The sequence below is a fragment of the Spirosoma harenae genome (assembly GCF_054776975.1).
The window spans coordinates 57672-115342 of the sequence record NZ_BAAHBD010000002.1; the positions used below are offsets into that span (position 1 = coordinate 57672).

Below are 57671 nucleotides of genomic sequence, written 5' to 3' on the forward strand. Positions count from 1 at the left end.
AATGGGCCGGTGTAATTTTGGGATTTAGGAGGAGCAGAAATCATTGTTTGAACTAGGATTGATCAGATTGATGGCCGAATCTGATTTGGTTACAATCCCAAATATGCAAAACATAATCTGCTTAATCCATCAATCCGACGAATCGTGGGCTAGAAATTATCCGTCAGGCCAAAAATGGGCTTATTGGTTTTCCACTTACCGCGTGTGAAATCCGGAATGTCGATGGCTTTGCTACCCTTGGCGATACTTTCTTCCGATAATGGACTGATCGCACTCCAGGCGGCTGCATCATACACATCAATGGGCGGTGGCGTTTTCGTTTTGATCGACTCCATAAACGCCCGAAGTACGAAGAAATCAATACCGCCGTGTCCGGCGTTTTCGGCTGTTTGGGCGTGGCGTTTCCAAAGTGGATGATCGTATTTGTCCTGATAGGCCGCAAACGGTTCCCAGGTATGTGGTTTGGGGCTGGTTCCTTCCAGATAGATCATATCGTTATCATCCATCCAGATTCCTTGTGTACCCTGCGCCCGAAACCCGAGTGAGTAGGGGCGAGGTGAGTTTGTGTCGTGAATGATCATAATGTTCTCGCCATTCGCACACTCGATCATAGTAGTGACTACATCGCCCAATTTAAAATTAACCTTCGCGTTCGGGTGATTTGCTCCACCTTTATCAACAACATATTTATGCAATCCCCGGCTTTTGGTCGCCATTGAAGTCAGACGGACAAACTGATTTCCCCGGTTGATATTGAGCCAGTGTGCAACAGGCCCTAGCCCGTGGGTTGGGTATAAATCACCGTTCCGATCAACGGAATGTTGAGTGCGCCAATGGGCTGCAGAATAGCCTTTCGCCCCAAATTCAGCGCCTACGCCCCCAATGGATTTACCATCGTTAAATTTGATATTTCGCAGATCGTGTTGGTAGCCGCAATGGGCATATAACATTTCGCCAAATAACCCCTGTCGGATCATGTGCAAAATCGCCAGCACATCCCGTCGGTAGCAGACGTTTTCCAGAATCATGCAGGGAGAACCTGTTTTTTCAAAGGCTTCGATCAGATCCCAGGATTCTTTCAATGTTACTGTGGCAGATACCTCGACTCCCGCGTATTTCCCCGCTTTCATCGTAGCAACCGCCATTGGAACGTGCCATTCCCAGGGGGTAGAAATTACAACGCCATCAATATCATCCCGTTTGAGCATGTCCTCAAACGCTTTATCCCCTTTGCCGTAAGCAACTGGCGCTTTCCGACCTGCCTTGGTAATCATGGCATTGGTCCGGGCAATGGACTCGGAGTCAGGATCGCAAATGGCGGTTATGTCAACATCATCCCGAAAAAGTGCCTGCGCTACGTGACTTCTCCCCCGTGATCCAACGCCAATAAATGCTAATCTAACTTTAGGATCAGCTGGTTTAGCCCCCGTTAAAATCGTTGGAAAAATAGAGGTTGCCGCGCCAGTAAGAGCAGCCGTACGGATAAACTCACGTCGGGTAGTTGTCTGCATGATCGAGTAGTAGTTGATCCGTCAAATAAAAGCGTTTCCCTGTAAATCTACTTAATCAGAAATTCCACCAAACTGTTCGAGGGTAGGATGCATTTAACACAACAGGTTCGCCAATTTGCGGTGTTGTTACATCAAAACCACCTCTCTCCGCTTGCTTCATTAGCCGTTTTATGGGCTCGTTCCAGGGATGCATCGCAAGTGAAAATTTTGCCCAGTGAACAGGCAGCAGAGTTCGGGCCCGTAAATCCTGAGCAGCTGTAATCACCTCTTCGGGAAACATGTGAATGTTGGGCCAGTCGCGGCCATATTGACCACATTCCAGAATCGCTAAGTCGAATGGACCGTATTTATCGCCAATGGTTTGGAAATGTTTGCCGTAGCCCGAATCGCCCCCCAGGAATAAGTTGTAGCCGTGTAATTTTAGGACGAAAGCCGTCCAGAGCGTTCGTCCGCGTGCGAAACTTCGTCCTGAAAAATGGCGAGCAGGAGCCGCTGTAAGGTCAATGTCAGGGGCTACGGATTGATGCTCCCACCAATCAAATTCAACAATTTGCTCTGGTTTAGCTCCCCAGCGTTCCAGGTGCGCACCTACGCCAAGTCCAGTATATATTTTCTTGACTTTGGGGATGAGTTTACTGACTGTTGGGTAATCCAGGTGGTCGTAATGATCGTGGGAAATTATCAGATAATCGATGTCCGGCATTTCGTCTACGCCATACGTATTAGTGCCTGCATATGCCGAACCGAAAAACGACACGGGCGATGCATGACCACTGAATACGGGATCGATTAGTATTGTAACGCCCTGAGATTTAATTAAATATGATGAATGCCCAAACCATACGATCGTCGGCTTTTCGTCTGAAAGAGCTTTTAAGTCTGTTTTAATGGAAGGTAATGGTCGAGGGGGGACATTGTCTTTTGGTTTATTCAGATTGTCCCAAATTGTGGCGTAGTAGGAAGCTCCTTCGCGCAGAACCGCAGTAGGTTCCAGATTCTGAAAAGCTCCGTCCTTATAGTTAGGCGATTGCTTGATTCGTTCGAGTCGGGCTTCGGCGGGATCTTTGCCGAAAGGACTTTGCTGCATAAAAATTAAGGTACCGGCCAGTAACACAAGAATAATAATAACTATCGCTAACATGATGGTTCGAAATCGTTTCATGGGGGCACAACGGGGCTGGTTGGGAGCGAGTTCCAGTTTGGTCGGGCGAAGTTACGAATGGGAACAATACCGGATAAGCGGATGTTATACTGCTGAACCGACTCAAAAGGGCGTTCTGGCTACACGCTCTGCTTTCGGTCTGTGTTGTACACAAACTTTGTAACGACAGGCTGATCGATCTTTTCGATTCACTTTTTTTATGAAGACTTCCAGTATGGATGTTCCCCAAACGAACATTCCCAGGGCGAATAGTCCACGGGTTGCTGTCTTTCGGAAGGAACATTTTAACGCGGCACACCGTCTGAACAATCCGAATTGGTCAGATGAAAAAAACGCACGGGTTTATGGAAAATGCAATAACCCACATTTTCATGGTCATAATTATGATCTGATTGTGCAGGTGACGGGGCCAATTGACCCTGAAACGGGTTATGTCATTGACATGAAGTATCTGGGCGACCTGATGAAGGAGCATGTCATTGATCGTTTCGACCATAAAAACTTGAATCTGGATACCGACGAATTTGCTGATTTGAATCCGTCGGCCGAAAACATTGCCATCGTCATTCACGACATTTTACGAACCCATCTAAGTGAAGACTTAGAGCTCAAAATCAGATTGTATGAAACTGAACGGAACTTCGTCGAATACCCAGCCTAACGGCCGACCTTTGGATGGTTTTCACCAAAATGGACATGGTTCGAACGGGCACCAGCACGACGAATTAGTGGATGAAATTGGAGATGCTCACGGAGCTGCGTCAATCGACACGCCTATGCGCCCGGATGCGTTCGCACTTGATGATGACTTTAAGATTGATCTTATCGAAGACCATTTCCGGGAAATCATGAACATTCTGGGGCTGGATCTGACCGACGATAGTTTGAAAGGATCTCCCCGGCGTGTCGCTAAAATGTACGTAAAGGAAATATTTAGTGGATTAAATCCCGCCAACAAACCGGCGCCAACGTTATTCGATAATAAGTTTCGGTACAACGAAATGCTGGTCGAGAAAGATATTACCGTTCAGACTTATTGCGAGCATCATTTTGTGCCGATTATCGGCAAAGCACACGTTGCCTATATTTCCAGTGGGAAAGTGATTGGCCTGTCGAAACTGAACCGAATTGTGGAATATTTCAGTAAGCGCCCTCAAGTGCAGGAACGTCTGACGGTTCAGATTGCCGATGAACTGAAGCGTGTTTTGGAAACTGACGATGTAGCCGTAATTATTGATGCCAAACACTTGTGCGTGTCGACACGTGGTGTTCGTGATGTGAATAGCTCCACCATCACCTCATCATACAGCGGAAAATTTGACGATGAAGCCACCCGGCAGGAACTGCTGCACTATGTATCTCAGCCGAGTGTAATGATATAAGTAGATTATTTTTTTGTCATGCCGACGCAGGCAGCATCTTAAATTATCCTAAACAGCAAGTACGGGAACCTTAAGATGCTGCCTGCGTCAGTGTGACAAAAATGACTAGAATAGCCTAAACCATCGGTCCAACGCGTTCGAGCAGGGCTTTTGATTTACGGATACCGTCGTATTCTTCCAGGGTATTACCTTCATATTCAATACCGACGATGCCTTTGAAACGGCTGTCTTTCACAATTTTCATGATGCGGTTGTAGTCCGTTTCAACACAATTTCCGTTTGCGTCGAAATTGTAGAATTTTGCCGAAACGCCTTTCGCAAACGGCATCATTTCCTTGGTTCCCTTATAGCGATCGTATTCTTCGATGCAGGAGAAATCCTTACCAGGGCTGTGCTTCATGCAGAAATTGCCGAAGTCGGGAAGGGTGCCGACGTTTTTCATATTGACCTGGTTCATTACATTGGAAATCCATTCGCCACTAGATGAGTAACCACCGTGATTCTCGACGATCACATTGATATTCATGGTTTTAGCGAACTCGCCTAGCTTCCCTAAGCTCTCGATAGCCGCCTTGGAAACTTCTTCCGCTGTACCTTGTCCGGCAGCATTTACCCGAATCGTTTTGCAGCCTAAATATTTAGCGCATTCGACCCATTTGTGGTGATTTTCAATGGCTTTCGCTCGTTCAGCAGCATCGGTTGCGCCCAGATTTCCCTCGCCATCGATCATGATCAAATGGTTGGTAATACCATTGTCTTTGCAACGAGTGAGCAAATCATTGAGGTAAGTCTTATCCTGCGCTTTGTCTTTGAAAAATTGGTTTACGTATTCGACTATGCTGATATCGAACTCTTTACGAGCGATTCCTGGAAAATCGAGATTCGTGATTTTTTTGCTGAACAAAGCTTTATGCAATGACCATTCTGCCAGTGAAATGTTGAACCACAATTTTTGAGGAGCTGCTTCCGTAAAAACGGTTGGCATAAGAGTCAGGCCAGCGAGTGAGCCAGCTGCTTGTTTCAGAAACGAACGACGGTTAGTTGTCATACACAACAGAGTTAGTAAATAGGTTGGTTGGGCGGGAATAAACCGCTTTCTGCGGGTGAAAAGCAGGCTGCCCGATTGAAATACTTATCTTGAATTGGACAGTTAATAGCGACTTAAGGTTTAGTGGACACGTATATTACTTAACAGTAATCACGGCAACTGTCAGTCGACTAACACATACTGGTCTTCCCTGTTCGTCGGCGATTCGAATATCCCATACGTGTGTCGTACGTCCCGTGTGAATCGGCGTGCAGCGTCCATACACCCAACCTTCGCGTACGGATCGAAGGTGATTAGCGTTGATTTCCAGACCAACAGCATGCTGTTTGGTTGGATCATCCAGAAGCATATAGGAGGCTACGCTACCCAGCGTTTCGGCTAGTACGACCGAAGCCCCTCCGTGTAAAATTCCAAATGGTTGATGCGTTCGTTTGTCGACAGGCATTCGGGCAATCAAATAGCCTTCGCCTGCTTCCATAAATTCAATGCCTAAGAGTTTTGCGATAGAGTCATTATGGATAAAGTCAAGCGCATTCAGGTCAAATCCAGCTTTCATTTTTTGTTTTATTTCGTGTTATAGTTTTTATATTCCTGGTTTCTGTCATGAAGTTGATAATGAGTCGCGAAACTTGGAACATTAGGTCTGAAACAAGGTTATAACCTGTTTTTTTCGTAATTTTGCGGCTCAAATTCGAAAAAAATTGCCGATTGGCAAGGAAGCAGCTTGGCACAAAAAACAATATATCTAATTCGTCACGGCGAAACGGATTTTAACCGACGGGGAGTAGTTCAGGGAAGTGGAGTCGATGCAGACCTCAACGAGATGGGACGAGCACAGGCAATGGCATTTTTTCTGGCCTATCAGCACGTCCCCTTCGACAAAATTTATATTTCAGGGTTAAAGCGGACCTATCAAACAGCGGAACCCTTTATCGATCTTGGTATTTCGTATGAAAAACTTACCGGCCTTAATGAGATTAGCTGGGGAGTGATGGAAGGGAAAGTGCCAGGAAATTTAGATAATGAATATTACCGGAATTTGATTGAAGCCTGGGAGTCTGGCAATACAGCAATGACGACAGACGGTGGAGAAAGTCCCGAACAGGTCGTTGATCGGCAGAAAATAGCCATAGATACTATCCTCTCCCATCCCGATGAGACAACGATCTTGGTTGCCATGCATGGGCGGGCTATTCGTATTTTGCTAAGTTGGCTCACAAATCAACCGCTTTCAAAGATGGATCAGTTTGAGCATAGCAACCTTTGTCTTTACAAATTACAGTATGATTATGAGTCGGCTCAATTTACGATTGAGTTATCAAACGACACGGCTCATTTGCTTTCGCTGGCTATCATGCCCTAATCTTTTTGGGGCTACCAATTAACAGCCGTCATCAGCCGATAATCCATCTATACACCCACTGATAATTGCTGACTGTACATTGGTATACGAAAACATGTATATTCGTTTTATGGGCTGGTTGTTTTGCCCGATAAGATGAACATGCCGAAGCAGAAAATATATTGGTTTTGTCAGCTTTTTGGCTGGTCGCTCCTGATCGCAGCGGAGTACACAGCGTATGTGCTGGAAGACGGCTTCGATCCGGACATGCTCTACTTAGCCATCGCCAATATTTTTCTGGGGGTTACGCTGACGCATTTATACCGACTCATGATTCGGCGCTGGAACTGGGTTCGGCTTCCTTTTTTTCAACTGGCTCCCCGCGTACTGATGTCGGTATTTGTTCTGGCATTGATTATGACAATGGTGAATTTGCCGATAGATCAACTCATTGTTCCGCAACACCTGGCCAACGAACCTACTGTTTTTATAGGTTATCTTATGAATTGGGGGAAAACCATGCTGACCTGGGTACTGACCTACACAGCGTATCATTATGTAGAACAGAACCGTAATGATGAAATTGAGAAGCTATTGCTCAAGACCAGCGTTCGGGAAACGGAAGCCAAAGTACTGCGCTCACAATTGAATCCGCACTTCGTCTTTAATGCCTTGAATAGCATCCGGGCATTGGTCTATGAAAACCCGACTAAAGCGCAGCAAGGTATCACGCAACTTTCTAATCTTCTGCGGAATTCCCTATTGGCCGATCGGCGAAAGACCGTTGAATTGCGCGAGGAAATCAAAACAGTTGAGGATTATTTATCCCTCGAAAAAGTCCGCTACGAAGATCGACTGACATCTGATATTGATCTCGATAACCGAACGCTTTACTGGCAGGTACCGCCTATGATGCTACAAACGCTGGTCGAAAATGCCATCAAACATGGCGTTTCAACGGCCGTTGGTGGAGGTTTTGTTGAAGTTCGTTCGAGTATCGTTGCAGATAAACTCCACATCATTATTCGAAATACAGGTGTTTTGGGTGATAAAAAAGCATCCGGTGGTTTTGGATTGGCCAATACGGCCCAACGACTGGAGTTGCTGTATGGCCCTGATGCCCAATTTCAAATTTTTCAGGAAGACCCAGGTAATCGCGTCGCAGGTTTGCGTAACGATGGACCAATAGTTTGTGCTGAAATCACGATTCCTGCCCAGTCGGAGGGCATGTTCCGACGCGAAAAACAGCCGTTAGGCGTAAAAAGTGAATCCTGAAAAGTTGGCAATCTGGTTCGCAGATTTATAGATAACTCATTAGGTTTCATTTTGTGCCCTGACTCCTTTATCGTATGAAAACCCTTATTATTGACGACGAACGCTTAGCCCGCAACGAACTTCGCCGGCTTCTCGAAAACTTTCCGAAAATTCAGATTATTGGTGAAGCCGCCAGCGCTGACGAAGCCTTGCCGATGATCGAAGAACTGGAACCTGAACTCCTTTTTCTGGATATTCAGATGCCCGGTAAGAATGGATTTGAGCTACTGCAATCCATCGAAGGTAAAACTCCCGAAGTTATTTTCACGACGGCTTTCGACGAATACGCGATCAAAGCGTTTGAATTCAATGCGCTCGATTATTTATTGAAACCCGTCGAATTATCCCGACTGTCAGAAGCCATTCACCGGGTTGAAGAGGAGCAGCACGTTCCCGAAAATTCAGGTATTTCGCCCAATGGATCTTCGAAAGTGCTGGGTGAAAACGATCAGGTTTTCGTAAAAGATGGTGAGAAATGCTGGTTCGTGAAACTGGGTAAAGTGCGACTATTCGAATCAATGGGCAACTACGTTCGTCTCTATTTCGACGATCAGAAACCGCTGGTACTCAAATCCCTAAATGCGCTGGAAGACCGGCTGAATCCGGCAACGTTTTTCCGGGCTAACCGAAAACATATCATCAATCTCCAATGGATCGAGAAAATCGAACCCTGGTTCAGTGGTGGATTGCTGGTGACTTTGCGAGGAGGAGATAAAATCGAAATTAGCCGTCGACAAGCAATTCGGTTTAAAGATTTATTAAGTTTGTAGTGTGGGGTAATTGGATGTGAATGGAGGATCATCTGGCTATAATCAAGCAAATTACTTCCGTCGTCCAATTACCTTATTGCTGCTTCATGAAGTTACTTTTTTCAACGTTTCTTTTCGGACTATTTGGTATTCTTTCCGCGTGCCATTCCACACATTCCGATCCGCCATCCTTAGCTCGTCAGCAGTATACGCTGGGGGGAGCTAAATCCTGCGATACCACGACCAACAGCGGTGTTGACGTTTCTGTATCCTACGTTTTATTGAAAGATGATACGGAAGTTGCCCGGAAAATCAACGATAGTCTTCGGATTTTGGCGGTGAACACTGTTGTTGGATGGCTCGATAGTGCAACAGTCGCTAAAAATCCGGACGCCCGTCAGAATTTAGCCAAAGCGGCTAATCTTTTTGCGATGGACTATGAAGCAATGCGGAAGGATATTGGCAATTTAGGCGGATGTTGGGAACTCGAAACAACGGCCGATACGGTCCATGTTAGCCCTAAAGCGTTGACTGTTAAAGTAGAAACGTATGCGTATACAGGTGGAGCACACCCCAATTCTAATCTTGCCTTTTATACGTTCGACCGGGAAACAGGCCGAATTCTAACCCTGAATGATATGGTCGCCGATACAACGGCGTTGCTTGGCGTTCTGGAAACGGCATTCCGACAACAGCAAAATTTGCTGCCAAAGGCTAATCTTGAAGAACAAGGCTACTTTCTGCGCGACGGTCATTTTTTCCTCCCTGCCAACGTTGGGACAGGACGGAATGGAATGATTTTTTATTACAACTCCTACGAAATTGCAGCCTATGCAGTTGGTCCAATTCAGGTAACGGTACCGTACGAAAAGCTAAACGGTATTCTCCGCGACGATTGGTTTTAGCCACTGGTCTGTTTCTGCGCAAATATTTCTTTATGTTTGCCCTGTTTGGCGAGTGATCCCTAACCTGACGGATCCTCGTTTCCATTCCCTATGCGATCAAAATGGATTGTTCCGGTAGCTGTCAGTAGCTTCCTGTTGCTCTTATTATTCTGCTTCAAAGTCATTCGTTTTCAGGCGTTGTACTACACATACAACGATATGTACATTTTCTTACAGGCGTCTTATAGCTGGATGGATGGACGGCCGCTACTCTACGAAAATATCTGGGGCTACGACGACCGAATCCATAATAATTATATCATGTTGCTTTTGGGGCCGCTTATTTATGTAGGTGGTGCCTATGGAGCTTTCATCGTTCAAATAAGTTTATTATTACTGAGCTACGGTTTTTTGCTCCGGCACTTGAGCCGGCAGATGGTATCCTGGATGGTGTGGGTATTATTAGCCGTCTTGTTAATGGGGCCAGTCTGGTTTTGGCTGATGGATCACCCGAACATCGGATGGCATCCTGAATTGATGTATTTCCCGCTTTCGTTATTGCTTCTTGTTGCGTTGCGTCGATACCATACCGGCTGGTTTTTAGTAACGGCTTCGTTAATTGTATTGGTTAAGGAAGACGGTGCATTGCTGGTAGGGGTTATTCATCTGGCATTTCTATGTATTCAGTACCTGGTTGCCAATCCGAAGCGATCTATTCTAGGTATTCTGACTAAGGCCAATTTTTGGATTGCTGCGGGTAGCTGGGCCGCTGTATTTATCGCCGGTATGGCATTTTTGTCGTTTAAAAACCATGCCGTAGAGCCTGAACCCCGATTGCAACAGGCACTTCATGCCATCGGCAAGGGGCTGCATTCACGGGAGTTTATCCGGATAAATTTACTCCTATTGATAAAAACAGCACTCCTCTTATTACCATCCATTGGCTTATTGTTATATGGATTATACAGGGTGAACTGGCGACACGCTGGCAGTGTATTTCTCATTTATGGTGTTGCTCAACTGGCGTTATTATTATCAAACTGGGTGCAGGGAGCAACCTACTACGGTGTCAATGCGCTTTTTGATCTGGTATCGTTGACATGGCCTCCGCGATTTATACTGATGTATGCCTTCTCGGTCGTTTATGTACTTCTGATCTGGCTTTCGTTTAAAATCAGCGAAGCACAAGTCGAACGTCGACAGTTAGTCGTGATCGGGTTATTCTTAGTATTGATCCAATTGCCCATTGTTCAATATGCCCGGCCTGATTTTCGACTTTACTCAATTGTGCGCGGCCTTGTTCGGCACCAATACGACCCAGATAAAGAACCATTATTGCCCGCAGCCGATGTGGCTGTTGTTGAAACATTAGCGAAAACGATTCCAGCGCATTCTAACGTATTTGTGTTCGATTACCTGATTCCGTTTTTTCACAAACATTATAATATTTGGCCAACCGAAAATCAATGGGAAGATGCTGATTTAGCTATAATTCCTAACAACGATTTTGCGAAACTTGGCGAACGTTTGCCCCGCGTGATGAAACAACCTTACCGGCCTATTCGGTTATCGACCTATACGATTTTTACGACACCGGCTTATGAACCTTACGTAAAGGCAGCAGTAGCCGCTAAACCTGAATCAAAATGACACTGGATCAATTTACCGGCTCATTAACTCAGCCACAACCGCCAACCGGGCTGAATCCAATTCTTGAAGGGCTCTGGTATGATGCCAAAGGCGATTGGGAAAAGGCACATAATATTGCACAGAGTCGAGAAGGAACATCAACTTATGATCGACTACATGCTTATTTGCACCGTAAAGAAGGCGATCGTTTTAATGCTAATTATTGGTACAGACGTGCAGGCGTTTCGTTTTTTGATGGTTCGCTGGATGATGAATGGAACGTGCTTGTAAAGCAATACTTGTAAGAACTGGACGAAAAAAGAAACGACCTAATACTCTTCCAGTTTGATTATTTAATTCCGGTGTCTGTGTCCTCACAGACACTTTCCCGGATGTTGGATGTTGCTGACGCATAGGTGTCTGTGTCTTCACAGACACAGGAGATTTATCTAAAATGAGCTAGTGAGCTTAAGCTAGTCAGGTATATACGGTCCACCTGTTTCTCCCCAGCCCCATGTTGGCATTGGCGCATCTAAGGGTTCATTTACGGATTCTTCTTTTGAATTAATCATGGCTAGTCGCGAGCCCCATTCTAAATAACCGACTACCGCTGAGCGAAATTCTGGATCATCGGGCAGTCCGATTGAATCGGCGGTATCCAGAATTAGGTCAATCCATCGCTTGCGTTGCGCATTCGTTAGGTTTTTACCTAAATGTTTATGGATCATTTCATAATGGCTGCCTTCCTCGCGACTATAGGTAGTCGGACCTCGAAATACTTCGGCAATAAAATGCGCAACATGTCGGGAATGATCCGGTGACATTCCCCGAAACACAGGCTCCAGAATCGAATCCTGATGGACACGTTTGTAGAATAAATCAGTCCAGGCTTCAAACTTTTCCATGCCTCCTGCCCACTCATACAGGGTAGGAATTGTCTTTTGGGTGTGCGTTTCCATAATTCGATAAAGCGGTTATATCCTGTTGAAAGATAATAAAAAAGGCCACACTCCGTAAAGTGTGACCCCGTCTGTCGATGAATCAGTAATATTTTTATTGCGTAATTTCTTCTTCGGTAAGCACTTCGCTGACATCGGTTAGTGGCAGCCCGAATGCCTCGGCAACGCCTTTGTAAACTACTTTACCTTCCACTACATTCAGACCTAGTTTAAGGTCTGCATTGTCGCGACAGGCTTGCTGCCAGCCTTTATTAGCCAATTGAAGCGCATACGGCAGTGTTGCATTAGTCAAAGCAACGGTACTTGTGTAGGGGACAGCCCCAGGCATGTTTGCTACACAATAGTGGACTACGCCATCAATGATATAAGTTGGATTCTCATGCGTAGTAGGATGGCAAGTTTCAATGCATCCTCCCTGATCAACAGCTACGTCGACCAGCACCGTACCAGGACGCATCAGTTGAAGCATTTCGCGAGTGATAAGGTGAGGAGCTTTTGCACCTGGAATCAGAACCGCACCAACGATCAGATCACATACTTTAATCATCTCCCGAATGTTGTATTCGTTCGACATCATCGTCTGAACATTGGGAGGCATAATATCTGACAGATAACGTAGTCGTGGCAGGCTGACATCCATAATGGTCACATGAGCACCAAGACCCGCTGCCATTTTAGCGGCCTGCGTTCCAACGATACCACCACCTAAAATCAATACATTAGCTGGTTTTACACCCGGTACACCACCTAGGAGAATACCCCGACCTTTCATTGGTTTTTCGAGGTATTTCGCCCCTTCCTGAATCGCCATCCGACCCGCTACTTCCGACATCGGTACCAGTAAAGGCAGGCTACGGTCGGGCCGCTCAACGGTTTCGTAAGCTAAACAGATTGCCCCTTTAGCCAACATGGCCTGGGTCAATTCTTCCGACGAAGCGAAGTGGAAATAGGTGAACAGTAACTGGTTTTCCTTGATCAGATCGTATTCCGAGGAAATCGGCTCTTTAACCTTCATGATCATCTCAGCAATGCCATAAACGTCACCGATCGTGGGAAGCATGATCGCTCCGGCCGCAATGTATTCTTCGTCTTCAAAACCGCTGCCTTCACCTGCATTTACCTGTACGTAAACAACATGGCCGTGTTTTTTCAATTCAGTTACACCGGCAGGGGTTAAAGCAACCCGGTTCTCATTGTTCTTGATTTCCTTCGGAACACCAATGACCATCGTGTTAATAGCAAGTTTACTGTTACAACATTAACAACACAAAGGTAAAAGTCCCTGTAGGAGTTTTCTAGCTGTTTTTATTTTTTTGGGAAAATTGTCATATAATTATCATTTTAGTAGGAAATAGTTCTATAAACATGACAATTGAGTAAGTTGTCCCGTAAAAATTCCGCTTATGGATAGTATCGACGCAACGGATCGAAAAATTCTGGATTTATTACAAAAAGATGCTCATCTAACAATTCATGACATTGGTCGGCAGATTAATCTGTCGAAAACACCAGTACATGAACGGATCAAACGGCTCGAGCGGGAAGGCGTTATTGAGCGATATGTGACGCTGGTAGACAAGAAAAAGCTAGGGCACCTTTTTATGGTTTATTGCCAGGTGACACTCGACCGACAAACCCGCGATTCATTCACCGCTTTTGAAGTTGATGTTCGTAAACTCCCGGAAGTATTGGAGTGCAATCGTGTGTCGGGTACGTTCGATTATCTGCTGAAAATCGTCAGTCGGGACATGGATACTTACAACCATTTCTATCAGGAAAAACTATCTGTTATTCCAGGAACGCTCCATATCAGCAGCTTTTTTGTTATGTCCGAAATAAAAAATTCGACCGTAATACCAGTTTGATTGCTTGATCTTCAAACACTTTTTTGTCATTCTGACTGCAAGGAAGAATTTTAAACTATTCTTATTTGAGTGTTAGGAAAGCTTGAGATTCTTCCTTGCAATCGGAATGACAAAAAACGCCGTAATGTCGATTTTACGGAATTCGGAAGGAATTGAGCAAAATTGGTGTTGAAGTCTTGTACCAGAATACAATCGCTATGGAAGTCGAAATTTGGAGTGATGTCATGTGCCCGTTCTGCTACATTGGCAAGCGGAAATTTGAAGAAGGATTAGCGCAGTTTGCGCATAAAAACGACGTAAAAGTTACCTGGAAAAGTTTTCAGCTCAATCCGGCGATGAAAACGGAACCCGGAAAAAATATTAATCAATACCTGGCCGAGGTGAAAGGATGGAGTCTGGATCAGGCGCAACAAATGAACGATCGGGTAACGGCTATGGCCCGCGAAGTTGGTCTGGATTATCATTTCGATCAGGCCGTTGTTGCGAATTCTTGGGATGCGCACCGATTCGTTCAATTAGCTAAAAGCCATGGCTTAGGCGATGCCGCCGAAGAACGCCTGTTTCGCGCCTATTTCACCGAAGGAAAAAATACAGCAGACCATACAACTTTAGTTGAGTTAGGAACCGACATTGGTCTGGAAGCTTCCGAAGTGAAACAGGTGCTGGCATCGGATGCATATACAACGGAAGTAAGACAGGATCTCTATGAGGCTCAGCAACTGGGTATCCGTGGTGTTCCTTTTTTTGTACTTAACCGGCGTTACGCAGTCTCGGGAGCGCAACCTTCCGAAACATTTCAAGGCGCTCTTGAAACGGCCTGGGCAGAATGGAATCAACAACATAGCTCAATTGCCCAACTTGCCAATGACGAGGCAACCTGTACTCCCGAAGAAGGGTGTGTACTGCCGGAAAGTAAATGAGCTATAGGGTGAAGAACGAGTTCTGGTTTGTGGCCGGAACTCGTTTTTGTTTATAAAAGTAATGGCAGAGTAAACCACTCTGGATTAAAACAGAGAGTTTGGGCCAATCAAGTCTAGTGTATGCCAGAAGAATCTTATCAAAAAGGCGATCAACACAATCAGAGGTTCAACGCTGAGCGCATCAACTCCTTTACCGACCCCGTAGCGGTAATCAATTATGCCCAGAATCCTCCAAGGTTATTACCCGGATTTGCTGACCTGCAACGGATGACAAGATTATTATTAGCCGAACGTGCTCCAGATAATGCCCGTATACTCGTCGTGGGAGCGGGTGGCGGATTGGAACTAAAAGTTTTTGCAGAAGCAAATCCAGACTGGCAATTCGATGGAGTTGATCCATCGGAGGAGATGCTGGATTTGGCCAGAGCTACACTAGGTCCCCTCATCGAGCAGGTACAACTCCATCAGGGCTATATTGAAACCGCACCAGAGGGGCCTTTTGATGCCGCAAGTTGCTTGCTGACACTGCACTTTCTCAGTCGGGAAGAACGCCGTCAAACCCTGCTTGACGTTCATCGTCGTTTAAAGCCAGGCGCTCCCTTTGTTATGGCGCATCTAAGCTTTCCCCAAAGCGAACCCGACCGAACCCTTTGGTTATCCCGTTATGTCAGCTTTGCGACGAGTAGCGGTATCGACTCAAAGGCCGCACAGAAAGCAAGCGATGCCATACGTGAACGCTTGCCACTATTTTCTCCAGAGGAAGATGAAGTTATCTTATACGAGACGGGATTTTCGTCGGTCAGCTTATTCTATACGGGTTTCTGTTTCCGGGGTTGGGTAGCATATCGATGATACTTCCCCTCATTTCAACAGGATTGGAAAATAGCCGATATCTTTATCAGTAGGAACCGTCAACTTTGCGGTTTACCAATCAGGCTCAATTATCTCTTTTTTATGCGCATAAATATCCATTCGTTAGTCTGTTTAGGGCTGATGGGAAGTGCTTTTGCGGCTCAGGCCCAAACCTGGGAACCCGTGACGACCCAAAATAGCTGCTCTGCTCGTCACGAAAATGCGGCTACTCTCATTAGCGATAGCCTATATGCTGTTGGTGGCCGTGGAATGAAACCCCTGGAGGCCCTCAATCTGAAAACGCTGGTTTGGAAAACGTTGCCCACACCACCGCTCGAAATGAATCATTTCCAGGCGATTACCTACCATGGCGAACTGTATGTAATGGGCGCTTTTCAGGGAAAATACCCGCATGAAACGCCCATTCCGAACATTTATATTTATAATCCGAAACAAGCTGCCTGGCGGATGGGCCCAGAAATTCCGAAAGATCGGTTACGAGGTTCGGCTGGCGTGGTCGTGTATAATGACAAGATTTATATGGCCTGTGGCATCATCGACGGCCATTACGATGGGCATGTTGCCTGGCTCGACGAATACGATCCAAAAACCAATAGCTGGAAAAAATTACCGGATGCCCCACGTACCCGCGATCATATCAGTGCGGCTATTGTCGGCGATAAACTCTATCTAGCCGGTGGCCGTAACTCGACAGCTCGGATCAATAAAGTGCTGGAAACAACCATTGCCGAAGTTGATGTTTATGATTTTAAAACAGGTAGTTGGGCAACGCTGCCTGCTACTTCGAATATACCAACCCAACGAGCGGGTGCCACTGCTGTAACACAGGGCGGCAAAGTCTGGATTATTGGGGGCGAAACCGTGCAGTTGTTAGCGCATAACGAAGCCGAAGCCTTAGATCCTAAAACCAATAAATGGACAACCGGATCGAAGATGAAGCAAGGTCGGCACGGTACGCAGGCGGTGGTATATCAGGGAAAAATCTACATTGTAGCTGGCTCGGCAAATCATGGTGGTGGTCCAGAACTGAATACGGTCGAAGTAATGAAATAGAAAGCTTTACACCTGAAATCTGCATGAAAAAATTCATACATACGCTCGTCTTACTATTAGCAATAACTCCTGTTTTACTGGCTCAGAAAAAGGGTTCTCAGGAAGAATGGGTGAAGATTTTCAATGGAAAAGATCTGACTGGCTGGGATATTAAGATTGCCGGACTGCCACTGAATGATAATTACAAAAATACGTTCCGTGTTGAGAATGGAATCTTCCGGATCGCCTACGATCAGTATAAAAACTTCGATGGAAAATACGGCCATATTTATTATAAAAAGCCTTATTCTTATTATCGGGTGCGATTTGCCTACCGGTTTTTAGGAAATCAAACGCCCGGTGGCGATTCCTGGAATGTACGGAATAGCGGGATTATGCTTCATTCGCAGTCGGCGGCAAGTGTGTCGATGGGACAAACTTTTCCGGTTTCGCTGGAGATGCAATTACTGGGTGGGTTGGGTAAAGGCGAACGCCATACGGGTAATTTATGCACCCCCGGCACGCAGGTTTATATGCAAGGAAAACTCCGCCCCGAACATTGTACTGATTCCGACTCAAAAACCTACGATGGCGACCGCTGGGTAAAGGCCGAAGCCATTGTGTTAGGTGATTCAATTGTGCATCAGATCATTGAAGGCGATACAGTCTTAACCTATGAACGACCTGAAGTAGGAGGAGGATTTGTCAGTAAAGACCATGACTGGAATACGGCTCATTTTAGCGAGGAGGCTGGTAAATACTGGATGGGGCGGGCAAATACACCGCTTAAAGAAGGTTACATTGCTCTACAGGCCGAAAGCCACGCGATTGATTTTCGCGATATAGAAGTTCTTGACTTAAAAGGCTGTACCGATCCGAAAGCCTTGAATTACAAGTCGTACTATGTCAAATCAGACAATACGCAGTGTCGGTATAAAAAGTAAGAAACTAATGAAGCGAGTAGCGGCTATTGATATGACGCGGGGTCTGGTCATGGTGATCATGGCTTTGGATCACGTTCGGGATTTACTTCATATTTCCGCCCTGACACAAAATCCGACCGACTTAACGACCACAACGCCCGGTATTTTCATGACTCGATGGATCACGCATTTGTGTGCACCCACGTTTGTCTTTCTATCGGGGACGTCAGCTTATTTGTCGCTTCGTAGACGTAATACGGCCGAAAGTCGACGGTTTTTAAGGAAGCGTGGTTTGGTGCTGATCCTGCTCGAATTAACCATAATCAACTTTGCTTTCTGGTTCGATATTCACTTTCAATCCTTGATGCTACAAGTGATTTATGCGATTGGCGGTGGGTTAATTCTACTATCACTTCTGGCAAAATTACCGGTGCGGTGGGTAGGTATTATCGGCTTCGTCATTGTATTTGGACATAATCTGTTGCAGGCAGTACCTACGTTTGTGAATCCTGCCGCGCGGCTGGCGTGGGCGTTGTTTTTTCGAACGGATTTCTTCCCGATTAGCCCCCGATTTTCCTTATTAGTAGCGTATCCGATAATTCCCTGGCTGGGGCTTATGTTGGTTGGTTTTGCCTTTGGGCAGTTGATGGAACGACCGATTGCCTGGCGAAAATCGATGACGTTGCGGATTGGATTAGGGGCAATAATCTTGTTTATACTGCTTCGTTTCCTCAATTTCTATGGTGATCCGGCTCCCTGGTCACCGCAAAAAGATGGCCTATTTACCTTCTTTTCGTTCATGAACGTCACCAAATATCCACCATCGCTTCTGTATGATTTGGTAACCATTGGTATTACAATCACATTTCTCGCAATCGTAGATGGAAGTAATACTGCATTCACTCGCTGGATGTCAGTGTATGGGAAGGTGCCCATGTTCTATTATATTCTACATTGGTATCTTGTCCATCTTTCCATGATAGGAATGTCGTTATTGCAGGGCTACTCGCTGTCCGATTTGCCTTCGGGGCCAATGAACTTTGGTCGACCAGAAGGAGCGGGAATTTCGCTTTGGGGCATTTACGGCGTTTGGCTAGGTTTAGTACTACTCTTATATCCACTTTGTCAATGGTATGGCCGCTATAAAGCCGATCATCCTGAAAATACGCTGTTGCGGTACATCTGAGCCTATTTCTTTTGTGTAGTTGAGAGTATTTTCGAGTTGAATTCGCTTTTTCACCCTAATTTATCACCTACAAAATCGCTTCGATCATGTCAGATCGGTTTGCAAATCGGGTAGCCATTGTTACGGGTGGTGCCGACGGAATTGGGAAAGGCATCGCTAAACGACTGGCTTCAGAAGGAGCCAGAGTCGTTTTATTCGATATCAATCATGTATCGCTCGAGCGAACAATCGCTGAATTCACGAAGCAACGATACGCTGTAACAGGCCATATTGTCGATGTATCGCAGGAGAGCTTGGTCGAAAAAGCAGTTCAGGCTACCGAAGAAGCATTCGGCCGGCTCGATATTATGGTCAATTCGGCGGGGATTGTTGGGCCAACAAGCACTAAAATCACTGATTATTCAGCCGCCGATTACGACCGCGTATACCACACCAATCTGCGGGGCGCTTTTTTGATGACGAAATTTGCGCTGAAAGCCATGGAAAAAGCGAATTATGGGCGTATTCTTCATCTGGCGTCTATCGCTGGAAAAGAAGGAAATCCCTTTATGACAGGCTATTCCTCCATGAAAGCGGGTGTTATTGGTCTGGTAAAAGGCATTGGAAAAGAATACGCTGAAACCGGAATTACCGTCAATGGTATTGCCCCGGCGGTGATCAAGACGGCGTTAAATAATGACACCGACCCGGAACAACTGGCCTACATGGCGGCTAAAATTCCTATGAAACGATTGGGTACAGTCGATGAAGTGGCTGCGTTAGCCGCCTGGATCGTGTCGGAAGAAGCTAGTTTTACTACAGGATTTATTTATGATTTATCGGGCGGTCGGGCTACGTACTAGTCTGAGAACCCCAGCCTGCCGATGGAGTAATACAGGTCTACTCATAGAGCTAATTAGGGCACTCGCGCTCCCGAAACCGGCATTCCGCCGGTTTCTTTTTTATAGGCTGTTAAGAATAAGTAGCTTTGTTTATAAACCACTGATAACTATGTCTTATCGTATGACGGCTGCGCAAAAATGGCAACTTGCCCTGAGCGTATTCGTTATTTACTGGCCTATTCGATTATACGTCAACGGAGCGACCTTTGACTGGTTGTTCATGGCGCACAACATTCCATTCTGGGTCTTTGAAATTCTGCTGATTATCCTGTTTTTATTTGCCTGGATAACCGTCATGGAATGGTTGCAACAGCGGTTTGTCAATTGGTTTGGCGAAGGGTTTTTTATTGAGTTTCGAATTCCTGCTCAAGTTGCTACCTTGCTCATCGCCAGTTCATTAGCTGTTGTATTTAATATAGGTTTTTCAATGTTATGGCGGGGGTTAGACGATGTTCTTGAGAAACAGTTTGGCTTTTATCGGGAACAGGAAACGCGTCAGCCGCGTCCGCAGATGCCAAAGCGGTCACCCGAAGAACGCCAACGAGCCCGCGATCAACGACGACGGGTTAACAATGGCCTTACGGTAATGGCTATGCTTGCCACCTTTTACCTGGCCGCCAACCGACGAGCAAATCGAAGACTGGAAGATGTACAGGTGCGGGCTGAACGATTGGAAAAAGAAAACGTACAGGCTCAGTTTGCCGCTCTGAAGAGTCAGGTTAATCCTCACTTTTTGTTCAATAGCCTGAGTATTCTGTCGTCGCTGGTACATGCCGATGCGGATCTGTCCGAGAAATTCATCGACCAGTTATCGCGTGCGTACCGGTACATTCTGGAGCAGAAAGACAACGAAAAGGTATTACTGAAAACCGAACTGGAGTTTATTCAGGCATATCGGTTCCTACTGAATATTCGATTTGAGAACAAATTCGACGTTCTGATTGAAGTACCCGAATCGGCGCAGGGACGGTATACGATTGCCCCCCTTACCTTGCAATTGCTAGTCGAAAATGCGGTGAAACACAACCGGATGTCGGCTAAAGAGCCATTGCGGGTGCATATCCAGATAGACGAGGATTGCCTGGTTGTACGGAACAACCTGCAAACGCGCCCGAAGTCTGAAAATTCGACGGGTGTTGGGTTAGAAAATATCATTACCCGATATGCACTCCTTACCGAACAACCGGTTTGGGTAGGAGAGAGCGATGGTGATTTTGTCGTAAAAATTCCATTATTGCTTAATGAGCGAATTAGTGAAGCCGTGAATGACCGAGCTGGCGCATCAGCGAATAAGTCGTAGAGCGCTCATCTTCTTAATGCACAATCACTAATTTCCTCATTCACTCATTGACAAATGAATGTAGTAATTATTGAAGACGAAAGCCTGACAGCCAAACGGCTCGAAAGCCTACTCCACAAGTACGATCCAGCGATTACTGTGCTGGCTCGAATTCCATCCGTAGCAGAAGCTGTAGAATGGTTCGGCGAGTCGCACCCGCCCGTCGAATTGGTATTCATGGACATTCACCTCGAAGATGATCTGGGTTTCCGCATTTTCGAGCAAACGTCACTGACCGTTCCCGTTATTTTCACAACGGCTTACGATGAATACATGATTCAGGCGTTTAAGGTCAATAGCATTGATTACCTGCTCAAACCGATCAACTACGATGAATTGGTTGCTGCCATTGAAAAGTTCAAAGCGCTCAAGAAACAATTCGGCCAAACGAGTTCGATTCCTGACATTGAAGCGTTACTGAGTTTGATTGGTAAAGCGCAGCAAACCGACTATAAAGATCGGTTTATGATTACGGTCGGTACTAAAATTAGGAGCATCGAAACGTCTGATATTGCCTATTTCTTTCTGGAGGAAAAAGTCGTTTTTCTGGTAACAAAAGACGGCCTGACGTTGCCCGTCGACTACAGCTTAGACAAATTGACTCAGCTACTCAACCCGCGTCAATTTTTCCGAATCAGCCGTCAGTTTCTGGTTTCATTACACGCAATTCAGACTATTCATACATTCTCCGCCGGGAAACTTAAACTCGATTTACTTCCCAAAACCAAACAGGAAGTTTTCGTTAGTGGCGACCGAATGACTGAGTTTAAAGAGTGGTTAGGAAAGTAACTGGTTGTTGATTTTCTTGTCGGAAAGATCGTTTTTTGTAGGCCAATTTTGCAAAATTGTTCATGAACGAACAGGATAAGCAACGACCTACTAAACAGCATAGTATAGGCCGGCTGCTTCTACGAATCCTACTACTTAGTTGCATAATAGTAGTCACTGATCTCAGTGCAGAAGCCCAACCGTTTCTTTGTCGGCAGTTTTCGGCCAATGATGGTCTTCCATCTTCGTATTGTTTTACTCCGTTTCAGGATCGGGATGGTTATTTATGGGTAGGTACCTATGGGGGAGTAGGACGGTTTGACGGGACCTCTTTCAAAAACTTCACGGTAAATAATGGACTGATTAACAATCAGGCGCTTACCTTTTGTCAGGATAAAGATGGAAATGTCTGGATAGGTACATTCAACGGGATCAGTATCTGGGAACAGGGGCATTTTAAAAACATAACTACCGTCGATAATAAGCCTATCGAGCGCGTTTTTCAGATTATTCAAACTCGAGATGGACGAATCTGGGCGGCCTGCGAACAGGGATTAGTCGTGTTTGAGAATGCTCAGGCTAAACCCAAACGTTTTCAACTCGATACACAGAATCAGTCCGTTACGCATCTGTGGGGTATTTGTGAACTTCCGTCAGGACAGTTGCTGGTTAGCAATACCTACCACCTTTTTCTATTCGATAAAAACCGATTTGCTGAAGTAACGTATACCAATGGTACGCCCGTTGAAGCGCGTAGTATTAGCTCGGTTAATAATCGGATTTTGATTGGTACGTACGAACAGGGCGTAGTGGAGTACTCATCCGGTAAAGTTCAGCCCGTCTATACGTCGATACTGCCTGACAAACTGCGCGTTTTCGGCATACTCGCCGACAATCGACAACGAGTATGGCTGGCTACCAATCAGGGAGCTATTTGTATTGACAATAACAAAGCCACAATCCTGAATACAAAAAACTGCCTACCCAGCGATAAGTGTTTGGGAATTTGCAAAGATTCTGAAGGCTCGATCTGGTTGACATCGCCCGAAGGAATCATCCAATGCAAAGAGCGCTACATCGATGTATTTACCAAAGCGAATGGGCTATTGAACGACGAAATTTATTCGCTGGGTCAGGATCGGGCTGGTGTCATTTATTTTGGTGGTAGCAATGGCCCTCTTTCAGCGTATAAGCAAGGTAAATTCTTTCAGCCTTTTCCCGCATTCACCGTAACCAATGAGAGTGGACTGCCCGTTCATTTTACCCGGTTTGACCAGTTCGGTAATTTGTGGCTTTCCTGTGACGTGAGAGGTTTGTTTAAGACAAATTCGGGTCGATTAGAACGAGTACTGACGGATCGGAAGTCTCTTACATCATTTCTTGAAGATCGCCAGCATAATCGTATTTGGACGGCAACGCAAGGATTCGTGTTTCGGTATGAAAAAGGTCAATGGACAACTTTTCCAGCACCATCTTCGATGGGAGTTGATGACATTTTGGCACTCTACCGGGATGGACAGGAGCGCATCTGGATCGGTACGTACGGGCTGCGACTTTTCGACGGAAAAACCTGGATCGACATTTCTAAAAAAACGAATACTGAAAAGGTATTTATTCAATCGATCAAAACGGATAAAGAAGGGAATATTTGGGTCGGAACCATTGGCAAGGGCATTCGTAAAATTTGCCTAAACAACCAGGGGAACATTGCTTCAGTCGAAACCATTACGATCCGGCAGGGACTTCAGAACGACAGTGTTCTGGACATTGAATTTGACGATCAGGGGCAACTTTGGGTAGGTTCGTTCGGCGGTATTTTACGACTGGACCTGAACCGACCGAAAGTGAAAGGTCAATACATGTCCCGGGTTTTCAATGGAAACAGTGGGATATTGGATAATACCTGGCAGCAGGTTTCTTTCTTAAAAGATCAGGCCGGGGATATATGGGCGGGCACTTCGAAAGGGGCTATGCGGTTCAACATTCGAAAGATTCCGACCAACTCGATTAAGCCACCCGTTCATATCGTTTCGGCGCAGTTGCTGCAAAATGCTAACGAGCCGTCTGATAGCAGCCGCTACATCGACGATAACGCTGAACTGCCCTACAATCACAATACGCTCAATTTCCTGTTTACAGGCATTAGTTTAAGCGATCCGGTGGGTATTCGCTATACGTATAAGCTGGATGGAATTCCTGAGGCCACCTGGTCAGCCTTATCCAATCAACGTACCGTGAATTTTAGTAATTTACCGCCAAACACCTATACATTACGCGTAAAAGCCGTGAATGCTGATGGCATAGAAAGTGATCGGGAATCCGCATTTACGTTTACGATAAACCCACCTTTCTGGCAAACCTGGTGGTTTCGGACGATCCTTGCGTTCCTAATTGCCGGATCTATCGTCACCATAATTCAGTTCAGAATCCGGTTCTTAAATCAACAGCACAAAGCGGCACTACAGATCAGTGAATGGAAATTGAAAGCGCTTCAAAGTCAGATGAATCCGCATTTTCTGTTCAATTCGCTTAACTCCATTCAAAATTACATTATCACCAATCAGCCTATTGAAGGTGTCAAATACCTGTCGAAATTTTCCCGATTGATTCGCAAGATTCTGGATAATTCCAATTACCAGCAAATGAAACTGGAGCGAATTATGGAAACGTTGCAGATGTACGTCGAGCTGGAAGCGATGCGGTTTAATCATGAATTCAGTTACGAATTTATCATTGACGACGATGAGGTTCTGCACGACGCCCAGCTACCCCCTATGTTATTTCAGCCCTTTATCGAAAACGCGATCTGGCACGGGCTAATGCCCAAAAAAGGGGAGAAAAAGCTATTGATTCAGGTAAAAAAGCAAGATGAAAACCTACTTTGTATAATCGACGACAATGGTGTAGGTCGGCAAAATAGTCAGAAAAAAGAGGGCCACACCTCACGGGGAGAATCCATTACCAAACATACGTTTGATGCTTTCAACCAGCAAACAGGCAAAGAAGCAACCTTGACTATCGTTGACAAAAATGAACCTGAAACGGGTACTCGTGTCGAAATCAGAGTGCCGCTGTAAGCAGCCAGGTAAGTACTTCGATCTTTAAACCGTACCTTTGCCGGATGGAGCAGCCCGAAAAATCCGAAAAACCACGTCGGCAGCGCGGTCAGCGTGTCGATACGACTATTACTGTATCAGAATCGGCCGAATTAATGGCCTTTTTGATGGCCAAGTTGCCGCATAAGAATCGAAATAATATCAAGGCATTACTCCGTAACAAGCAGATTCTGGTTGATGGCCGAGTTTATACGCAATTCAATCATCCAGTACAACCGGGGCAGATCGTTACCGTGGCGGCTAACCGTGTACCTGAAACGGCGCAATACCGGGGCCTGACCATTCTCTATGAAGATCCGAGCATTATTGTCATTAATAAGCAGGCCGGGTTGCTCTCGATGGCTACAAACAAAGAGCAAAACCGCACGGCGTATGGAATTCTCAGTAGTTACGTCAAAAAGGTAAATCCAGGTAATAAAATCTTCATCATCCACCGACTCGACCGCGAAACGTCGGGCGTAATGATGTTCGCCAAAAGTGAGAAAGTCCAGCAACTGATGCAGGAATCCTGGAATGCTACCACCAAGCAACGAACATATATGGCTCTCGTAGAAGGCGTTCCTAATCCTCCTTCGGGTACTATTTCATCGTATCTCCGGGAGAGCAAAGCGTTGATCGTGTATTCAAGTCAAAATCCTGAAAACGGACAGTTCTCTATCACTAATTACAGGGTTGTAAAAGCGGCTAATGGTTATGCGTTGATAGCTCTGGAACTGGAAACTGGACGTAAAAACCAGATACGAGTACACATGCAGGATATTGGCCACCCGATTGTGGGTGACTCTAAATACGGGGCAGAAACCGACCCTATCGGGCGGTTAGGTTTGCATGCCGAAGTACTGGCGTTCGAGCACCCCATTACAGGCGAATCGATGCGTTTCGAAGCTCCTGTTCCCAAGAGTTTTCTGAGTGTGTTAAAAATCAGTCAATAGTCATGGGTCGTCGCTGACGTTCATTGGTTATCGACTACTTATTTCACGAATCGATATTTGAGCAGCACCCAAAGGGCCTCGATACCATCGAACCACGAAATCTTTTTGCCTTCAGCAATCGAACGTGGGTAATAACTAATGGGTAATTCTTTAATTTTTATTCCTCGCTTGGCAACTTTGGCCGTCACTTCTGGGCAGAATTCAAATCGAGTGCAATCGAGCGGAATAGAACGCAGGAAATTCGTTTCAAAAACTTTGTAGCAGGTTGGCTCGTCGGTTAGTCGTTGGCCATAAAGAATATTAGCCAGCAGTGTAACAATCTGACCGCCAATATAAAAGCTCATATAGGAGTGGCGGTTTTCTGGTTTCAGAAACCGGGAACCATATACGACTTTTTCTTTCCCCTCAACAATTGGTTTGACCAATTCCAGATAATCCTGGGGCTCATATTCCAGATCGGCATCCTGTACAATGGCGATGTCGCCTGTCATGTGCTGAATAGCGGTACGGATTGCCGCTCCTTTGCCCTGATTCTGCTCATGGAAAATAACCTTAACATTCGGCAGGGAGCGGTAGGTATCAAGTCGGGCGCGGGTTCCATCCGTTGACCCGTCATCGACAATAATAATTTCTTTCGTTAGAGGAACTGCCTGAACTTTTGCGAGTAATGAATCAATATTATTAATCTCGTTGTAAGCAGGAATCAAAACGGATAGCAGCATAAACGCAAAGATAAGCGAAAAGGGCTCAACAACGACAGGTTACTTCCGAACCCAATAGGTCAGTGGAAATTCGGGGCTTTTGATCTGGACAAAATCCTTCTTTAAACCAGCCCGTAATTGACGGATTGCGTAGGCATTAGCTGGTTTGTTGAGCGCGGTACTATCGTCGATCAGACTGGAGCGATTGCCAAAAATAACTAGTTTCAGACTGGTATCGGCCAAGGCTTTTCCATAGGTATCGGGATGCGATTCGATGTAGTGAGTTGTCTGCATCTCCGTAAAAATGAAAGGCACATTGGGCTCCCGATCCGACAGGTAGTACAGGCTCATTGCGTTATCAAAGATGAGTGCATGACCATGACCTGCCTGTTTCCGAATAAACTCTCCGGCCTGCTCTTCGCCCTGATAATCAGCAATTGTTATAAATCGCTTGAGGGCATTCGGGCGGTAGAGTAAAAGACTCACCAGCAGAAGAATACCAACGGTTCCGGTCCCAATCAGCCAAAGTCGATAGGGAATATTGCGATGCCGGGCTTCATAATGAGTTAACCATTGATCGGCTATAAAACCCAGGTGTAGTGAAAAGAAAACTGCAGCCTGAAAAAAGTAATGACTGGCCTGCGTCTTGAGCATCGGAACGCAGGCAAAAAAGGCCAATGACAAAGCCAGCCACAGAGCGGGTGTTTTCTGATAAATCGTTCGATAAGGACGTTGCAGAACCAGAATAGCCGAAGCAAGTAATAACAGTAGGAGCCAGCCCAGTTTGATCAGGAACTTGCTCAGAAACAGAGTATGAGCGGGATAACCACCAAATGGATAAATATACGTCCATTCGAGATGAGCCTCCAGTCGATTGGTTGCATAAAAATAAAGCATGGATAGCAGGAGGGGGACCGCAAATCCTACCAATACGAGCATTCCCCTAATTACCATTGGCCAAAATGTGATCCGTCCGGTTAGGCATAACAACAGAATAAATGCCCCAAAACCAACAACATAAAAGGCCGCTACGCTCTTGAAACACATGGCAATCCCCAACAAAATTCCGGCACTCAGCCAACGCCAGTTCTGTTTGCCATTATTGCCAACCGCTAGGGTAAAAGCATTCAAACCGAACAAGGCCACCCAGCTTTCGGGCTCCAGGAAATTCATTTCCATGAAAAAGCAACAGATAGCCGTTAAAACTGTGGTCAACAGGGCCGCCCGTTCACCAAACAGTCGAGCAGCTCGCCAGGCAGAGGCTAATACACCCGCTGCCAGTAGGGTAATCAGTAGCGAAACGGAGGTATGATTATAGCCGCCCAGCAGATTCAGCAGGACATTTGTAGAGGAATAAAGCAGGTAAGATTTTGAGGGAATGAAGTCGTATAGCACATATCCTTCATTGAGCGATCGCGCAATAATTAAATATTCATACGCATCGTAGCCATATCCCGAATTGTAAGCAAATAGAAAAAATACAGGGCAAAAGAAGATCAGAAAGAATAGAAACCGCATCATAAAACTCAGGTACTACCTTAAATAAGGTACCATTTTATAAGCAAAGGTACTGGTTTACGGCCAAGCCATCACGTTTGGAATCCCCTTTTTGTCGACCGTTGACTCATTTCTATATAGAAAGAATAGAGGTTAATGATGAGCAATTTTCAATAATTAGCATTCTTGGAATCGTGCAATACGGCGCAGACAAGTCAATTTTGCCGCGGTGCAAGTATTTTATATAGAAGTAAGTCGCTGATTTCGTAAACGTTTTTGATAAATCGGAGTTCTTATCACCGAATAACCTCTCCATTCTTCATCTATCTATTTTTTGCTTTCGACACCCAAAAACGGGCATTCCGCCAAATTGATTTTTTGGTCCCGTAAGGTTGCCGCACTTTTGATGTATCAATTTAGACTCTCATGAAAACGCTGATATTTTCTTTACTCATCGTTAGTGCAACTACTTCATTTGCTCAGGTTGTTCCGTCGACACCGAGTAGTACAACGACTAGTTCACCTGCTAACACAGAACCGGGCACTGTGACCACTCCTGTTGCCCCACCCGACCCGTTTGGGAAAACGCCAACCTCAACGACTCCCGATAATTTCACAGCTCCTGCCGGATCGACTCCATCAACCATCAATGCGCCTGAAAGTATACCGGCTCAAACTGCAACGACACCATCGGAAGCAGATCCGATCGCTCGGGGAAACGGTAAGATTACAGGTACGTTGATGGATTCGACGACGAATAAACCTGTGGAATTTGCAACAGTTGCCCTGCTCAATACCGCTACAAACAAACCAATTGACGGAACAACAGCCGATGCGAAAGGTCAGTTTACGTTAGGGAAAGTGGCACCTGGTAAATACCGGCTCCTGTTTACATTCATCGGTTATAAAGACAAACGAAGTGCTTTGCTGACCGTCAACAAGGGTAGCACCATTACGTTGGGTACGATTCAATTGTCGCCCGATGTGCGGACGCTGAGCGAGGTAAATGTTGTCGGTCAGGCTGCCATGGTGGAAGAAAAAGTTGACCGACTAGTTTATAATGCAGATAAAGATCTTTCGGCCAAAGGTGGTGATGCCACTGACATTATGCGGAAAGTGCCTATGCTGTCGGTTGACCTCGACGGTAACGTAAGTTTACGGGGAAGCAGCAACGTTACGGTATTGATCAATAACAAACCGAGTACGATCGTTGCCAGCAGCGTAGCCGACGCCTTGAAGCAGATTCCGGCTGACATGATTAAAACGGTTGAAGTAATTACCTCGCCTTCAGCGAAATATGATGCAGAAGGTTCTGCTGGGATTATCAACATCGTAACCAAGAAAACGACGCTTCAGGGAATGACGCTCGACGTAAACGGTGGTGTGGGTAACCGGGGTAGCATGCTTGGCTTACACGGTAACTACCGTACGGGTAAAATGGGCTTTTCACTGGGCGGTTTTGGTCGCGCTGAATACAACATCAAAGGTGCATTCATGAATGATCAGACTACCCGCACCTACGATCCGACAACCAATACATTTTCGGCTCCTACCCGCACTCTGCAAAGTGCCAATACGCTGAACCAACGCCTGAACGGGAACTATCAATTAGGCTGGGATTACGATATTGATAAAAATACGTCGCTGACCGCCAGCATTCGTTACGGTGCTCGGAATGGTACTACGAAACAGAATAATCTGCTGACGCAAACGACATCGCCAACTAGCTATTTCCCGATCATTAATAATCGGAACGTAAAAACGACCGATCTGTCGGGAACGGTTGATGCGAACGTAACCTATACGAAAACCATCAAACCGCAGCAGGAATTTAGCGTACTGGCTTTGTATAGCCGCAACAACCGTACGAACGATTTCGTCGCTGATATTCTGGGGGGAACTGACTTCCAGACGATCACGAGTCGGCAGAAAAACGACAACACCAGCTATAACCAGGAATCGACTATCCAAGTTGACTATCAGACACCCGTCAAGAAAAATCAACTCTTGGAGTTCGGTGGTAAAGGCATTTTCCGCCAGGCCAATAGCGATTATCAATATTATTTTGCCACCGGTGATAATGGGGCGTACCAACTCGACAACACTCGTCCAGCCAACGCCCTGTTCTACAATCAGGATATTGCAGCGACTTACTTGTCGTATACACTTTCGACGAAGAGTAAATACACGATTAAAGCGGGTGCTCGATACGAATACACATTCATCAATGCCCGATTTAATAATGAAACGTCGAGTCCGTCAGGAACCATCCCAAACTATGGAAACTTGGTACCAAGCGTCAACATTTCGAAAAGTCTGAAAGGTGGCCGGATAGTTAAATTGGCCTATAACCGTCGGATTCAACGACCTGGTATTCAATTCCTGAATCCAAATGAAAACTCGTCGAACCCAACGAATATTTCGGTTGGTAACCCGTATCTGTCGCCTGAATTGACGGATAATGTGGAGTTAAGCACGAGTGGTAACATCAAGGGCCTGTATCTAAATACGTCCCTGTTTGCTCGCCAGACCAACAATGAAATCACAGGCGTTCGGGATGTACAGACGCGATCGATTGGTGATCCAACTAACCCGATCATCCAGAACATAATCCGTACTAGCTACCAAAACGTTGGCCGTCAGAACGCTATCGGGATGAATATATTTGGGAATGGCACGTTGTTCAAAAAATTGCAACTGGGTGGTGGTCTCGATATTTATCATGTCAGTCTGACGAATAATAATGCAAACATCGTTTACTCCGCTTCTAATTCGGGTTGGGTAGTCGGTGGTCGGATTATGAGCAGCCTGATGCTTGGCAATGGCTGGGGCTTCCAGCTCTTTGGCGGAGGACGCGGCAAGCAAATACAGTTGCAGGGTTATCAGAGCAGCATGTACTTCTACAGCTTAGGGATGCGGAAAGAATTCAATAACAAGAAAGGAAGCCTGGGTCTAGCGGCTGAAAACATATTCAACCATCCGTTTGTCCAGAAGTCAGAATCGAATTCGCCTATTCTTACTCAGTATTCGCAGAACAGTATGTATAACGCGGGGGTACGTCTGACGTTCAGCTACAAGCTTGGAAAAATGAGTTTCGATCAACCACAGAAACGTCGTAAATCAGTGAACAACGACGACCTGAAAGGCGACGGGGGGGGAGATGACAACAATAACGATCAACAGCAGTCACAAGGCCAAGGCCAGGGTGGAAACCGTGGTAATGGTGGCGGAACGCGAGGAGCTGGTGGTGGTCGCCCACGGAACTAATCCTAATCTGACCGTAAGCAGTCTACCCATAAAAGTCAATTACACTTCATCAGCGTTTACTTAGATTAGGTTGGTAATGAATTCCTCCTGCGCTGCGGGAGGAATTTCTTTTTCTATACAATTCAATCAACTGTTTGCAACGGTGATAACCAGCTTTACGTATTGATAGACAGCTAGTCAGCTGTTTATAGTATCGTAATAGTACTATTTCTGTCTTTTTTAGAACATCCTCAACTTTGTTCGAATTGCTCGATTTTTTTCTTCAAAAATGCTCTTTATAGTAAACTCTATTGACTAATTTTTGATTACGTATAGCGTGGCAGTTATCGATATGCTAGTTTGATGAAGCAAATATTACAAGCTTTTTTTACTGTTCATGTATTGCTGGTTGGATGGCTTTCTCAAGCGATGGCTCAGGAGAAAGCGTATATTATCAGTGGGCAGGTAACTGATGCGACTACCGGTACGGGTATTCCGTTTGCCAGTATCGCCTTGAAAGGGAAAACATCTGGTACCACAACAGATGTCGATGGTCGTTATACGCTTCGCCTGACCGAATTGTCGGATTCATTGCTGGTACTAAGCTTGGGTTATCGTACGCAGGCCTATTTCATTCAGCTACTGCCGACTCAAAAAATCGATGCTCAGCTAGTAGCCGCTGCTACGAAACTGGCAGAAGTGCATGTGTATGCGAAAGGGGGCGATCCTGCCTATCGGGTTATCCGGGAAGTCGTTCGTCGACGCGATCAATTCAATCCTGCTCAACTGTCAGCTTATCAGTATGATAGCTATACGAAGATTGAAGCTTACATCAATAACTTCGATAAGAAGCGGAAAAACAATAAAAAGCCCGGCCCCGTCGGACGATTGCTAAGTAAGCTACCCGCTATTACTGACGAAAATGGAAATGCGGCTGTCCCCGTATTTATTTCTGAAACCTTCTCGAATTTCTTTGCCCGAACCAATCCCGAAAAAGTAAAAGAACACGTACTGAAATCACGTGTTACAGGCGTTGGCGTGTCTGATGGCGGATTGATTTCGCAACTGACTGGCGCGTCGTTTCAACAGTATAATTTTTACCGAAATTCACTTTTTATTTTCCGAAAAGACATTCCATCGCCAGTCGGAAGTCAGTGGGAAACGGTGTACACATTTCGCTTGCGGGATACCGTTTCGCTAAACAATTCAACTGCCTTTGTCATTGATTTTGAGCCTAAACGAGCTACGGATCTGGCGTTTGCGGGAACGGTCTGGATCGATACGCTGCAAATGGTTTTGGCACAGCTCGATGTACGTGTCGATAAGCGGGCCAATATCAATTTTGTGGACGAACTGCACATTGAGCAGTTTTGGGACACTATGCCATCGGGATTACGTTTTCCAACACAGACACAGGTTACGATCGATACCGATGAACCTGCCCCTCGTGCGCCTGGTGCATTGATTCGTTTTTTCACAACAGCTCAAAACGTCGTTGAGAACAATCCAAAAGATGTTACCTTCTACGATCCTTCCATTGAGTTAGCAGACGATTATAAGGAATCTGATGTTGCTTTCTGGCAACAGGTTCGGCCGAGTTCACTCTCTCCAAATGAGTTGCGCGCCATTCAGGTTGTGGATTCGGTTCGGAATGTGCCTTTTATGAAAGTGGCGGGCGAAATCATCAAACTGGGCGTAATCGGTTATAAGCCGCTTGGAAAGTCGAATATTGAATTAGGCCCTATTTTGTATTCGTATGCCAGTAATAGCATCGAAGGAAGCCGGTTCCGGCTTGGTTTACGAACAACGACTGGATTTAGCCGGAAATGGTTCCTGAGTGGGTATATGGCCTATGGAACCCTGGATCAGCAGTTGAAGTATAGCGCTAATATCGAGTACATTATAAATCGAAAGCCCTGGACCGTTATTGGCGGTAGACGGACGTATGATTTAGAACGGGTAGGCGTATCGGCCGACAATATTGGCAACAATTCGCTCTTTGCAGCCTACTCCCGATTCGGGTCAATTCGCAGACCTTATTTTCAGGAAGAAAACCTCGTTTATTTCCGGCGCGAAATGGGACGGGGTTTTACGCAGACGCTGGCTTTACGAAATCGGAGTTTCGAGCCGCTGTTTCCGTTCGCTTTTCAACCCCAGGTTCGCGATGAGGACCAGACAATCCGAAGTGTTTATCAAACCACGGAGCTGATTTCAGAGACCCGATTTGCGCCCGACGAAGTTATTCTTCAAAACGACAATGTTCGGGTTAGTACGGGGGCTGTTCGAAAGCCAATTTTTACGTTACGCTATACGCTGGGTCTTCGGAATGTATTTGATGGCGATTTTACCTACCATCGGGTTGCGTTAACGATGCGACATTCCTTCCGGATGGGCGTACTCGGTCGGACGTATTATTCACTTGGTGCCGGAATTATCCCATCTACCGTACCATATCCACTGCTGAACATGCCGCTAGGTAACGAGTCATCGTTCTATGTTGGAAACGCCTATAACCTGATGAACTATTTCGAGTTTGTGACCGATCGTTGGGCGACAGCGCAGTTTGAACATAATTTTAATGGATTGCTATTCAATCGATTGCCCTTGTTACGCAGGCTAAAATGGCGGGAGCTGGTAACGGCCAAAGTGCTGGTAGGTAGTGTTACCAATGCGAATCTGGCGATGATTCCGGCAACCAACGCGTCTGGCCAAACGGTAGAAGGATTCAGCTCGCTCAATGGAACACCCTACATTGAAGTGGGGTACGGCATCGATAATATCTTTAAAGTTTTACGCGTAGATGCTATCCATCGACTCACGTACCGCGACAATATTGGGCGTACAGGCATTCCTGTAACGCCCTTCGCCATCAAATTCTCCGGCTGGTTGTCGTTGTAAGTTGGATTCCTAAAACAGGAAACTAACTTAGGCTGACGCCTTCTGCAGCACTTCTTCCACCGTCAGCGATTCTAGCGAAGGAGCTACCAGATCCGCCAGTGTGAGAATTCCGGGTAATCCGATCCCTACAACGAAAATACCACCGCGTTTACCGGCTTCCACGCCCGCCACGGCATCTTCAAAGACCACGCATTCGGCAGGACTGACGCCTAGTTCGTCGGCTCCTTTGGTGAACACTTCCGGGTCGGGTTTGCCTTTGCTAATTTTGGTACCGTCGATGATCGCGTCGAAAGCTTCGGTCATGCCGATACGTTCTAGAATTAGCGGGGCATTTTTGCTGACGGAGCCCAATGCTGTTAACAATCCGGCTTTGCGCACCTGCGAGAAGAAATTGGCGACACCAGGCAAAATATCCTCAGGAGTCATTCGGCTGACCAGATCCAGATACCATCCGTTTTTCTGTGTAGCCAGTTCAACCTTTTTTTCGTCTGACAAAACTAGCCCGCCGTGTTCCAGAATAATATCCAGCGATTCGGTACGACTAACTCCTTTAAGCCGTTCGTTAAATTCCTCTGAAATATCAAAGCCGAGTTCGTTGGCTAGCCGTTTCCAGGCCTGATAATGGTAGATAGCCGTATCGACAATAACGCCGTCGAGGTCGAATAGAAACGCTTTTATGGAACTCATTAGCCCTATAGTGATTGAATAAGGCGCAAAGGTAGGCAGTTTTATACGCTCGTCGGTATAGTATCGATCCGATAGAGCCGTAAAAAATAGATGCCTACAATCAAAAGCCACACAAGCCATAGCGTACTGCCCAGGAAGCCAGCCATTTCCCAAACTGGGAAACTGGGAATTACGGTTGCCAGTAAGTCGCCCTGTGCCAGCAGGTAAATGGCTGACGATCCATAGCCGAACCAACTAACCCAACTCGGTAAAAGACCTAATTGGATGAATGCACGTGCTATTAAAATCGTCCAGACAATCGTCAGTAACTGGCCCAAATGTTCGCCTAATAAAACACCGCCATATTGATGAATGGTCTGAAAAACAACCACATTGGCAGCCCGAATAGATGGATCGGTAGAGGTCACATAATTCGTAGCCAGAACGGGTACAACGAACGTCCAGCGCAGCAGTCCGACAATCTGTACAATTCCCGATATAACGCCGAGAACCGTTGCCCAACGCACATAATAGAGGCTATTTTCGAATTTCTGACCGATAAGTATATACGCTAGAAGTAACGGAAAACCTGTGAGTGCAAATGCTAACCAGATAAAAATAAGAGTAGAGCCCCCAGCGTGAAACTGCGTTAAAATCTGACCAGGATCCTGCCGAAGAACAATCGGATAATTGAACAGGACGGTTAGCAATGTGTATGGAATAAGCACCAGTATAGCGCCCAGAATAAACAAACTGCCAATCAGGCGGTTCGATGGAATGGAAGAGGAAATCATGACTGTTTGTGATAAGATAGAGTGGGATTTACCAGGAGAAAGCATAGCCTATTCCGGGTGTTGGATTAACTTTCAGGCTTTCACCCGGAGCTGTTAATACAGCCACGCCAATGCGTAGATTCAGCCCTTTCCAGACCATCCAGCGGTAACCAACTTCGCCCATTGCTCCATTCTTATCTTCATAGTCGCGGTTGAGGCCCCGTACGTATGAGATAGATGTATAAAACGAAGAAGGATTGGGCTTGTGACCGACCGGCAGAAACCAATAGGTTAGCCCTGCCCGAAGAAAAGATGTATTGACTCCTGCACTGAAAGCAGTTGGATAATAGCCCGCGTGAATGGAAACGTGATTCTGGCGGTATTCCAGGCCAATAGATGGGTTTCGGAAGCCGTTGATACTAAGCTCGTGGCGGGGAAATGGCTGGGCAAATACATGGCTTGCCCCTAGCAGAAGACTCATTAAAAGTAACCGTTGCATATCGTCTTTTTTGTTGTGATTGACGATGCAAAGGTGGCCGACCGTTCAGCCAATTTACTGGACATTTGTCCAAATCGTAAAGGGTTGCTTTATAGAGGGTTAAATTTTTATGGCAAAAGAATAAGGGCGTTGTTAAGAGTGCCCTTATTCTTTTGTGCCCATGAATTCCAGTCCATCTGGTTTGCCAGCGTTATGCATAATGATCAGTACCCAACGTTTTTGGGTTCCTTCCAGTGAGCGCAATTCCTCGAATGCATAGTGCCCAATCACTTGATTATCCAGACTTAGTTCATAGCTTGTCGAACTGGTTTTCGTCGCTGTAATGCCAGTTAGCGAATAAGACCCTACGCCAAACCGATCGTAAGTAAATCGGTAGGTAGCACCACCCGTTGCCTGAATGTTCAGTCGTTGGGTGGTGGGCATCGAACAACGAATCGGATCGATTTGCAACCGAAATTGTCCCGGTAACGTACCGTCATCCACAGATGAAACGGGATCTATCTGACAACCAGACAGGATCAGAATTGCTGAAAAAAGCAGGAGAATTGATTTCATACAATAAGCTGTTTTTTTCAGTGGATTCCGAACGAAGTCAAAGCGTTGGAATATAGTGCGTTTTAGTTCTGTAGCTCTAGCACTAGTGCGGTTTTAGCGGGTAGCTTGAGCATTTTTATATCCGCAATCGTCGCATCCGTCATGACATCTCGTGCTGATGTAACCCCTTTCATTCGCTCGGCAAACCGGGCTGTGTCGAGTGAAATTTCTTTATCGGTTGTGTTCGTTGCTACCATTACAGTTTTAGTACCATCGTACCGAAAATAAACATACGTACCATCCTGCGGCAGAAACTGCATGAGTTTTCCGCTATGTAGCACCGAATTATTACGTCGATAGGTTGCTAGTTTTCGGACGTATTGAAAAGCGTCGTTTTCGCGCGGATTTCGACCGGCCGCTTCAAATTTATTCTCTTTGTCGCCGGGGAAACCACCAGGGAAATCGCGTCGCACTTCGGCGTCGGACGGATCTTTGAAGTTTTTCATTAGAATTTCCGTACCGTAATACATCGACGGAATGCCCCGCGTCGTCAGTAGCCAGGTCAGGCCGATTTTATACTTGTCGAAATCGTCACCAATGACGGATAGGTATCGGTCTGTATCGTGGTTATCGAGAAACGTAACCAGTTTGTCGGGATCAACATAAACGGCATCCTGCGCCAGTGCCTGATAGAATCGATTGACGCCATCATCCCAACTAAACTTCTGTTTCAGCGCATCCAGCATCGACGCATACAGCACAAAATCAAGTCCGCCTGGTTGATTGGATTTGAATGGGAAATCAATTTTGTTCCGCGTGTAATATGCCTGATCGACTACGTTGTTTACCCATGATTCGCCGAAGATGTGGATTTTCGGGTATTCGATCATAAGCGCCTGATTACAGCGGTTCATAAATGGCTGATCGTTATACATATACGTGTCCACGCGGCAGGCATCTACGCCAAAATTTTCTACGCTCCAGATGGCATGCTGAATCAGAAAATTCGCTACAAATGGGTTGCTCTGGTTCAGGTCGGGCAGGAAGGGGACAAACCAACCATCGAGCGTTACTTTACGGTCGCTTGTAGCACCGTGTGGGTCGGTAATGGGCTGGTACTTATAGGATGTATTGGTGTAGGTTGGCCACTGGTGCAGCCAGTCTTTGCTGGGCATATCTTTGATAAACCAGTGATTGATGCCGCAATGATTATACACCGCATCCTGAACAACTTTCAGACCCATACCATGCGCTTTTTTTACAAATGCCTTATACGCTTCGTTGCCGCCCAGTCGCTTATCGACTGCATAATGATCGGTAAACCCATAGCCGTGGTACGCCGAACGCATAGCACCGCCTTCATTCGTAAGAGGCTGATTGTTTTCCAAAACGGGCGTAAACCAGATAGCTGTTACACCCAAATCTTTCAGATAATCAAGACGTTGGGCAGCTCCGGCTAAATCACCGCCGTGTCGATAAAATGGGTTTGATCGGTCGGCATTGGGATCGGCCATGTCGGCGAATTTGTCATTACTTTCATCGCCATTGGCAAACCGGTCAGGCATGGCCAGATATATAAAATCAGCCGAGGTAACGCCCTGCCCTTTTGGTGTTTTGTCGCGAGCTTTGAGAGCAAATGGTTGCGTTAACGTTTGATTTCCGCGTTTTCCAATAATGTTAACCGTACCCGGTTTGGCGGTTGCCGCAATCGTCAGATCCAGAAATACATAATTCGAATTTTCGACCGCGTGGGTCTTTACTAATTTAACGCCCGGATAATTGATGGTGTAGGTTAACGTTCCGGCATTTGGGCCGTAGACGAGTAATTGTACAGCTGGGTTTTTCATGCCTACCCACCAGTTTGTTGGATTGATTCGCTGGATGACAGCTTGTTGCCCATAAGCAAATCGGACAGCGGTGCAGAGAACCAATAAATAGGTATACATCAATCGTTTCATGGAGATCATAGGTTAATCATAAAATAGTCCAACAAGAACGTAAAAATAGCCCAATATTCTAGGGGGTAAATTTTTCGATTCTTATCAGCATTCGATGAAAACTGTATTGTCTGCCTAAGCGATTACGTACCCATACACTTCATTTTATGGCTTGGGAAATAAAGGTGTATTGAGCGGAGAGTCGGTGATTTGAACTACGTTTGGTCCCGACAGGGTGTACAGCATCAAGCGATGCGATAAAGGATTCGTAGGAATGGTTAGCTTCAGGTTAGCGCCCTTTCCTACCTCTTTGATAGCCACTGGATTTCTCTGCTGATCCAGTTGAACGAGTTTCCATTCAAAGCGTAGATTCGATGACGTAGAATCCACCAGACTCCATTTCCCCTTTTTCTTAATGATAGCGTGATACATAAGTTCTTTATAAGGCACCGTTGCCAGAGCGGGTTTTAAAACCTTGACGACAGGTTGAGAATCAGTGAGTGGTATTCTTTTCTGAATATGCCAGAGTTGCAACAGCGAAAATTTGTTTCGCCCCCAGTGATCCTTAAGTCCGTTGAACGTTACGCCTTCTATCGTTTGCTCATCCTGCCAGTTCGGAAAGAATACACTGGTTTTTTTGTTCACTACTTTGGCATAGTCGGCCACCTTAATCGAGCTGAAAAAATAAGGCACCGATAAGTCGTTTATCCGGCTAAGCGCTAACATCTTACTAGACCCTTCGAGCACTACTCCATACGAATCAATTTGGGGAATAATCCGGGAAATCGTGGTAACCGTTTCAGGCAGCGTTTCCGATGCATTTACGTCAATAGTGATTGCCCGATCAGGATCTATTTGTTTGATTTCCAGAACTAATTTTTTGAGCCACCGTAAGTACGCATCCTGCTGATAAAGTAATTCGGGCTTGACATAATAGCGGTTCAGATTCTGAAAAACGGCATTTCCTACATGCCAGGATAGAATAGCCTTTTCATCTTTTAGTTCACGAACACGCTTCAAAATCTGGCTGCTCAGTTCGTCCAGTTGGTCCTGACCCGTCCGGAAATTTAAATAGTCTGGAATCCAGTATCCGTACTGAATGTTCATATTGGCGGATCGAGCGGCATTCAGAATATTATAATCGTAAACAGAAGGTCCGTATCGCCGTATCGTATTCACCTTCCACCATTTCATTTCGTTGATGTCGGCTAGTAGTTCTTTTTTTGAAAAGCTAGTTAGGTTTTTGTTCCAGTCCTGGCCTTTTGTATACGTTACGCCAAAGGAATTTGAAAGCGGTATTCGTTTCAATAATGAATCAGTAGAGATATTCTGCTGATTCAGCGTCTGAAGTTTAGGAACTGCTGAGGTTTTTGACTCACCCTGTTTTTGTCGCAAATCCGACTGATTTACTGCAACTATACTTTGAAGTTCAGGGTATTTAACTCGATAGGGCTTTAAAGAGGTTTCATCTACCGGTGCGTTCGTTTTGATGAGCATAACTGGCAGACCAGACCTGAAAATCGGATGCTGATGGTAAGGCTGGTAGGACTTCGCAAAAGAAGAATCCGTCTTGATATCCGTCAGACCGATCCAATCTACGTAGTCTTTTCCGGGAAAATACGAACTCAAAGCAGTTGAGCTGCCGGGACTCCAAACCCAGATCGCGTTGTTGGCTCCGTGGTTACTGAAATAGGTATAAACATATTTCCAGGCAGATTTAAACTCACGCTGTATACTATCCTTCGCGGCTGAAGAAGTCCCTGAACCAGGCGCAAAGCAAACGTAAATCGGGCGTTCCAAGGCTTTGATTTGCGCGGAAAAATTATCTAAATATTGATCGTATTCTCCTTTATAGATGCGCTGAAAAATAGGTAAGTCATTATTCTGATGAGCTTGTCCAGGATCCCAGGTTATGATTGGAAAGGCCCCGGTTTGATAAATTGAATCAGCCAATGTAGTTGATACTATACTTTCTGGGGCATCACCGAGGGGCAAAGGAGTTATATGTAGAGGGGACTGATTGCTCAAAGGAGCCATAGCTGAGAGTCGTTCAGGGAAAATAGAACCCAGCGTAAGATGACTCCTCTTCATGGATGTACGTGAAAGATTTCCTTCACCACCCACTTTCGTATAAGCAACATAAAAAATCCAGCAAGCCAGCAGAAAGGTTATCGGCAAAGCGATATTCCGCACATTGGTATAAATCCGGCGTCGTACCAGCCAGAAGTTAATTTTAAACGCTTTGACGCCATGCATGAAACGACTTAGCCACGGAAGCTGATCAACTACCCGTTCGAACTGCATCTGTCGACTAGCCAGAACGGTAAAGCTCAGGATCAGTGAGTTAACAACGGCAAAACCAGCCATAGCCAGGTTATACGGATTCCAATCCTTGGATAAGCCGTACACGCCTGCCGCTATCGAAAGGCCAATCACAATAAGATTAGGGATATTTAGGGCCCAGTTATCGGCTTCCTGATTGTCTTTGGGCGTAGGAATGTAGGGAACATTTTTTCGGATAATCGTATAAACAAAACCGGTTATGAATACCCACCAGGTTCCGATCGTGAGAAGTCCGCCGACCACATGAAATCCCCGTTCTTTGTCTTCCATCACCCACTCCTGGGCGTAATGTCGGATCAGGACAACAGCTGAAACAAAAGGTAAGGCAATCAAGCCAAAATCCACCACATCGATTTCTATAGGACTGACGCCAAAAAATACCGCGATGATGGGAATAATAAAGTTGATCAGGAAAATAAATCCGGACATGTAATGCAACGGAATTACACCGTAATGTAATTTTTGTTGCCAGGTGAATTGACGAAAAAGCCTGGGATAGGTGCTGACAAGTAATTCAAAAACCCCACGCGACCATTTCAATTGCTGCTTATAATAGGCTGATAATGTTGAGGGTACCAATCCACGAGCTAAAACAGACGGAACATACAGCGATTTCCAGCCTTTGGCATGTAGCTGCATGGAGGTGTGCATGTCTTCGGCCAATCCAGCCGCATGGCCGCCAATTGATTCAAGAGCCGTACGTCGAAACGTGCAATTTGCCCCGATGGCTAATACCGTTCCGTACGCGTTCATGGTCATCATCATCGGTCCATAAAACTGATACGTCTGTTGAGCAGCGCCTTTGGCAATCAGGCTTTCGTCGTGGTTTTTATAGGCCTGAACGATCTGGACATACCCAATTTTGGGGTCGTCAAAATGCGCGACAATCGGATCTAAAAAATTGGGAAAGGGGACATGATCCGGGTCCAGAACAACACATAATTCACCGGATGATTTGCTCAGTGCATTATTGATGTTTCCGGCTTTCGCATTCCGTTTATCCGTTCTAGTAACATGATGAACACCCAACTGACGGCACATATCCCGCAGGTAAGGATCATCGGCTTCATCGCAGAGGTAGGTTTCATGAGGATAAGTTATGGCCTGGATTGCCGTTAACGTTTCCTCAATCATGCTATAAGGCTCTCCGGCGCAGAAAGTAGTGAAAATATCAACCGTATAAACCTTCGAAATGGGTGGTGTTTTCGGGACGGTTATACAGAAATAGTGAATCCACTCATGAAGAATTGTCAGGCAGTTATAGGCAAAGGTCAATAGAAGAAGTGCGTACAAATACTTATTGCCCCGGACTGCTACCGACACAACCTGGTCCATAAAAAAAATCATGGCTACCAGACCCAAAATAATCATTAGCCGAAAGGTAAATCGTTCCTTTCGAGAAGGGGCTTTTGCGGATAAAGTTAGTTTCATTTGTCGCTCACCACATAAAATGGCGTATTACAAGTCGCAAAATTTCCCTGATTGTCATAAATGGTAGCTGATATTCGATAGGGTCCTTCCAATGCTGGAGAAATAAAGGTTGCTTTTAATTTATTCTGGTTTTTAAAAACATGCTTGAGCGGTATATTTTTTCGGTCGATATTTATATTGTTTTCTTTATACCAATCTTCCCGAACAATCTGCCAATCCACTATTTTGACGGAATCAGAAAGCGTTTCCATAAATACTTCGGCCGTTGAGGATTCACCCGGACTTAATAAGATATTATCACGCGCACCTTTCGAGTCGACCAGCATATAGTTTACTGCAGGCATTTTGTAAGTGTCTTTTTTGCCAGCCCATATATAATTCATTGTGTTCAAAATCTCCGACCGCGCCCCTTTTTCATCAAAAATACTAAACCAGGTTGGTGTAGTTTCTTGCTTATGCCCCCAGAAAAATATAAAGGCACCTAGAAATCTAGGATCATTTACGGGTACAAATTGTTTATAACGATTCAGGAGCAATTGTGCCTTTTTGGTACTTGTGTTTTCTATAAATACTCCCCAGGCTGTCTGTTCTGAGTTTGGCCAGGGACCATCAATGCCCCATTCAGTTAATAAATAAGGGCCATTCCAGAACCATGAAAAATTTTCTAGGTCACTTTTTAAGTCATTTATCCGATTAAAAATGTTAAAAGAAATAATATCAACATTGCAACGTAAGGATAACGTTATGAGATAATCTTTGTCGAAATTTAAAATTGTAGTTGTTACAGGGTGATCCGGATCGTCGTGATGGATCATGTCAACTATGTCATTAAATGAACTGTAAAAATTGTTGTACGATAATTTATAAGGAAACGATAGTTCATTGCCAACGCACCACATGAGGAGTGCCGGATGGTTTTTAAATTTATTTACAATTTTTTTACACAATTTATATTGAATTGACGCTTTCGTGGGATCATTATAATAAGACATGTAATCATCATTATTTGGAATTGGGAGGCCAACAATAACCGCTATGTTATTCGCCCAAGCACTATCTAAAATACTAGATAGATTTAATGTGTCCCATATTCGTATTGTATTTCCTCCTAGCTTATTCAATTCACTAAAATGCGAATAACCAGCCGCCCCTTTAATCGTGAAAGGTTTGCCATTTCGGTACAAGCGGTATTTGCCATTCTCTTTACTAATTGCCACTTTTTTTAGTGGGGAATTAGTAGTCTCATGTCGACAGGATAAAAGCCCAATAGTTAAACTAAAGCCTATTAATATAAATGAATACAGACTGCGCATTTTTATAAAGCCGAAGAAAAATATAGAGGTTATTTCAACTATATGTTGATGATTTTTACTTGCACTTTCGCTACTTTATTCAAGGAGGTTAGACACGTCTCGTCGATAATCTCATGATTTTCATCATGATTTTTGGACTACTTACTAGCGGATCAATGGCTGTTTAATGAAAAATTAACGATAAGTTGAGTGTGTTATATGTTACTTTATTTTTAATAATTAAAATATATTGGCAAATATATCGCCATTTTGGTGATAATTTTATCCTAGTTATAACTAAATGAGATGAAAAAAAAATATATTTTCTACTTATCTGGGGTCGTCATCGCATTTTTGCTGATCAATAATATACACTTACTAAAAAAGAGAGACAAATTGGCTGCCTTGTTGCCAAATCAACTAGTTGAAGAGTTTATCATTGGTTTAGTCGACCGTACGCATCAAGTACAGCAAATTGATCCAACGTCCTTTGTTCATACACGGATACTGTTAGGACAGTCACTTAACAAACCACAACTTGAGCAGCTGTTTTCAGAAGCGCCTACAGATGGAATTTGTATGATTACTGTAGAATGTTCGTCAGCCTTTCAAGGATCATCTGATCAGGGTGATTTGACTAAATCATGTGATAAAGATATTCGGGAGCTTTGTGCTTTTTTAGCTGGAATAGATAAAACGATTTACCTTCGCTTTAATCCGGATATGGAGGTGCCAGTTAATCTCTATGCCTGGCAATATAAATCGCCTATTGCGTATATTGATACCTTTCGGCATTTCTCAATTCTTTGTAAATCTTTAGCAAAAAATATTCGTATTGTATGGGGTACATCGGGTTATCCAGGTGTCGAAGAATATTGGCCAGGACCAGACGTTGTTGACCTTCTAAATATTACCCTGGATAGTAAATCTGAATTATTGACGACAGCTTATCCCAAAGAGCCATCCATTGCTGTTGCGATTAAACGCAAAATACAGCGAATGCGATTTATGGATAAGCCTATTCTTATTTTGGGAACAGAGAAGTTGAAACAAAATCAGTCAATTACCAGTCAATACGAGGCCGCTGTAAATCAAATAAAATCAGAAGAATCTATAATTTATAAGACAGTTAGTGATACAAATTCTCTCAAAGATCCGATGGGTAGATTATCAGAAAAAGTAAAAGTGGGCGTATATGACCCTAAGCTAGTTCTGGCAAACTTAAATCAAGTTAGTATTGAACACATCTTTGTCGATTTAGGAAATATACAGAGCGGTGCTTTTCAAAAAGACTTTAAGGATATTATCGCGCGCAAGAACGATGTGATCGTTACAATTGAACCATGGCGAGATAAAAAAAACCGACCTGATTCCAGTGTGTTGGCAAACACGATTAATGGTGTATATGATGAAGAATTTAGGCAAGTTTACCAAACTATTTCTAACTCGGGTCAGACTGTTTATTTACGGTTTGCTCATGAAATGGAAATTCCCATTAAACGCTACCCTTGGCAAAGTAAAGACCCAACGCTATATATTAAAGCCTTTCGCTATTTTATGACCTTTAATGCTAATAAAGCTGACAATATTAAACGAGTTTGGGGGCCAGCGGGCGATCGCGGTTCTATGGAATGGTGGCCTGGTTCTGATGTTGTTGATTATATAAGTATGGCCATCTATGGCTTACCTGATAAGAATATAACAGACCCGACCAAACAGGAATCATTTAAGACAATTTATCAGCGTAAATATTACCGGATGCGATTTGCACATAAACCTATTTTTATTACAGAATTTGGCGTAAAAGGCCCAAAAGAATTTCAGCAGGAATGGCTTAAGGAAGCGGCCAAAGTTATTAACGATCATCCTGAAATAACAGGTGTTTGTTATTTCAATTTGGCTGATAATCCGGAGGTATGGGGTAACATCCCAGCGCCTAACTGGGGGGTAAGTAAAACTACTTTTAATAGCTTTATAAGATCAGTAAGGCAGTAAGTGATTCTCAGCAATCAACTGGAAAATAACTACGGAACGACTGGAAAATTCCTTTTGATTGTGTTACTGTGTCTTCGTTAAAATGACCATTTAAACTGTTTGAAAGACAGTATTCTGCACCAATTCGTGCGACAAAACCTATTTATCGCACTATTCCAAACTGAAAAGGGGCTAGTTTTGTGGCAGTAATCCTGATTTGTTACACAACCTGATTTTTTGCCACTATGTATACTGCATCTGCTGCTCCAGTGATGGACAAACTGATTATTTACCAGATTTTCACCCGACTGTTTGGCAATCAGAATATCACCAATCGCTGGAATGGAAGTCGTGATGAAAATGGGGTCGGTAAGTTCAATGACATCAATGATGCGGCTTTACAATCGATCCGTCAGTTTGGGGCTACACACGTCTGGTTTACCGGAATTCTGGAACACGCTATGCAGACTGATTACTCCGAATATGGCATTCGCCCAGATGATCCGAATGTAGTCAAAGGGCGCGCTGGTTCTCCATATGCAGTCAAAGATTATTATGATGTCGATCCCGATCTTGCGGTGAGTGTGCCAGATCGAATGGCTGAGTTTGAGGCATTGGTGCAACGTACACATGCGTATGGTTTGAAGGTAATTATTGACTTTGTTCCGAACCATGTAGCCCGGCAATATCAGTCGGATGTAAAGCCAGCGGGTGTGGTTGATCTGGGGCAGAACGACGATACAACGGTCAATTTTTCGACGACCAATAATTTTTATTATTTACCCGGCCAGCAATTTGTCTCGCCAGATAGTAGTCACAACCCTCAGAATAAAATTCAGGAATTTCCGGCTAAGGTGACAGGAAGCGGCTCAATTACGGCGACCCCTGATGTAAATGACTGGTATGAAACCGTAAAACTCAATTATGGCTTTAACGTTTTCGATGGTTCCCTGCACGTTGATCCAATGCCGTCGACCTGGCATCAGATGCTTGATATTTTGCTGTTCTGGGCTGAGAAGGGCGTTGATGGTTTTCGGTGTGATATGGCCCATTTGGTGCCCGTTGAATTCTGGCATTGGGCGATTAATCAGGTAAAACGACGATTTCCTCACCTGATTTTCATTGCTGAAATTTATGATCCGGGTCTATACCGATCGTTCATTTTTGTAGGTGGCTTCGATTACCTCTACGACAAAGTTGGTCTTTACGATGCCGTTCGTCGACTGATGGAAGGGCATGGTTCCTGTTACGATCTTACCCGTGTATGGCAGCAGGAATCCGGCGATTTTGCCCAGCATATGCTTCGCTTTCTGGAAACGCACGATGAACAGCGGATTGCCTCCCGTTTTTTTGCCAACGATCCCTGGACAGCCGTACCTGGCATGACCCTTACTGCAACCATGCACACCGGTCCTATGTTGATTTATTTTGGTCAAGAAGTAGGTGTGAAAGCGGAGGGTTCGGAAGGGTTTAGTGGCGACGATGGACGTACGACAATCTTCGATTATTGGGGAATGCCGCGTTGGCAAGCCTGGCTGAATGAAGGAAAGTTTGATGGCGAACGATTGACCGAAGATCAACGCAATCTGCGCGCTTTTTACCAGCGATTAAATCATCTGGTTAAAGAGTCGGATGCCATCCAAAACGGCTATTTCTACGATTTGCAATACGTGAATGATAATGGGCAAAGTCCGGGCTATAATGCGCACCACCTATATAGTTATTTACGCTATACGGATCGCCAAAAGTTGCTGATTATCTGTAACTTCTCAAATCTAGCTACCTACGACACTATCGTTCAGATTCCTGGCAATGCCTTCGACGCCATGCGGTTGAATGCTCAGCAGACCTATCAGTTTACAGACATTTTCCTGACCGATACAACGCTCGAAGCAACTGGTTCAACTGGGGTGTCGTTAGTATTACCGCCAAGAAGTGTGCGGGTCATGGAAATAAAGTCATAAATTTTTGGTACTTTTCGCTACTGACTTTGTCTTAAGACTAAAGGCAGAATCTTAACCTATCACTATGCTGAAAATAGTCGCGGTATTTGTTATACTGTTGGTTCCCTTTGTGTCGAAAGCTCAGGAGATTACGTTTGCTCCTGTGCTTCACTCGCTCGGCAACGCGGGTGGGATGACGTCGTCTGAAATGACCGTCGCCATCGGGAAACAGTTTATCGGTAAACCCTACGTTCCGCACACGCTCGACGTAAATCCGACGGAACAACTCGTGATCAATAACAACGAGTTTGACTGTACCACCTATCTGGAAACGGTATTAGCACTTTCGCTAGCCTGGCAGGATGTAGCGGATAAGCAGAATAAGTCGCTTTTTGAGCAAACCTTTCGGGCGTATCTAACCAAGTTGCGTTATCGCAATGGGCAGATAGAGGGTTATGCGAGTCGATTGCATTACTTCTCGGATTGGCTCCGGGATAATGAACGAAAAGGATTGGTTACCGATGTAACTCACGAATTGCCAGGTAGCTTGTCTGTGGCCAAAGCGGTTTCCTACATGACCACCGCAACGTATAAATATCCCCGTTTAACAGATCCGGCTGTGCTGAAACAAGTGGCAGACGTGGAAGCTTCACTGAGTCAGCAGTCCTTTGCTTTTATTCCCAAGAAAAACATTCGTCAGGCCGAAGCGCATTTGCGTGAAGGCGATATTGTCATGCTGACAGCCGCCCGACCCGGCTTAGATATGAAACACGTGGGACTGGCCGTTCGACAACCAGATGGCCGGATGCACCTTTTGCACGCATCGTCCGACCAGGGTGCTGTAGTGATTACGAGTTATCCATTGAGTGATTATGTGCTATGGCACAAACCCCTGTCGGGTATTCGCGTGGCTCGTCTGCGATCGGATCGAAATGCGCCAACTGTTCTGGCACGGGGAAAGCAAGCCGAATAGGAGAGGGCGAAACGCTAACGATTCACCTTGTCTGGGCTATTTATAGTAATTGCTGGTTTATCTTTACCATCATCAGCTCCTTCAGGTTGATGATGGTACACTAAACCTAGCTTTGTTATGGATCGATTGATTCTTACAGTTTCCATACTGATCAGTGCCGTTTTTAGTGCGTTTGCTCAACAGCAGCCAGCCACAACGCCAACACCCCCACCCCTGCGGCTAACGACAACTGCCTTTGCCGATGGAGGCATTATCCCAATCAAATACACACAGGCTGCACCCGGAGCGGCTCCGGGTGGTGGAACCTCACCTGCCTTAAATTGGTCTGATGTACCCGCTGGTACACAGAGCTTTGTGCTGTATATGCATGATGTGGATGTATCGCGGAATAAAACGGCAGAAGATAATCTTCATTGGCTGGTCTGGAATATTCCGGGGAACCTTACTGGGTTACCTGAAGGAATTCCGGGTGGTGCTCAATTACCAGATGGGAGTTACCAGATAAATGTCTTTACGCCATCGTATCGCGGGCCAGGCGCTGCCGCTTCGGGGCCTTTACATCATTATGTCTTTGAATTGTTTGCGCTGGATACCAAACTCGACGTAAAACCCAGTGCTGAAAGCCTGGAAACACGTACGAATGTGCTAAAGGCCATTGAAGGACACGTATTAGGAAAAGCCGGGTATGTCGGGCTATTTAAGCGTCCGCAATAATGATCGGTTATCAATCGTCTTTTAATTAAGGAGAGTGCGCCTAAGAATTGTCTGCTTATTTGGAATAAAAACCGGAATACGGCAATTTTGAAGTCAAAACCACGAAAGAACCATGACACGCCGGGAGCAATTTGACCAACAAGGCTATCTGATTGTCCGAAACGTTTTTACAACTGAAGAAGTCAACCAATTGCGGCAGGCAGCTTATGACTACCGCGACAAACAGCAGAAGCTGGGGTTGGTGAAACAGGTAAAACAGGCGGCCTCTGTAAAAGGAGACTTGTTGAGTAAGGACGGTTTAGGCTGGGTTATTTACGACTCGCGCATTGTGGAAATTGCGACCGAATTGTTGGGCGACACGCCTGTTTATTTCTCCGATAGTACGTATCAGATTGGCACCGGAACCCGTGGTTTTCACCGTGATAATATTGACCGATATCAGTTCGGGCAGGGAGCCGACTGGGATGGTACATATCCGCTAATTCGGTTTGGGATTTATCTGCAAAATCACGATACCTATAGCGGGGGTATTCGCTTTAAATCGGGTAGCCACAATGCGGCCGATGGCGCCGACGTATTTGCTGATACGCGTGCCGGGGATATCGTCGTCTGGAATATGCGGACGTTGCACAGCGGTAATGCCCGTCGGATGAAGCTACTAAACAACCTGCCTTTGCACGTTGGATTAGAAAATCGGTTGCCTGATTTTCTATTTCGTGAACAACAGGGCGAACGGGTTTCTTTATTTTTTAGCTACGGCCTGGAGGGCAAACACCTCGATCGGTATCTGGAACAGCACATTCAGAAGCGGGCCGATATGCAGGAGAATGTCCGGTTATCCGATTATTCGCCCGAAACACTGAAAAAAGCGGAGGAAAATAAAATCCGGGTGTTGGACGTGAAAAAACTGGTCTGATCAGCGAGTTGATTTAGCCTCCTTTAGCTCGTGCTGCTTTCCATAAATGTAACGGAGAGTAATGCCAAAACTCCAGCCTGTGCCGTTAGCCGTAACCGAAGCTATCTGCTCAGTCTTTTTATTGACAGTATACGTAATATCAGAACGGATAGCCTCGCCAAAGCCCCAGAATTTACGCACGTAACCGCCCAACTCGAACGAGGGAGATAATCGCGCTGTATAATCGACACCTGCTTCGGCCAATCCAGTGATTGGGCTGGTTTTGGTCGTATTGGTAAGCCGGAGCGTATCGACCCGATTTCCACGACCGCTATAACTATAACCTATCAGATTGAATCCGTCGAATGTTGGGTTTCCATTCGGAATGAGCCATCCGCCAGCTGTAAGCCAGAAACCTGTGCCACTGTCTGATCGCTTGCCGGAGCCAATCCGCCGTTTCAATCGTAAAGGAATGCCTGCGCCACTATTCTGGTACGTGTACACTAACGGAGTATTACCATTGGGAATCGTAATGTTTAGATGAATAGGCGCATGTGTATAGCCCGATTCGATTGCCCAGGCATTGCGATAGGTGTAACCTACCAAAATACTCCAAACCGCTTTTGTTTGTGAGGCATTCTTTAAAAGCCCATCAAGCGAATTCGTTAGCAGACTGCCATCACTCCGAAATCCACCTTCAGCTCCTACGTACCAGGTTTGAATTTCCCGTAATTGATGCAGCAACAGGTAGTCCGATTCCTGATCAGCTGTCGACCGATGTTTACTTGATCGAGGTTGGTCGGATCGATCTTCGGGGTCTGCTGTCAGAACTTTTCGGCGTATGGGCGGTGGAGCCACCTCGCTCGTATCTATTTCAATGATCTGAGCCAGAGCCGATGAGCAGACGAAAAAGGCTAAAAGCAGTAAAACGTGTTTCACAATAGGTATTTGATCGAATAGAGGTTGCTACATAACAGGTTACGCAGTTTTTTGGATAGATGTTGCTGAACAGGCAAAGTTCTATACGATACAATAATTGGCTACTCAATTCTACCCTCAAGTTAACAGGCACCTGACACTTTTTCGCAATTTGTCAGTCGAATTGCGCCGTTTGTCAGCGATCCGCTTCCTGCTTTGCTAGACCTTTGTCGTGTGCTAATTGATACACGGACCAAATGAAAACGACAGCAAATACACTTGTTCTGGGAGCCACTGGCAGCATCGGTTATGCTGTAACCGCCAATATTCTCGCTCGCCAAATGCCCGTTACCATCCTCGTTCGTAATCGAGCGAAAGCTGAAACATTATTCCCAAACCAACCAACACTCACGATTGTCGAAGGTGATGTACAGGACACCAATCTGCTGAACCAGCTTTCGGTCGGTACAGATTTTATCTTTCATGGCATCAATTATCCGTATAACAAGTGGTTTGGTCATATGGATACGGCTACTCAAAAAATTATTGACGCGGCTGCCCAAAGCCGGTCTACAATTGTGTTTCCCGGCAACGTATACAATTTCGGTAACGCGAAAGAGCCGATTCGGGAGGAGACTCGATTAAACCCAACGTTGCCCCAACCGTGTACTAGAAAAGGACAATTACGGGTTGAGATCGAAGCCATGATGGAATACGCTGCTAAGGCTGGCCGTTGTCGTGTGATCAATGTTCGACTACCTGATTTCTGGGGGCCAAATGTGCTGAATGAAGGCGTAAAACCCATCTTCGTAAATGCGCTGAAGGGGCAAGCTATGCCCTGGTTATTAACCGCCGATATTCCTCATCAGTCAGTATATACAAAAGATGCCGCTGAGCTTATCGTTCGATTGATGCAACGGGCGTGGACGTTAGGGGCCCAATCACCTGACAATGCCTACGAAACCTGGAATTATGGCGGAACGACGGTTTCAACAATGCGAGCCTGGTTTCAGCAAATTACGGCGCTAACCGGCCATCCGTTGAAAATAAAGCTGTATAGTCGTTTTGTAATCAGTCTGTTAGGTCTGTTTGTGCCTGTACTTCGAGAGGTGAAAGAGATGCTCTATCTCTACGAAAATACGGTTCTGCTTGATGACGAAAAATTACTTTCCACCTTTCCCGATTTCCGCCCGACACCGATGAAACAGGCATTGACCGAAACGCTGAAGTGGTTTTCTGAACACGAATTGAAACGGCCATTTATACCGGCCAATTCACCTGAAATTGTGCAAGTATAACGATAAAATAATCATCTGAAATCCTATGAAAACGCTGTTAAAATCCGAAGAACTAATCCAATTTCTGGGAGCTATTTATTTGTTTTCTCGTCTGAGTTTCGCCTGGTGGTGGTTTCCGGCACTGATCCTGGTCCCTGACCTCAGCATGATTGGCTATGCTATTAATCCGGCCATTGGCGGAGTGCTCTACAATATTGTCCACCACAAAGGTTTGGGTATTGTAATTGGCTTACTGGGGCTGATGATGGGAAGTCAAATGCTAATGCTAACGGGAGTTATTCTGTTTGCCCATTCGAGTATGGATCGTATGATGGGTTATGGTCTTAAATACCTCGATAGCTTCAAGCATACCAACCTGGGGAATTTATAAGTTGCAGACTATCAGTACTAAGCCTGCGCCAGCCGGTAGGCTCCCGGTGTTTGTCCAGTCCATTTTTTAAACGAGCGAAAAAAAACGCTTGGTTCTGCAAAGCCCAGTAAGTAAGCAATGTCAGTTGTACTTAGATTGGGTTCGCTTAAGTGTCGAACCGCCAGTTCTTTTCGGGTCTCGTCAAGCAATTGCTGATACGATGTTCCGGCCTCTTTTAGGTGAAGCTGGAGCGTTCGTACTCCCATCGCCAATCGGTCGGCAACCGTTGCCAAGGTCGGTTCTTCACCTTTCATCAGTGTAACAATTTCCGATTTAACACGACTGCTCAGCGACGGCGTTTTGAGTTTGGTTAATATATCGTTCGCGTGTTTTTCAAAGAGCATCGACAGACTTGGACTCGCGTTCAATATGGGTAAATCGAGTAGAGCCGCATCGAGTACCATTTCAGTTATGGATGCGCCGAAGGTCAATTTTGCGGGAGCGAAAACACGGCTATACTCGCGAATGTCGACTGGACGAGGGTAAATGAATCGAATTTCCTGCGCAGTAATTGGCAAACCCGTCAGCGCCCGCATGGCTGATAGATAAATGGATAACTCTGAGTTTAGCGTGTATTCGGGGTAAATAATATCGGAACTGGTTATTCGGAGTGACAGCACAAACTGTTTTCCCGATGCATCAAGGTATCCGGTCGTAGTAATCCCTTCACAAACAATGTCCTGATACTGACATAGCTTTTCAAATGCCCGCCCAAGTGTAGCACTATGCATCATAACGTAAGCCAACACACCGATTGCGACTGGATTGACGAGTTCACCCAATTTGAGCGGAATAGTTGGATCGTTGGTTGCGGCTATGATTTCGCGCCAGAGCGCTTGTATTTGCCGGATCAGTACACGTCCGTCGGGATCGCGCAGTCGTTCTGGATCAATACCGACTGAACGAGCCAACGCATCGGCATCAAGACCGCGTTGTCGGGCTACAAACAGAATCAGATTAATCGACGCAATTGAAAGTGTATCGCCAGTCGTCTGCATTTAGCGGAAAATACGTTCGTGAGAAATTACTAGTTCTGGAAATATACAGCTGGGAATTTCATCGGATTCATAAACATCAACCAACGCATATCGTCCATCTTCCAGTACATATACGCTAACCGTTTTTTCTTTGGGTTGTACAATCCAGTACTCTCGCACACCCGATTCTTCGTAAAGATTGAATTTTTCGTTAAAGTCGTTTTTGGTTGTTCGGGGTGAGGTAATTTCGATAATCCAGTCAGGAGCGCCTAAACAACCAGCATCATCTAATTTACTGGAAGCGCATATTACACAGATATCTGGTTGTACGACAGTGTGTAACTGATCAGGTTTACGCTCATTACGAACAGGTAAACGTACGTCGAATGGGGCCGTGTAAATTTCACAGCTTTTATTGCCGAAAAAATTACTAATGTCAACTAATAAATGACTGACGGCTAACTGGTGAGCACGCCTGGGAGTCGGAGACATTCGGTAGAGCTTCCCCTGAATTAGCTCTACGCTTTCGTCAAACTGCCATTTCAGGTAGTCGGCATAGGTGTAAGTACCTTTGGGATCGAGCAGCGAGATGTCGGTAATCATGTCATTAGCTGGGCAATTTCAGCCCGCAAGTTCTTAAAATAGTCTGACGACCGCAATAAGCGGCTGCCGTACCAGGAAAACATCTCGCCATCCACCAACATCACACGGGCTGACGGGCAAATTTCCTGCAATTCGGCGATATGTTTTTCGGAGAATGGATAAGGTTCTGACGATAGAAAAATCAGATCCGGTTGAGCCGATTTTAATTCGTTAGCTGTAATTTCTGGATAGCGGTTTTTACTCTCAAAGACATTCTTGAAACCGGCTATTTCCAGCATTGCATGGATGAATGTGTCGTTCGCTACAACCATATATGGATTCCGCCAGATAAAATAAGCAACACGCTGAGCAGGAACAAAAGGAATTGGGTATAGGCTGTTAGCAATCTGCTGAGCGATGGCTTCGGCTTCCTGTGCCTTACCAACTAAAGCCCCCACCTCCTGAATCATAGAAACTGCCTCCGGCAATGTTGCCACGTCTGTAATATGAACCGAGTATTGGCGTTGTAGCGCTTCAATTTGTTCACGACTATTCTCTTCCTTGTTGGCAATAATTAAATCCGGTTGTAGAGACTCTATTTTCGTAATATTCAGCGTTTTAGTTCCGCCTACAATCGTCTTGTTCGTAACTTTATCAACAGGATGAATGCAGAATTTTGTGATGCCTACAAGCGTTTCATCCAGGCCTAAATCGAAGAGTAATTCCGTTTGTGACGGTACGAGAGAAATGATGCGTTGCGGATTCATAGCCCAGTCATTCGACGGGTAAAATTCCCGACTCAGTACCGATTTAACCGCTTTTAACGAGATTTTAGCGTCTAGTTGAAAATTTTATGCAACGTTTACATACAGAAATTCTCATTTCGCCATGAAACAAGTCATTTTCGCTGGCCTGATGGCTGGCCTTATTACGACAACAGCATTGGCGCAGACCGCGTCGGTTTCCGGTAAAATTACCTACGAGGGCATGCGTCAGATTGATCGTTCGCAGATGCGGATGGTTATTAATGGTCAGGAAGTTCGTCCGGGAAGCCCAGGTGCCCCCGATGCGCCTGAAGGCATGCCTGAAACGATTTCGTTTACGCAAAAGCTCGTTTTTGCCGGAACGATGGCTAAAGAAGAGCGGGATCGTCAGCAGGGGCCGATGATGTTTCGCCGACAAGGGGGCGGTGGGTCTCCCGATGGCGGTGGACCAACGGCTGCCGACCGTGCGAATCGTCCTGGTAATATGCGGATGAATTTCCCATTTGAGCAACAGACGTATCTGGATCTGGCTAATAAGCAGCGGATCGACGTATTAACCGTAAAAAAAGATTCGGTCAGTACGGCCTATCGTACGGACAAACCACTGCCAGCCGTAACCGATTGGCAAGCTAGTGATAAGACTAAGAAAATTGCTGGCTATGTATGCCACAAGGCGACGGCGACGCATCGAAAAATGCCCTATACAATCTGGTACACAACGGATTTGCCGTTTACGTATTCGCCTGTTGCTGATCTGACTCCCCCGCAAGGCGTTGTGCTGTTGATCGAATCGGATAATGAATCGTATAAGGCAACGGGTGTAGCCATGGAAGCCGTTGACGCGGCTTCTGTTCAGCCGCCTAAAGATGCTAAAGTGGTTTCTGCCGACGAAATGGAGCAACTCCGTCGGAAAGGAATGGCCGATTTTCGTCAACGCATGATGCAGAATGGGGGATTCCAGGGCCGGAATTAATGCTTAGTTGAATTAAGGAATTTAGTCTGGTGTCCAAGGTCTGTATCCTCACAGACCACTCTTCCGAATGGTTAACATCGGCCGGCGTGTGCTGGGTCTGTGAGGACACAGACCTTGGATACCAGACTAAATCGTTCCATCTATCAGTTACTGAAAGACGCTTTGTCAGACCATCTCAACTACACAATGAACACGTCCCGATCCATATTGAAACGACTTTTCCTTGGCGTATTCTTTACGCTCTGCTGCACTTTATTGACACGTAATGTCGTGGCACAGTCGAGCGGTACGATTAGCGGGGCTGTGGTCGATTCGCTTACCCGGAAGCCGCTGATGGAAGCTTCCATCTCGTTGCTGTCGGCTCGCGATTCATCGCTGGTATCGTTTGGTATTACAGATGGCGATGGGAAGTTCGTTTTCCCAAAAATTGCAGAAGGGAAGTACCGTGTGCTAGTAACTTATGTAGGCTATCGGGGTAAGGCTAAATCCGTTTCGATTACATCAAGCGATCCCACGGTTGATGTCGGAACGATTGATATTGTCGGACAATCGCAAACGCTGACAGAGGTATCGGTGCAGGGCGAACGGGCACCGATTGCTGTAAAAGGCGATACGCTGGAATTTAATGCAGGTTCGTTTAAAACCCGCCCAAATGCGCAGGTTGAGGAGTTGCTGAAGAAACTACCCGGTGTAGAGGTTGACCGCGATGGCGCAATAAAAGCGCAGGGACAGGCGGTCACGAAAGTATTGGTTGATGGGAAACCATTTTTCGGTAATGACCCTAAAATGGCGACAAGAAACCTCCCTGCCGATATTATTGATAAAGTACAATTGTTTGATCAATCGTCTGAACAATCCACTTTTTCGGGTGTAGACGATGGTGATCGGGAGAAAACCATCAACATTACCACAAAGCGAGATAAACGGAAAGGATCGTTTGGGCAACAATCGCTCGCAATTGGTCCCAAACCTGGTGACGATGCTCGTTACTCGGGCCGAGTCAGTTTGAACCAGTTTAATGATGGTCGCCAGATTTCGATGCTCGGTATGGCTAATAATATCAACCAACAGGGTTTTACGGCGCAGGATTTAGGACTCGGCAATAGTTTTGGCGGAGCTGGTCAGGGCCAGGGCGGTGGTGGCGGAAGTAACATCGTTCGGGGTGGAGCCGGTGGAGGTAGTTTTGGCGGTGGCAATCAGGTAGGGAGTAGCGCCATTACGTCGTCCTGGGCCGGTGGTATCAACTACCGGGATGGCTGGGGTAAAAAAATCGACGTGGTGAGTAGTTACAATATCAGCAATACCAATACGCTGACTAACCAGCAAAGTCACCGCGTAAACGTCATTCCTAGTGGTACGTCGGGAGTCCCGGCCCGATCCGATGCTGGATTTATTCGCGATCAGACGAATGGTTCCGATAATACCAACACCAACAACCGATTCAATCTTCGACTCGATTATCGAATCGATACGCTGACCACAATTCGGGTAATTCCAAGTCTGTCGTGGCTAAACTCAAACTACAGCAATAGCAGCAATGCCCGGACCGTTACCAGCGAAGGGGTTATGGCCAACTCAAGCCAGACAAATTACAACTCAAGTGGGAATGGATTTACCGG

50 protein-coding genes (2 of these 50 cut by a window edge) are annotated in these 57671 nt (G+C 45.5%); 30 read left to right on the plus strand and 20 right to left on the minus strand.

From position 1 onward, the window contains the following. The 3 genes from ACYVE4_RS00650 to ACYVE4_RS00660 form a co-directional block, all read right to left on the minus strand. Positions 1 to 44 carry the start of a sugar MFS transporter gene (locus ACYVE4_RS00650; protein ID WP_460994841.1) on the minus strand. Its footprint begins 1174 nt before the window's first position, so the window shows 44 of its 1218 coding nt (coding positions 1-44); its start codon is at positions 42 to 44; the stop codon falls past the left edge of the window. A gap of 105 nt (positions 45 to 149) precedes the next feature. Then, the gene (locus ACYVE4_RS00655) at positions 150 to 1511 is read right to left on the minus strand and encodes a Gfo/Idh/MocA family protein (protein WP_460994842.1); all 1362 of its coding nucleotides are present in this window, start codon (positions 1509 to 1511) and stop codon (positions 150 to 152) included. Positions 1512 to 1566: 55 nt separating this feature from the next. Beyond that, a complete protein-coding gene (locus tag ACYVE4_RS00660; protein ID WP_460994843.1) occupies positions 1567 to 2673 on the minus strand; it encodes an MBL fold metallo-hydrolase in 1107 nt (368 codons plus the stop codon). Between the two features lie 199 nt (positions 2674 to 2872). Here ACYVE4_RS00660 and ACYVE4_RS00665 point away from each other — a divergent pair, with 199 nt between their 5' ends. Further along, on the plus strand, positions 2873 to 3334 hold the full coding sequence (locus ACYVE4_RS00665) for a 6-pyruvoyl trahydropterin synthase family protein (RefSeq protein WP_460994844.1): 462 nt from the start codon (positions 2873 to 2875) through the stop codon (positions 3332 to 3334). Continuing rightward, positions 3297 to 4055 carry a GTP cyclohydrolase I FolE gene (gene folE, locus ACYVE4_RS00670; RefSeq protein WP_460994845.1) on the plus strand — a complete coding sequence of 253 codons (759 nt, stop codon included), beginning with the start codon at positions 3297 to 3299 and terminating at the stop codon, positions 4053 to 4055. Before ACYVE4_RS00665 ends, folE begins: the two co-directional genes overlap by 38 nt. Before the next feature lie 115 nt (positions 4056 to 4170). On the opposite strand, the gene ACYVE4_RS00675 is transcribed toward folE, so the two are convergent. Then, on the minus strand, positions 4171 to 5103 hold the full coding sequence (locus ACYVE4_RS00675; RefSeq protein WP_460994846.1) for a sugar phosphate isomerase/epimerase family protein: 933 nt from the start codon (positions 5101 to 5103) through the stop codon (positions 4171 to 4173). A gap of 136 nt (positions 5104 to 5239) precedes the next feature. Beyond that, entirely contained in the window at positions 5240 to 5659 is a 420-nt protein-coding gene (locus tag ACYVE4_RS00680) for a hotdog fold thioesterase (protein ID WP_460994847.1), read from the minus strand. Between the two features lie 168 nt (positions 5660 to 5827). On the opposite strand from ACYVE4_RS00680, the gene ACYVE4_RS00685 reads away from it, so the two are divergent. From ACYVE4_RS00685 to ACYVE4_RS00710, 6 genes are all read left to right on the plus strand, one after another. Beyond that, the gene (locus ACYVE4_RS00685) at positions 5828 to 6466 is read left to right on the plus strand and encodes a histidine phosphatase family protein (protein WP_460994848.1); all 639 of its coding nucleotides are present in this window, start codon (positions 5828 to 5830) and stop codon (positions 6464 to 6466) included. A 141-nt stretch (positions 6467 to 6607) separates the two neighbouring features. Then, entirely contained in the window at positions 6608 to 7720 is a 1113-nt protein-coding gene (locus ACYVE4_RS00690; RefSeq protein ID WP_460994849.1) for a sensor histidine kinase, read from the plus strand. Positions 7721 to 7794: 74 nt separating this feature from the next. Beyond that, entirely contained in the window at positions 7795 to 8529 is a 735-nt protein-coding gene (locus ACYVE4_RS00695; protein WP_460994850.1) for a LytR/AlgR family response regulator transcription factor, read from the plus strand. 86 nt (positions 8530 to 8615) lie between these two features. Continuing rightward, positions 8616 to 9413, plus strand: coding sequence for a DUF3298 and DUF4163 domain-containing protein (locus ACYVE4_RS00700; protein WP_460994851.1), 798 nt, complete (start codon positions 8616 to 8618; stop codon positions 9411 to 9413). Positions 9414 to 9503: 90 nt separating this feature from the next. Next, positions 9504 to 11042 carry a glycosyltransferase family protein gene (locus ACYVE4_RS00705; protein WP_460994852.1) on the plus strand — a complete coding sequence of 513 codons (1539 nt, stop codon included), beginning with the start codon at positions 9504 to 9506 and terminating at the stop codon, positions 11040 to 11042. After that, positions 11039 to 11326, plus strand: a complete 288-nt coding sequence (locus tag ACYVE4_RS00710; protein WP_460994853.1) for a hypothetical protein — start codon at positions 11039 to 11041, stop codon at positions 11324 to 11326. Before ACYVE4_RS00705 ends, ACYVE4_RS00710 begins: the two co-directional genes overlap by 4 nt. Before the next feature lie 168 nt (positions 11327 to 11494). Here the strand turns inward: ACYVE4_RS00710 and ACYVE4_RS00715 are convergent, their stop codons facing one another. Beyond that, positions 11495 to 11980 (minus strand): group II truncated hemoglobin, encoded by a 486-nt coding sequence (locus tag ACYVE4_RS00715; protein ID WP_460994854.1) that lies wholly within the window; start codon positions 11978 to 11980, stop codon positions 11495 to 11497. A 94-nt stretch (positions 11981 to 12074) separates the two neighbouring features. Beyond that, positions 12075 to 13208 carry an alanine dehydrogenase gene (ald, locus tag ACYVE4_RS00720; protein WP_460994855.1) on the minus strand — a complete coding sequence of 378 codons (1134 nt, stop codon included), beginning with the start codon at positions 13206 to 13208 and terminating at the stop codon, positions 12075 to 12077. A gap of 175 nt (positions 13209 to 13383) precedes the next feature. Between ald and ACYVE4_RS00725 the strand changes: the two genes are divergently transcribed. The 11 genes from ACYVE4_RS00725 to ACYVE4_RS00775 all read left to right on the plus strand — a co-directional run bounded on the left by ACYVE4_RS00725 (position 13384) and on the right by ACYVE4_RS00775 (position 25815). Continuing rightward, positions 13384 to 13845: an Lrp/AsnC family transcriptional regulator gene (locus ACYVE4_RS00725; protein WP_460994856.1), complete on the plus strand. Its 462-nt coding sequence runs from the start codon at positions 13384 to 13386 to the stop codon at positions 13843 to 13845. Positions 13846 to 14042: 197 nt separating this feature from the next. Next, positions 14043 to 14765, plus strand: coding sequence for a DsbA family oxidoreductase (locus tag ACYVE4_RS00730; RefSeq protein ID WP_460994857.1), 723 nt, complete (start codon positions 14043 to 14045; stop codon positions 14763 to 14765). A gap of 120 nt (positions 14766 to 14885) precedes the next feature. Beyond that, complete coding sequence (locus ACYVE4_RS00735) at positions 14886 to 15617, plus strand: class I SAM-dependent methyltransferase (RefSeq protein WP_460994858.1); 732 nt, start codon at positions 14886 to 14888, stop codon at positions 15615 to 15617. A gap of 102 nt (positions 15618 to 15719) precedes the next feature. Beyond that, on the plus strand, positions 15720 to 16691 hold the full coding sequence (locus ACYVE4_RS00740; RefSeq protein WP_460994859.1) for a Kelch repeat-containing protein: 972 nt from the start codon (positions 15720 to 15722) through the stop codon (positions 16689 to 16691). Between the two features lie 23 nt (positions 16692 to 16714). Then, the gene (locus tag ACYVE4_RS00745; RefSeq protein WP_460994860.1) at positions 16715 to 17614 is read left to right on the plus strand and encodes a 3-keto-disaccharide hydrolase; all 900 of its coding nucleotides are present in this window, start codon (positions 16715 to 16717) and stop codon (positions 17612 to 17614) included. 7 nt (positions 17615 to 17621) lie between these two features. Next, on the plus strand, positions 17622 to 18779 hold the full coding sequence (locus ACYVE4_RS00750; RefSeq protein ID WP_460995135.1) for a DUF1624 domain-containing protein: 1158 nt from the start codon (positions 17622 to 17624) through the stop codon (positions 18777 to 18779). Between the two features lie 86 nt (positions 18780 to 18865). After that, on the plus strand, positions 18866 to 19621 hold the full coding sequence (locus tag ACYVE4_RS00755; RefSeq protein ID WP_460994861.1) for an SDR family NAD(P)-dependent oxidoreductase: 756 nt from the start codon (positions 18866 to 18868) through the stop codon (positions 19619 to 19621). Positions 19622 to 19769: 148 nt separating this feature from the next. Further along, positions 19770 to 20960: a sensor histidine kinase gene (locus ACYVE4_RS00760; RefSeq protein WP_460994862.1), complete on the plus strand. Its 1191-nt coding sequence runs from the start codon at positions 19770 to 19772 to the stop codon at positions 20958 to 20960. A 54-nt stretch (positions 20961 to 21014) separates the two neighbouring features. Next, complete coding sequence (locus tag ACYVE4_RS00765) at positions 21015 to 21788, plus strand: LytR/AlgR family response regulator transcription factor (RefSeq protein WP_460994863.1); 774 nt, start codon at positions 21015 to 21017, stop codon at positions 21786 to 21788. A gap of 62 nt (positions 21789 to 21850) precedes the next feature. Next, positions 21851 to 24844 (plus strand): ligand-binding sensor domain-containing protein, encoded by a 2994-nt coding sequence (locus tag ACYVE4_RS00770; protein ID WP_460994864.1) that lies wholly within the window; start codon positions 21851 to 21853, stop codon positions 24842 to 24844. A gap of 44 nt (positions 24845 to 24888) precedes the next feature. Continuing rightward, positions 24889 to 25815, plus strand: a complete 927-nt coding sequence (locus ACYVE4_RS00775; protein WP_460994865.1) for an RluA family pseudouridine synthase — start codon at positions 24889 to 24891, stop codon at positions 25813 to 25815. Positions 25816 to 25853: 38 nt separating this feature from the next. Here the strand turns inward: ACYVE4_RS00775 and ACYVE4_RS00780 are convergent, their stop codons facing one another. Together ACYVE4_RS00780 and ACYVE4_RS00785 are read right to left on the minus strand one after the other, a co-directional pair. After that, positions 25854 to 26537, minus strand: coding sequence for a glycosyltransferase family 2 protein (locus ACYVE4_RS00780; RefSeq protein WP_460994866.1), 684 nt, complete (start codon positions 26535 to 26537; stop codon positions 25854 to 25856). 39 nt (positions 26538 to 26576) lie between these two features. Next, positions 26577 to 28037 (minus strand): ArnT family glycosyltransferase, encoded by a 1461-nt coding sequence (locus ACYVE4_RS00785; protein ID WP_460994867.1) that lies wholly within the window; start codon positions 28035 to 28037, stop codon positions 26577 to 26579. A gap of 402 nt (positions 28038 to 28439) precedes the next feature. Here ACYVE4_RS00785 and ACYVE4_RS00790 point away from each other — a divergent pair, with 402 nt between their 5' ends. Then, a complete protein-coding gene (locus ACYVE4_RS00790) occupies positions 28440 to 31280 on the plus strand; it encodes a TonB-dependent receptor (protein ID WP_460994868.1) in 2841 nt (946 codons plus the stop codon). 342 nt (positions 31281 to 31622) lie between these two features. Beyond that, positions 31623 to 34157 carry a DUF5686 family protein gene (locus ACYVE4_RS00795; protein WP_460994869.1) on the plus strand — a complete coding sequence of 845 codons (2535 nt, stop codon included), beginning with the start codon at positions 31623 to 31625 and terminating at the stop codon, positions 34155 to 34157. Positions 34158 to 34184: 27 nt separating this feature from the next. On the opposite strand, the gene pgmB is transcribed toward ACYVE4_RS00795, so the two are convergent. The 7 genes from pgmB to ACYVE4_RS00830 form a co-directional block, all read right to left on the minus strand. Beyond that, positions 34185 to 34844 carry a beta-phosphoglucomutase gene (gene pgmB / locus ACYVE4_RS00800; protein WP_460994870.1) on the minus strand — a complete coding sequence of 220 codons (660 nt, stop codon included), beginning with the start codon at positions 34842 to 34844 and terminating at the stop codon, positions 34185 to 34187. Between the two features lie 41 nt (positions 34845 to 34885). Next, positions 34886 to 35617 (minus strand): DUF4386 domain-containing protein, encoded by a 732-nt coding sequence (locus ACYVE4_RS00805; RefSeq protein WP_460994871.1) that lies wholly within the window; start codon positions 35615 to 35617, stop codon positions 34886 to 34888. A gap of 28 nt (positions 35618 to 35645) precedes the next feature. Beyond that, positions 35646 to 36095, minus strand: a complete 450-nt coding sequence (locus tag ACYVE4_RS00810) for a hypothetical protein (RefSeq protein WP_460994872.1) — start codon at positions 36093 to 36095, stop codon at positions 35646 to 35648. A 144-nt stretch (positions 36096 to 36239) separates the two neighbouring features. Further along, the gene (locus ACYVE4_RS00815; RefSeq protein ID WP_460994873.1) at positions 36240 to 36650 is read right to left on the minus strand and encodes a hypothetical protein; all 411 of its coding nucleotides are present in this window, start codon (positions 36648 to 36650) and stop codon (positions 36240 to 36242) included. A 62-nt stretch (positions 36651 to 36712) separates the two neighbouring features. Then, positions 36713 to 38587 (minus strand): glycoside hydrolase family 13 protein, encoded by a 1875-nt coding sequence (locus ACYVE4_RS00820; RefSeq protein WP_460994874.1) that lies wholly within the window; start codon positions 38585 to 38587, stop codon positions 36713 to 36715. 144 nt (positions 38588 to 38731) lie between these two features. After that, entirely contained in the window at positions 38732 to 42340 is a 3609-nt protein-coding gene (locus ACYVE4_RS00825; RefSeq protein WP_460994875.1) for a glycosyltransferase family 2 protein, read from the minus strand. Continuing rightward, positions 42337 to 43653, minus strand: a complete 1317-nt coding sequence (locus tag ACYVE4_RS00830; protein WP_460994876.1) for a glycoside hydrolase family 2 TIM barrel-domain containing protein — start codon at positions 43651 to 43653, stop codon at positions 42337 to 42339. The genes ACYVE4_RS00825 and ACYVE4_RS00830 overlap by 4 nt, the downstream gene beginning before the upstream one ends. A 285-nt stretch (positions 43654 to 43938) precedes the next feature. On the opposite strand from ACYVE4_RS00830, the gene ACYVE4_RS00835 reads away from it, so the two are divergent. The 5 genes from ACYVE4_RS00835 (at position 43939) to ACYVE4_RS00855 (ending at position 50152) form a co-directional block, all read left to right on the plus strand. Continuing rightward, complete coding sequence (locus ACYVE4_RS00835) at positions 43939 to 45627, plus strand: hypothetical protein (protein ID WP_460994877.1); 1689 nt, start codon at positions 43939 to 43941, stop codon at positions 45625 to 45627. A 224-nt stretch (positions 45628 to 45851) separates the two neighbouring features. Beyond that, the gene (locus ACYVE4_RS00840; RefSeq protein WP_460994878.1) at positions 45852 to 47570 is read left to right on the plus strand and encodes an alpha-amylase family protein; all 1719 of its coding nucleotides are present in this window, start codon (positions 45852 to 45854) and stop codon (positions 47568 to 47570) included. A 64-nt stretch (positions 47571 to 47634) separates the two neighbouring features. After that, positions 47635 to 48522 (plus strand): N-acetylmuramoyl-L-alanine amidase-like domain-containing protein, encoded by an 888-nt coding sequence (locus ACYVE4_RS00845; protein ID WP_460994879.1) that lies wholly within the window; start codon positions 47635 to 47637, stop codon positions 48520 to 48522. A 117-nt stretch (positions 48523 to 48639) separates the two neighbouring features. Further along, on the plus strand, positions 48640 to 49236 hold the full coding sequence (locus ACYVE4_RS00850; protein WP_460994880.1) for a YbhB/YbcL family Raf kinase inhibitor-like protein: 597 nt from the start codon (positions 48640 to 48642) through the stop codon (positions 49234 to 49236). 112 nt (positions 49237 to 49348) lie between these two features. Beyond that, entirely contained in the window at positions 49349 to 50152 is an 804-nt protein-coding gene (locus tag ACYVE4_RS00855) for a phytanoyl-CoA dioxygenase family protein (RefSeq protein WP_460994881.1), read from the plus strand. Here the strand turns inward: ACYVE4_RS00855 and ACYVE4_RS00860 are convergent, their stop codons facing one another. Continuing rightward, on the minus strand, positions 50153 to 51070 hold the full coding sequence (locus ACYVE4_RS00860) for a hypothetical protein (RefSeq protein WP_460994882.1): 918 nt from the start codon (positions 51068 to 51070) through the stop codon (positions 50153 to 50155). A gap of 236 nt (positions 51071 to 51306) precedes the next feature. Between ACYVE4_RS00860 and ACYVE4_RS00865 the strand changes: the two genes are divergently transcribed. Then, on the plus strand, positions 51307 to 52347 hold the full coding sequence (locus tag ACYVE4_RS00865) for an NAD-dependent epimerase/dehydratase family protein (RefSeq protein ID WP_460994883.1): 1041 nt from the start codon (positions 51307 to 51309) through the stop codon (positions 52345 to 52347). A 25-nt stretch (positions 52348 to 52372) separates the two neighbouring features. Next, positions 52373 to 52717, plus strand: coding sequence for a DUF4260 domain-containing protein (locus tag ACYVE4_RS00870; protein ID WP_460994884.1), 345 nt, complete (start codon positions 52373 to 52375; stop codon positions 52715 to 52717). Between the two features lie 17 nt (positions 52718 to 52734). Here the strand turns inward: ACYVE4_RS00870 and ACYVE4_RS00875 are convergent, their stop codons facing one another. From ACYVE4_RS00875 to ACYVE4_RS00885, 3 genes are read right to left on the minus strand one after another with little or no spacing between them, the layout of a single operon-like run. After that, complete coding sequence (locus ACYVE4_RS00875) at positions 52735 to 53754, minus strand: AraC family transcriptional regulator (RefSeq protein WP_460994885.1); 1020 nt, start codon at positions 53752 to 53754, stop codon at positions 52735 to 52737. Further along, complete coding sequence (locus ACYVE4_RS00880; RefSeq protein WP_460994886.1) at positions 53755 to 54336, minus strand: Uma2 family endonuclease; 582 nt, start codon at positions 54334 to 54336, stop codon at positions 53755 to 53757. Beyond that, positions 54333 to 55082, minus strand: coding sequence for a helical backbone metal receptor (locus ACYVE4_RS00885; RefSeq protein WP_460994887.1), 750 nt, complete (start codon positions 55080 to 55082; stop codon positions 54333 to 54335). Before ACYVE4_RS00885 ends, ACYVE4_RS00880 begins: the two co-directional genes overlap by 4 nt. Before the next feature lie 121 nt (positions 55083 to 55203). Between ACYVE4_RS00885 and ACYVE4_RS00890 the strand changes: the two genes are divergently transcribed. Both ACYVE4_RS00890 and ACYVE4_RS00895 read left to right on the plus strand, forming a co-directional pair. Next, positions 55204 to 56052: a GLPGLI family protein gene (locus tag ACYVE4_RS00890; RefSeq protein ID WP_460994888.1), complete on the plus strand. Its 849-nt coding sequence runs from the start codon at positions 55204 to 55206 to the stop codon at positions 56050 to 56052. A gap of 186 nt (positions 56053 to 56238) precedes the next feature. Further along, a protein-coding gene (locus ACYVE4_RS00895) for an outer membrane beta-barrel protein (protein ID WP_460994889.1) crosses the window boundary here: on the plus strand, positions 56239 to 57671 show its 5' portion. The gene runs 1555 nt beyond the window's last position; only the first 1433 of its 2988 coding nucleotides appear in the window; it begins with the start codon at positions 56239 to 56241; the stop codon falls past the right edge of the window.

What these genes read in the sequence shown, in the direction of transcription:
- ACYVE4_RS00750 (WP_460995135.1), top strand. Translation starts at nt 17,622, where the DNA reads ATGAAGCGAGTAGCGGCTATTGATATGACGCGGGGTCTGGTCATGGTG.
- ACYVE4_RS00890 (WP_460994888.1), top strand. Translation starts at nt 55,204, where the DNA reads ATGAAACAAGTCATTTTCGCTGGCCTGATGGCTGGCCTTATTACGACA.
- ACYVE4_RS00755 (WP_460994861.1), top strand. Translation starts at nt 18,866, where the DNA reads ATGTCAGATCGGTTTGCAAATCGGGTAGCCATTGTTACGGGTGGTGCC.
- ACYVE4_RS00795 (WP_460994869.1), top strand. Translation starts at nt 31,623, where the DNA reads ATGAAGCAAATATTACAAGCTTTTTTTACTGTTCATGTATTGCTGGTT.
- ACYVE4_RS00655 (WP_460994842.1), bottom strand. Translation starts at nt 1,511, where the DNA reads ATGCAGACAACTACCCGACGTGAGTTTATCCGTACGGCTGCTCTTACT.
- ACYVE4_RS00820 (WP_460994874.1), bottom strand. Translation starts at nt 38,587, where the DNA reads ATGAAACGATTGATGTATACCTATTTATTGGTTCTCTGCACCGCTGTC.
- ACYVE4_RS00840 (WP_460994878.1), top strand. Translation starts at nt 45,852, where the DNA reads ATGTATACTGCATCTGCTGCTCCAGTGATGGACAAACTGATTATTTAC.
- ACYVE4_RS00780 (WP_460994866.1), bottom strand. Translation starts at nt 26,537, where the DNA reads ATGCTGCTATCCGTTTTGATTCCTGCTTACAACGAGATTAATAATATT.
- ACYVE4_RS00735 (WP_460994858.1), top strand. Translation starts at nt 14,886, where the DNA reads ATGCCAGAAGAATCTTATCAAAAAGGCGATCAACACAATCAGAGGTTC.
- ACYVE4_RS00850 (WP_460994880.1), top strand. Translation starts at nt 48,640, where the DNA reads ATGGATCGATTGATTCTTACAGTTTCCATACTGATCAGTGCCGTTTTT.
- ACYVE4_RS00765 (WP_460994863.1), top strand. Translation starts at nt 21,015, where the DNA reads ATGAATGTAGTAATTATTGAAGACGAAAGCCTGACAGCCAAACGGCTC.
- ACYVE4_RS00880 (WP_460994886.1), bottom strand. Translation starts at nt 54,336, where the DNA reads ATGATTACCGACATCTCGCTGCTCGATCCCAAAGGTACTTACACCTAT.
- ACYVE4_RS00865 (WP_460994883.1), top strand. Translation starts at nt 51,307, where the DNA reads ATGAAAACGACAGCAAATACACTTGTTCTGGGAGCCACTGGCAGCATC.
- ACYVE4_RS00705 (WP_460994852.1), top strand. Translation starts at nt 9,504, where the DNA reads ATGCGATCAAAATGGATTGTTCCGGTAGCTGTCAGTAGCTTCCTGTTG.
- ACYVE4_RS00675 (WP_460994846.1), bottom strand. Translation starts at nt 5,103, where the DNA reads ATGACAACTAACCGTCGTTCGTTTCTGAAACAAGCAGCTGGCTCACTC.
- ACYVE4_RS00875 (WP_460994885.1), bottom strand. Translation starts at nt 53,754, where the DNA reads ATGCAGACGACTGGCGATACACTTTCAATTGCGTCGATTAATCTGATT.
- ACYVE4_RS00730 (WP_460994857.1), top strand. Translation starts at nt 14,043, where the DNA reads ATGGAAGTCGAAATTTGGAGTGATGTCATGTGCCCGTTCTGCTACATT.
- pgmB (WP_460994870.1), bottom strand. Translation starts at nt 34,844, where the DNA reads ATGAGTTCCATAAAAGCGTTTCTATTCGACCTCGACGGCGTTATTGTC.
- ACYVE4_RS00715 (WP_460994854.1), bottom strand. Translation starts at nt 11,980, where the DNA reads ATGGAAACGCACACCCAAAAGACAATTCCTACCCTGTATGAGTGGGCA.
- ald (WP_460994855.1), bottom strand. Translation starts at nt 13,208, where the DNA reads ATGGTCATTGGTGTTCCGAAGGAAATCAAGAACAATGAGAACCGGGTT.
- ACYVE4_RS00710 (WP_460994853.1), top strand. Translation starts at nt 11,039, where the DNA reads ATGACACTGGATCAATTTACCGGCTCATTAACTCAGCCACAACCGCCA.
- ACYVE4_RS00700 (WP_460994851.1), top strand. Translation starts at nt 8,616, where the DNA reads ATGAAGTTACTTTTTTCAACGTTTCTTTTCGGACTATTTGGTATTCTT.
- ACYVE4_RS00785 (WP_460994867.1), bottom strand. Translation starts at nt 28,037, where the DNA reads ATGATGCGGTTTCTATTCTTTCTGATCTTCTTTTGCCCTGTATTTTTT.
- ACYVE4_RS00825 (WP_460994875.1), bottom strand. Translation starts at nt 42,340, where the DNA reads ATGAAACTAACTTTATCCGCAAAAGCCCCTTCTCGAAAGGAACGATTT.
- ACYVE4_RS00830 (WP_460994876.1), bottom strand. Translation starts at nt 43,653, where the DNA reads ATGCGCAGTCTGTATTCATTTATATTAATAGGCTTTAGTTTAACTATT.
- ACYVE4_RS00855 (WP_460994881.1), top strand. Translation starts at nt 49,349, where the DNA reads ATGACACGCCGGGAGCAATTTGACCAACAAGGCTATCTGATTGTCCGA.
- ACYVE4_RS00810 (WP_460994872.1), bottom strand. Translation starts at nt 36,095, where the DNA reads ATGCAACGGTTACTTTTAATGAGTCTTCTGCTAGGGGCAAGCCATGTA.
- ACYVE4_RS00815 (WP_460994873.1), bottom strand. Translation starts at nt 36,650, where the DNA reads ATGAAATCAATTCTCCTGCTTTTTTCAGCAATTCTGATCCTGTCTGGT.
- ACYVE4_RS00845 (WP_460994879.1), top strand. Translation starts at nt 47,635, where the DNA reads ATGCTGAAAATAGTCGCGGTATTTGTTATACTGTTGGTTCCCTTTGTG.
- ACYVE4_RS00760 (WP_460994862.1), top strand. Translation starts at nt 19,770, where the DNA reads ATGTCTTATCGTATGACGGCTGCGCAAAAATGGCAACTTGCCCTGAGC.
- ACYVE4_RS00870 (WP_460994884.1), top strand. Translation starts at nt 52,373, where the DNA reads ATGAAAACGCTGTTAAAATCCGAAGAACTAATCCAATTTCTGGGAGCT.
- ACYVE4_RS00740 (WP_460994859.1), top strand. Translation starts at nt 15,720, where the DNA reads ATGCGCATAAATATCCATTCGTTAGTCTGTTTAGGGCTGATGGGAAGT.
- ACYVE4_RS00725 (WP_460994856.1), top strand. Translation starts at nt 13,384, where the DNA reads ATGGATAGTATCGACGCAACGGATCGAAAAATTCTGGATTTATTACAA.
- ACYVE4_RS00790 (WP_460994868.1), top strand. Translation starts at nt 28,440, where the DNA reads ATGAAAACGCTGATATTTTCTTTACTCATCGTTAGTGCAACTACTTCA.
- folE (WP_460994845.1), top strand. Translation starts at nt 3,297, where the DNA reads ATGAAACTGAACGGAACTTCGTCGAATACCCAGCCTAACGGCCGACCT.
- ACYVE4_RS00660 (WP_460994843.1), bottom strand. Translation starts at nt 2,673, where the DNA reads ATGAAACGATTTCGAACCATCATGTTAGCGATAGTTATTATTATTCTT.
- ACYVE4_RS00695 (WP_460994850.1), top strand. Translation starts at nt 7,795, where the DNA reads ATGAAAACCCTTATTATTGACGACGAACGCTTAGCCCGCAACGAACTT.
- ACYVE4_RS00805 (WP_460994871.1), bottom strand. Translation starts at nt 35,617, where the DNA reads ATGATTTCCTCTTCCATTCCATCGAACCGCCTGATTGGCAGTTTGTTT.
- ACYVE4_RS00885 (WP_460994887.1), bottom strand. Translation starts at nt 55,082, where the DNA reads ATGAATCCGCAACGCATCATTTCTCTCGTACCGTCACAAACGGAATTA.
- ACYVE4_RS00745 (WP_460994860.1), top strand. Translation starts at nt 16,715, where the DNA reads ATGAAAAAATTCATACATACGCTCGTCTTACTATTAGCAATAACTCCT.
- ACYVE4_RS00835 (WP_460994877.1), top strand. Translation starts at nt 43,939, where the DNA reads ATGAAAAAAAAATATATTTTCTACTTATCTGGGGTCGTCATCGCATTT.
- ACYVE4_RS00665 (WP_460994844.1), top strand. Translation starts at nt 2,873, where the DNA reads ATGAAGACTTCCAGTATGGATGTTCCCCAAACGAACATTCCCAGGGCG.
- ACYVE4_RS00770 (WP_460994864.1), top strand. Translation starts at nt 21,851, where the DNA reads ATGAACGAACAGGATAAGCAACGACCTACTAAACAGCATAGTATAGGC.
- ACYVE4_RS00690 (WP_460994849.1), top strand. Translation starts at nt 6,608, where the DNA reads ATGCCGAAGCAGAAAATATATTGGTTTTGTCAGCTTTTTGGCTGGTCG.
- ACYVE4_RS00775 (WP_460994865.1), top strand. Translation starts at nt 24,889, where the DNA reads ATGGAGCAGCCCGAAAAATCCGAAAAACCACGTCGGCAGCGCGGTCAG.
- ACYVE4_RS00680 (WP_460994847.1), bottom strand. Translation starts at nt 5,659, where the DNA reads ATGAAAGCTGGATTTGACCTGAATGCGCTTGACTTTATCCATAATGAC.